Origin of the sequence: Sneathiella sp. (assembly GCF_002694385.1) — a bacterium.
Lineage (GTDB): Bacteria > Pseudomonadota > Alphaproteobacteria > Sneathiellales > Sneathiellaceae > Sneathiella.
This window is the reverse complement of the sequence record NZ_NZMB01000021.1, coordinates 1-57,671: the sequence shown is the minus strand read 5'-3', so window position 1 is coordinate 57,671 and position 57,671 is coordinate 1. Positions and strand designations below refer to the sequence as shown.

The window sequence follows — 57,671 nt, the reverse complement described above, 5'->3', positions numbered from 1 at the left end:
GCATTGCCAAGATCATCGCATTTCTCAAAAGGGGTCTGCCCCTTCAGCGTCGCGGCGAAATGATCCGCCGCCTCGCCAATCAGGAACGCCCTGCGGATACGCCCGAAATGCGGCTGAAGTGTGGTAATTCCGCCTGCTTTTTCACGTCCGCCCGCAATCCAGTAAATATTCTCGAAACTGATGAGGGCCTTTTCCGTCGCTTCCGCATTTGTCGCTTTGGAATCGTTGATAAACAGCAGGTTACGCAGCCGTCCGACTTCCTCCATCCGATGAGCGAGCCCGCCGAAAGATTTCAGCCCGGCGCGAATTTCATCGGGCGTCAGGCCGATACTGCGCACAGCAGCAACGGCAGCCGCCGCATTCTGCCAGTTATGACGGCCGCGCAGGGAACCGATCCCGGAAATATCCATCGTCCAAGATTGATCGTCTACTGATCGGTCCTCAAGGCGGCCGTCAATAACACTTACCCCGCCCTCCACCGGAAAGCGTGTTGAAATTGGGATGATCCTGCCACGACCGTGTATGGCGAGGCTGGTAGCGATATAGTCGCACATCGGATCGTCAATATTGATGATGGCAATCCCGGCCTCATCCTGATTTTGGAAAATGCGTTTTTTGACAGCGGCATAGCCCGTCATGTCCCCATGACGATCCAAATGATCCGGCGTGATGTTAAGCAGTACCGCCACATCGGCGCGCCAGGACGGCGTCAGATCAAGTTGATAGGAGGATAGCTCCAGCACATAGCAGCCTTCTTCCGGCAGGTCGGGCAGATCCATGACAGGTGTCCCGATATTTCCGCCAAGCGCCGTTTCCCGCCCCACCGATTTCAGCAGGTGGTGGACCAGGGCGGACGTGGTCGATTTTCCATTTGTGCCGGTAATGCCAATCAGACGCCCGGCGGTCTTTTCATTTAGGAAAATCTCCACATCGCCAATCACTGCCGCGCCCGCGCGCCGTGCCGCACCAACCACCGGATGCGGCGCTGGATGGGTCAATGGCACCCCGGGGCTGAGGACCAGCGCCTCCACCTTCGGCCACCCCGCATCGGTCAGATCCTGTACTGTCAGCCCTGCCTCTGCCGCCGCCTGACGGCGCGCCTCATTATCATCCCAGACAAAGACATGCGCCGCGCCAAGGTGAAGCTGACGCGCCGTGGCCATACCGCTCTTGCCCAATCCGAAAACGGCGATGTTTTTGTCCTGATATGCGTGGCTCTGCATCATTCCCTCACCTCAGCTTCAAAGATGCGAGCCCGACCAGCGCAAGGATGACCGCAATGATCCAGAAGCGGATTACGATGGTCGGCTCGGCCCAGCCCTTCTGCTCAAAATGGTGATGCAACGGCGCCATGCGGAAAACCCGCCTGCCCGTCAGCTTGAATGAGGCGACCTGAACAATCACCGAAACAGTTTCCAGCACGAACAGCCCGCCAATGATGGCCAGCACAATTTCGTGCCGGGCGACCAGGCTGATGGAACCGAGCGCGCCCCCCATAGCGAGCGAGCCGGTATCGCCCATGAACACCATAGCCGGCGGCGCATTGAACCACAGAAAACCGAGGCTCGCGCCAATGAGGGCGCCGCAGAAAACAGTCAGTTCGCCCGCACCGGGCACATACTGGATTTGCAGATAATTGGAAAAAACCGCGTTACCCACCAGATAGGCAATCAGCGCAAAAGCCGCGCCCGCGATCATCACCGGCATGATGGCCAAGCCATCCAGCCCGTCTGTCAGATTGACCGCATTGCCTGCGCCGACCGTGACCAGCATGGCGAAGGGAATATAGAACCAGCCAAGGTCAATCAGAACATTTTTCAGGAAAGGAATGGTCAGCATCCCGGAGATATCCGCGGCGGAGCTGACCATGATCACATAGCCGGCCGTCCCGGCAATGACAAACTCCAGTAACAGTTTCAACTTACCCGGCACGCCCCGCGTATTGTGGCGGCTGACCTTCAGATAATCGTCAGCAAAGCCGATGGCCCCGAAACCCAGCGTGACCAGCAGAACAACCCACACATAAACATTGGTCAGATCGGCCCAGAGCAGGGTACTGATTCCAAGTGCCAGCAGAATCAGAAATCCGCCCATGGTCGGCGTTCCCTGCTTGGTGATGATATGCGACTGCGGCCCGTCATCGCGGATCGGCTGTCCGCGCCGCTGCTTGCTCTTCAGCCAGCGAATAACCCCCGGGCCGAGAATAAAACTGATCATCAAGGCTGTCATGACCGCACCGCCGGTCCGGAACGTCAGATAGCGGAACAGATTGAAAAGCGTAAAATCATCGGCCAGGGGAAACAGCAGATTGTAAAGCATCAGTGCCCTCCCTGTCCGGCGGCGACATTCGCCGGGGAACAACCCTGCAACAACGCCTCCAGCGGCACACGCATCCGGCTGCCGAACGACCCTTTGACAAGAATGACATCTCCCGGTCCGACGGCTTCCAGCAGCGGATCAATCAGAAGGTCGGAGGAGGCTTCATGATGGGCATGGATATTGTTTGGCATCGACTTTGACAAATGGGCCATGTTGGGGCCGCAGGTAAAAAGGAAATCGACCTCCGCAGCGACCACATCCGCTTTCAGGCCCTGATGGATTTCGGCAGCCCGGGAGCCAAGCTCCAGCATGTCGCCCAGCACGGCGATCCGCCGCCCCCGCCCGTCCGGATAAAGATTTTGCAATACCTTCAGCGAGGCGCGCATCGAAGCCGGGCTCGCATTGTAGCTCTCGTCCACAACCATGTAGCTGCCGCCCGCGCAAGGCACCATATGACGCTCGCCCCGGCCTTTCGGAGACTGCAGATCGGCAAGCGAGGCCACCGCTTTGTCAAGATCGGCGCCAAGCTCACTTGCCGCGCCGAGAACGCCGAGAATATTGCTGATCCAGTGACGCCCCGGCACGCCGAGACGGAAATAAATCTCACGATTGTCAATTTTGACGGCGACCTCACTGTGATCAGGATAGAGGGTGAAGTCCGTCAACAGGATGTTCGCTCCCGGTGCCTCGCCAAACATCAGGACATGTGAAATACCGGCATTGACCGCAATGCTTTTCAGCAGCCCCCCATAGCTGTTGTCACCATTCAGAATGACTGCTCCATTCCGGTTCAGGCCTTCGAATATCTCGGCTTTGGCGCGGGCGATTTCCTCCACATCCTTGAAGAATTCAAGATGCACGGCCTCGATTGTGGTGATCAGCGCCACATGCGGACGCACCATCCGAGACAAGGGGCCCAGTTCTCCCGGATGATTCATTCCGAGTTCAAAAACAGCAAAGCGGCAATCCGCAGGCATACGGGAGAGAGATAACGGCACGCCCCAGTGATTATTGAAGCTGCCGATGCTGGCATGGGTCTTTCCCTGACGTGACAGAATATGCAGCAGCGATTCTTTCGATCCGGTCTTGCCGACGCTGCCAGTCACGGCAACGATCTGCGCCTTGGAACGGGCCCGTGCGGCGCATCCCAGTTCCTCCAGTGCCGTCTGGGTGTCTTCTACCAGAATGACGCAGGCATCAGCAGGCAGATCATCCGGGCGATGATTGAGAATAAGGGCCGATGCCCCGCTTGCAGCGGCAGCGGCCGCGAATGCGTGACCGTCATGCACCGGACCGACAATGGCAATGAAAAGATCGCCCGGCTGCAGGGACCGGCTGTCGATGGAAACACCACTCGCGGTCCAGTCTGCATGATCCGCCCTGCCTGTGATGGCGGCAACAACCTCTTCTCCCGTCCAGAGGGGCGCTTCAACCATTGACGCCCTCCAGTCCCGAGATGATCTTCTCGACCACTTTTCTGTCGTTGAAGGGAATGACCGTCGCGCCGACGACCTGCCCCTCTTCATGGCCCTTGCCGGCGATGACAAGAATATCCTCGCGCCCCAGCGCCCTGATAGCCGTTTCGATCGCCGCCTGGCGGTCGCCGATATTCATTGCCTCCGGACAGGCGACAATAATATCCGCCCGGATTTTGGCCGGATCCTCACTGCGTGGATTGTCATCTGTAACGATGATCCGGTCCGCATAAAGCGCAGCGATACGGCCCATTTCCGCCCGCTTGCCCCGGTCGCGATCACCACCGCAGCCAAACACGACATGAATTTTACCACTGGCATGGCCGCGCACTGCTTCAAGAACTGTTTCCAGCGCATCGGGGGAATGGGCATAATCCACATAGATGAGGGCATCATTGGCCAAATGTGCCACCAGTTCCAGGCGGCCCGGCACATTGGTAATGCGGGACAGCGCATCAACCGCGCGCGCCAAATCCCCGCCCGCGCCAATGACCAGCCCGAGGGCGCAAAGAGCATTCATCGCCTGAAATTCACCGGCAAGCGGCAGCATGATTTCCTGTTTTTCGCCAAATACCTCAACCGTAATGCGCTGCCCGGCGATTTCCGGCAGCAAACTGACAAGTTTCAGTTCACTGCCTTCCCGGCCATAGGAGATGATATTTACCCCCCGGCTTTTTGCCGCCCGCAGAAACGCCGGATAGACGGCTGAATCCGCATTTAGGACTGCCGTACCTGATTTATCCAGCACCCGCGAGACAAGCCCGAGCTTGGCATTCAGATAACTTTCCGAGGAGGCGTGATAATCCAGATGATCCCGCGTCAGATTGGTGAAGGCCGCCGATTTGACATGCGCGCCATCCAACCGGTACTGGTCGAGCCCGTGGCTCGATGCCTCGATCACCGTATGCCGAATGCCGTGCCCGGCGAGATATGTCAGTGTCTTGTGGAGTAGAACCGGGTCCGGCGTTGTGTAACCAAGCGGCAGGGTTTCATCCGGCAGAACGACACCAAGGGTGCCGATGCTTGCCGCTGCATATCCCATTTCTTCCCAGATATTACGCGTAAAATGCGCCACCGAAGTTTTGCCATTCGTCCCGGTCACGGCGGCGATTGTCTCCGGCTGCGCACCGTAAAACCGGGCAGCAAGACGCGCCAGCGTGAGCCGCGGATTGTCATCGCGAAAACAGGGAAGGCTGCAATCTTCGGGTTCGAACGATGTGTCTGTCAGGATCGCAATAGCGCCCCGGCGGGCCGCATCTTCGATATATTCACGGCCGTCCGCCGCCGTCCCGGAAAGGGCGGCAAAAAGAAAACCCGGCTCAACCTGTCGGCTATCCGCCGTCAGACCCTTGACATGCCTGTCATGCACATTGGCGACGTTCCGCCCTTTCATCAATTCAGAAAGACGCAAGGTTCTTCTCCTTCGAATTGATGGGGATGAACAGGGCTTTCTGCAACTCTTCGCTGGCTTCATTTACCGGCGCAACCGACAGGATCGGACCGATACGGGAAATCAGCCGGCTGATGATCGGCGCGGCCGTCCAGCCTGCGCTCCTGAATCCATGGGTCGAGGCATTGCCTTTCGGCTCGTCCAGCATGGCGAAAACCACATAGCGCGGGTCATCCATCGGGAAGGCCCCGACAAAGGAAGCAATCAGCGCGTCGCGCTTGTAACGCCCGTCAACGGCCTTTTCCGCCGTGCCTGTCTTACCGCCCACGACATAACCTTCCGCGGCCGCCCGGCCGCCGGTCCCTTTTTCCACCACAAGGCGCATCAGCCGCCGGATGATATCGGATGTTTTAGGCGAAATCACATCGCGCACAGGCTTTGCAATGCCTTCTTCACGGAGCACTACCGTCGGGTTGATATATTTGCCGCCATTGACCATTGCCGAAATACCCGCACTCAACTGCAGCGGGCTGACCGACAGCCCGTGCCCGAATGAAATTGTCATGGTCTCCAGACTATTCCATCTTGGCGGCAAAATTGGGGCGCCGACCTCAGGAACTTCCAACGACGGCTTGTCCAGCAGGCCCAGCTTTGCAAGAAAGGCTTTCTGGTGTTTTGTCCCGACATCCTCCGCCATTTTCGCCGCGCCGATATTGGAGGAATACATGAAAATTTCCGGCACCGAGAGCCAGCGCTTCTTCGGATGATCGTCCCTGATTCGGAAACCGGCCTTGCGGATTGGCTCCGTCGCATCATAACCATCCGCCAGACCGACGGTTCCCGCATCCAGCGCCATGGCCGTCGTGAATGTCTTGAACGTGGATCCCATCTCGTAAACGCCAAGGGTGATCCGGTTGAACTTGGCGTCACCGGAAAAATCATTGGGGCGATTGGGATCAAAATCCGGCAGTGAGACAAGACCGAGAATTTCGCCCGATTTTACATCCATCACCATGCCCGCGCCGCCAATCGCCCGGAAGACGGACATATGCCGGGTAATTTCATCGCGCAAGGCATGCTGAATGCGCACATCTATGGACAGCATCAATTCTTGCGCGGGGCCGCCTTCTGAGCCAGCAAGCTGACCGTCAAAATATTTCTCCACCCCCGCGATGCCGCGATTATCCACATCGGTAAATCCCAGCACATGGGAGACCAGCGACCCCATGGGATAGAAGCGCTTTTCTTCTGTCCGGAAATGCAACCCCGGAATGCCCAGGGCATTCACACGGTACTGCTGGGTCGGGGTCAGATTCCGCTTCAGCCAGACAAAATTCCGCGCCGACGACAACCGGCTCAGGATTGCCGCCTCACTCATATCATCGAGAACGGTCGCCAGCTTTACCGCCGCCTCCTTCGGATCAATGACATTCTTCGGCTCGGCAAACAGCGATGCGGTCGCGAGGGTGGTCGCGAGAAGCACGCCATTGCGATCCCGGATATCGGCGCGCTTGCCCTCACCGAGCGCAACCGGCGGAGAGACATCGCCGCTCGTGGCAACTGCCTCATCGGCGCCGATCCCGCTAATGGCCAGGCCAACCAGCCGACCGGACAGAATGACAAAACAAAAAGCAAAAACGACGAGCGCAATAACCAGCCGGTTTCGCCCCTGCTCCAACGTTTCCTTGGCGCTGCCTTCAAGGCGCAATGCCATATGACGATCATCAGAATGAGTGTGACTGAGGGGGTTCGTCAGCGTGATGCGGGGGCGAGGTGACTTAGTGAGCCAAGTCAATTCGCTCATTGCACAGCTCCCCCGCGCGTAAAGGTCGCGAGTTGGACAGGTCCGTTCGGCACAGGTCTGGCCGGAACAACGGGCGTATAATTGCGATGCGGATTATATTGCGGCACCGGCACGGAAAATTTTTCCGGATCGACGGCCGGATAGGGTACTTCGGCTACAGAGGCCACCTGATACGGCGCGATCAGCAGAAGCGGTAGATATTTTCCGGCAAGCGCCTGCAGGACATCAGGCCGGTTCTGATAAGTCCACTCCGCCTTCAGGATACGGATGGCCTCCCTATTCTTGACAATATTCTCGTTGAGGGCCGCATATTCGCGTTCCAGTGCCTGCACCTCATAGGAAAGCTGGTACAACCCGTAGGAAACACCCCCAAGCAATACAAGCGACAGCACTGTCAGTTTCAACTTCATGCCGCCTCCGTCCAGGCGGGCGCCTCCGTTCTGATCGCCCCTCTGAGACGGGCAGAGCGGGAGCGGGGATTGACCGCCAATTCATCAGCACGGGCCTTGATAGACCCGCGCTTGATCAATTTGAAAGTGGGAGCTGGCCCCTCGTCCGAGACAGGAACATGACGAGACGGCCTGGCACGCCCTTCAGACCTTGCTGACAGGAAGTTTTTGACGCGTCGGTCTTCAAGACTGTGAAAAGACACAACCGCAAGACGACCGCCGGGAGTAAGCAATCGCTCGGATGCGGCCAGGCCCTGGACCAGCTGCCCTAGTTCATCATTTACTACTATACGCAACGCTTGGAAGGTACGCGTCGCCGGATGTATGCCCTTTCCTGTTGGGCGCACAACCGAAGCCACCACTTCCGCTAACTCAACTGTACTCTTGAAAGGCGCCAACTCGCGCCTCTCGGCTACTGCACGTGCAATCGCACGCGATCTTTGCTCCTCGCCATACACAAAAATAATCCTGGCAAGTTCCGCTTCAGATTCTTCATTGACGATCTCGGCCGCCGTCCGGCCCGTGCCGGACATGCGCATATCAAGAGGCCCTTCCCGCATGAAGGAAAAACCCCGCTCCGCCTCGTCAATCTGCATGGAGGACACCCCGATATCGAGGGCGATTCCATCCACCGCATATATATCCTGTTCGGCCAGCAACGCCTCCATATCGGCGTAGCAGCCTTCAACCATCACCAGGCGCCCGGCAAACTCGCCTGCCATCTTGCGCCCCATATCAATCGCAAAAGGGTCGCGATCAATGCCGTAAACCTGGCAATCCGCCGCCTCCAGTATGGCGCGGGAATACCCGCCGGCGCCAAAGGTGCCATCGACATAAACGCCGCCGTCTTTCGGCGCGAGAATGTCAATCACTTCCCGTAGCAACACAGAAATATGCGGCGGCTTGCGATCAGTCATCGCCACCTCCCGCGCTTGAGGCGCGCTTGTTCGCCGCGCGCGTACGGGCTTCCTTCTTGCGAATTTCGAAGGCCTCGGGCTGCCAGATCTGGAAGCTGTCACCACGCCCGACAAAAGCGCATTGCCCGTCAATCCCGGCATTCTCAAGCATGTCGAGCGGGATCATGATCCGGCCGTCGCCGTCAATGGTGAGCTCGATCGCATCACTCATCAGCGCATCGGCATAGCTTTCCCGGTCTTCGGACAGAGGATCAAACCCGCCGATCTTTTCCAGCAGCCGCTCCATCACATCCATGCCGCAACCGTCAATCGCATCGCCATTGACCGTGGGGAACAGCACGACACTGTCAAAGCCCTTGCCCGCAAGGACCGTGCGGAAGCGGGCCGGAACAGAGACGCGCCCCTTCTTGTCGATCTTGTTGACATATGTGGACAGAAACAGGGCCATAAAGGCGACACCCCCCAAAAAAACTTGCCACTTTTCGCAGAAATTACAGACCGCTGCTTATGAATTTCCGGCGCCCGCCGGGATTTTAAACACTTCTGGCGTAAAATGGATAAATCTGGGATATCATGGGATATTATGGAAGTCAATGGAAAATGCCCTGATTTTCAGGGATTTCCGCGCCTTATTTCGGTCAAAAACAAGTAAAATTTTCGCGGTTATTATGCCGTCAAAAATCATCAATCCATTTGTTGAAAGTAATGCATAATTTCCATTATGTTCTTTTTTTGTTCTTTTTCGCATTTACCAGAACAGTGGAAAAATGATGGCAGCTTTATCTGCGAATGCGCTTCCCGGACAAGCCCCCATGCATTTTTTCAGTCAGGATAAATCGACCGCGAACTGCGAAAAATTCATCGCCAATTCGTGTAAATTAAGGAGAGATTCGCGCTTTCCTGATATAAGGAGCCGCACATCACGGTTATATATATGGGCAATAACCGCACCCAAGAACCTGACCGACCAGTTGGTCAGGAGACAGGCAATCGCGACGGAAAGCGGAGCGGCCGTATCGAAACATTCGAGGGACAATAAAATGGCAGATGGCCTGTAAGCCGGATTCTGTCCCTGAAAACAGGGGATGATCATTCATCTAGGATGCCTGTTACCAGACACCTCAAGCAACCAACCCGGATAGAGGCCCGGAAAACCGGCCCGCGCACAGGTCACCCTTGCGCCGCCCATCCCTATTTGGTTTTGCTCCCGATGGGGTTTACCGTGCCGCCCCTGTTGCCAGCGGCGCGGTGCGCTCTTACCGCACCCTTTCACCCTTACCCGCAAGCGGGCGGTTTGCTTTCTGTGGCACTTTCCCTGGGGTCGCCCCCGCCGGCCATTAACCGGCATCGTATTTCCGTGGAGTCCGGACTTTCCTCCCCTCACCTGAAAGGTAAGCGGCGATCATCCGGCCATCTGCCGGTCTCTAACTAGGGAGATGCGCGCATCAAGTCAAGCGGCGAACTTGCACCAGCACCGCGTGAAGGCGCGCCTGAGTCTCCTTGTCCGCGATACCGTCAACGCGCAGAGGGCGCCAGTGCCTCTGAAAGGCGCGGATGACACACTCAAGCCCGGCGTCATACTCTCCATCCACCGCCACCTCATAGCCGATTTCGGCAAGGGCTTGCCGCAAATCCTTCACGCTTTTCCCCGCCATTCCAGGGCTGACTGTTCGCATATCGCCTTTCGGTGTCTCCTCCGTCTCCGGCCAAAGGCCAACCCCTTGCCCGGCGAGCCATTGCCAGTCGAACAACTCCCCCGGGTCCTCTTTCCGCATTGGTGCCACATCGGAATGGCCCACAACATTGCGGGATGGTATTTGATGCCGCGATACAATATCCGCGGCAAGTGCCGCCACCGAGGCCATCTGCGGCGCGGGAAAGGCACGATAGCCGAATTCATGCCCGGGATTGACAATTTCGATCCCGACGGAACGGGCATTGATATCCTTTGCCCCCCGCCAGAAGGACACCCCCGCGTGCCAGGCGCGCCTCTCCTCCTCCACCAGCTTGAAAATCCGCCCGTCTTCTTCCACCACATAATGGGCGCTGACCTTCGCCTCGGGATCGCAAAGACGCTCGATCGCCCCCCTGCCGCTTTGCATGCCGGTATAATGCAGGACCAGCATATCGACCCGGACGCCGTCCTCGCGGTCATCGGAATTGGGCGATGGCGCCGCAATGATTCTCTCAGGCGTCATGGGCGGCCTTTTTCTCCTGTCGGCGGGCCGACCGAAAGGTGATGATCGATACCCCGGCCATTACCATGAGGCCACCGGAGATCAGTTCCGGCGTCAGAACATCCCCCCAGAATACGACACCGATCAGCACCGCGAGTACCGGCACCAGCAGATAATAGGGCGCCACCGTACTGACCGGATAGCGTTTGATGAGATAGTTGGCGAGCCCATGGCCGACCACAGTCGCGCCGATTGCCGAATAGGCAACGGCGGTCCACTGCTCCCACCCCGCGGTTCGAACCACCGTCATATGCCCCTCCTCAATCACAAGGGAAAGCAGGAACAATGGCACGACACCGATCGCTGATGTCCAGAAGGTGAGATTGACTGCGCTCACCCCCTGCATGGTGCGGACAATCACCATATTCAGTGCTACAAGGAAAGAGGCGACCAGCACCAGTACGGGTGACAGGAGATTGGCGAAGATCACCGGATCAAATCCGATCACCATCACTCCGGCAAAGGCGAGGAGAATGGCGAAGCTGCGCTGCCAGCCGATACGTTCCTTCAGGAAAAGGACCGCCAGAATGGTTGAAAAGGGAATGAAGGTCTGGTTGATGATCGCAACCGAGGAAATATCCGGCGCAATCGACAGCCCCCAGAACATCAGCCAATAATGCAGCACGCCCATAATGATGCCGACAAGTATAATTTTCCGCCAGTTGCCATGCGGCAGGGAAATGAACGGCAGCAGAACCAGCACGACGATAAAAAACCGGGTTGCCGTAAAAAACAGGGGCGGAAATTCTTCAAGGCCGACCTTGGCGGCGAGAAAATTCGACGACCAGAGAATATTGACCAGCAAGATCAGGGCAAGATCTTTATGTTTCACTTTTTTATCCGATCTATAGGCCGCGCCACTTCGCAACCTGATCATAGGCAGCGTTTATTTTCGCAAGCTTGGCATTGGCGACATCAACAAATTCCTGCGGCAGACCATCGGCAATCACCTTGTCGGGGTGATTTTCCCGGATCAGTCGTCGATAGGCCTTTTTAAGGTCCATATCCGAAACATCAGGCGCCACGCCAAGAATCTGATAGGGATCCTCCTCCCCATCCTTCGCGTGATAGCTGCGGATACGGGCATAGGCCGCGTCATCAAACCCGAAGATGGCCGCCACATTCCGGAGATAATCATCTTCGGCCGGATGCAGAACCCCGTCCGCCATGGCAATGGTGAAGAGGCCATGCAGCAGATCCTCCATCAACTGCGGCGTATCGCGGAACATCCGCGCGACCTGCGCCGCATATTCCTCATATCCCGCCGTATCCTGCCGCGCCATGTTAAAGACGCGGCCGACATTCTTTTCCTCATTGGGGGGAATGCGGAAGACTTTCTTGAAGGCATTGATTTCTTCCCGCGTAACGACGCCATCAGCCTTGGCCATCTTCGCGCCGAGAGCAATCACCGCAATGGTGAAGGCCACCTGCTTGACCTGATGCGGGCCGATCTGCTCTCCGCCTTCCGCCGTGCTCTCGCGGTATTTGTCCATCGCGTGACCGGCGAGGCCGCCCACCAGAGCCCCCAGCGGGCCACCGATCAGCAGGCCGGCCGCACCACCCAGAATTTTTCCCCAGATTGCCATGATGAATAAACGCTACCTTTTTGTCTTTTGGGTAGCCAGAGTATCAGGAGAAAAAAGAAACCGCCAGCCTTCAGCAAAGGCTATGCACCAAGCGATCAGCAAATATCCTGATCCTCATCGTCGATCAGGATACGGTTCGCCGCACCGTCGAGATCCTCATACTGGCCGCTTTTGAGGCTCCACAGAAAGGCGACAAGGCCGAGTCCCCCGAGAAAGAGAGCAACGGGAATAAGGTAAATCAGCACATTCATGACGCACCGCCCATCTTCCGGGACCGCAGCCGTAGCGAGTTAAGGCACACCGCGAGCGATGATGACGACATGGCCACCGCCGCAATCAGCGGAGTCACAAAGCCAAGCACGGCAAGCGGGATGGCAACCCCGTTGTACAGAAAGGCCAATGCAAAATTTTCAAGGATCAGACGCCGCGAGGCGCGCGCTACAAAAATCGCTTCCCCCACCGCCGAGAGTTGCCGTCCCTGAAAGATGAAATCCGCCGCCGTCTGACTGATATCAGCGGCGGTCGCCGGGGAAAGGGAGACATGGGCAGACGCAAGCGCCGGTGCGTCATTCAGGCCGTCCCCGACCATCAGCACTTTGCGTCCCGCTTTAGCGAGGCTTTCCAGACAGGCGACCTTATCTTCCGGCTTCTGCTGCGCCTGCCAGTTGTCAATGCCAAGTTCTGCGGCCAACTCCGCAACAACCGCCTGCCGATCACCGGAGAGAAGGGCGATCATATATCCGCGCGCCTTTAAATCCCGGATGACATCATACGCATCCGCCCGCAAATGATCGCGGAAGCGAAACTGCACTTCCGTGCCATCCGCGCGCTTCAGCCAGAGCTCCGGCCCTGCCTGCTTGTCGGCTGCCGCATCCTCTGCCACACCACAGAAAGCACGGCTGCCAAGGCGGATTTCATCATTCGCCTGAATAGTTTTAAGGCCTTCACCCGGGCATTCAATGACATCGAGACCCGGGCCCGCCGCCCCCCCGGCCCGCGCAATGGCCCGCGCCAGCGGATGACGGCTGTGCTGACCCAACCGGGCCGCAAGCAGCAGGTCGGCTTCCTCAATCTCATCCCGGTTGACCAGATCAAGACGGCCTTCGGTCAGCGTTCCCGTCTTGTCAAAGACAATTGTATCCACCACGGCAAGACGTTCCAGCCCGTCAGCGGCCTTCACAAGTATCCCTTTCATCAGCAGCCGACCGCTCGCCACCACCTGCACGACCGGCACCGCAAGGCCAAGGGCGCATGGACAGGTAATGATCAGCAGCGCCACCGCCTGCATCAGGGCAATCTGCCAACTCGCCGCATAGATCCACCAGCCGATAAAAGTCAACGCCGCCAGCAGATGCACGACCGGCGCGTAATAGCGCGACAACCGGTCCGCGAGGCGGACATATTTCGCCCGTCCCTGCTCTGCCGCCTCCATCAGCCTGACAATATCGCCGAGCAGCGTGTTGTCACCCGTCTTCGTCGCTTCAATATCAATGGGTGCGCCAAGGTTGAGGGTCCCGGCAAAGACATTCTCACCCGGCTTCACCGCCGTCGGCAGGCTTTCGCCGGTAATCAGACTGACATCCAGTTCGGACCGGCCCAAGGCGACAACGCCATCAACGGGCAACCGGTCGCCTGCCATGATGCGGACACGAGAGCCCGGCGTCACCGCCTCAACGGGCACCGTTGTAAGGCTGCCGTCCGCCCCGACGACGGTGGCGGCAACCGCCTTCAGGAGCAGCAACCGCTCCGCCGCGCTGCGGGCCTTGCTGCGCGCCGCATTATCCAGATACCGGCCGATCAGCAGGAAAAAGAGCAGCGTCACCGAGGCATCAAAATAAACATAGTGGCCACTGCGGATAGTCTCGGCGAGGCTCATGCTAGAGGCCAGAATAACCGCCAGGGAGATCGGCACATCCATATTCGTCCGACCGGCGCGGAGGGCCGCCAGGGCGGATTTGAAGAAAGGCTGCCCCGCATAGGCAACGGCCGGAAGGGCAATCAGCGCCGACACCCAATGCAGGAAATCGCGCGTTGCCGGTCCCATATCATCGGAAAAAAGCCCGGCCCAGACAGAGACGGACAGCAGCATCACATTGGCCGCCGCAAACCCGGCAACGGCCAGCGCCCGCAGCAGTTTGGCATTTTCCTCCGCCGCGGCGGTCCGGATCAAGGCCGAATTATAGGGGGTGAGCGGATAACCAAGCGCGATAACCGGCTTTACCAGTTCCGCCACATCGATGCCATCCGGACGCCAGCGCAGAAACAGGCGGCGTGTGGAGAAGTTGACCCGCGCCTCGATGACGGCCGGGTTTGATTTAAGCGTCTGTTCGATCGTCCGGATACAATCGGCGCAATGCATGTTCTCGACCAAAACATGCAACATGGCATTGCCGTCCTGATCCGCCTCGACAAAGGCGACGGGATCGGCGCTCACGAAATTGCTGTAATCGGCCTCCGGAGAGAGGACATCGCCAAACGCCAATACCCCGGCAGGACAGCAGCTCCCGCCCAGATCATGCGACCGTCCTGTCGTCAGGCTATCCTGTGCCTTGAGGGCTACTTGACCCATATCCTCTTGTCCAGCCGATAAGGTATGTCATATCCCCCGCCATGGGCGAGAATGGAAATATCCCACTGCCCGGGCTCGGAAAAATCGAGATCCGCAACATAAGCGGAACCATCAAAGGTAAATGTAAGTTTCCGGTCCCCCGCGTCAATCACGGGGCGACGAAGGGTCGCATCGACATCCAGACCCGCGAGCGCATCACCCGCTGCATTTTTGATCTCCAGCGTCAACCGGCCTTTCTGTGCCGCCTCGGCATCAAACATCAGTGATGCCTCCCAGCCGCGCGCAAGCTGCTGCGCCTGATGATCTATCTCCTCATTATAGGCAAGGCCGCGCTTGTATGCGTCAGGATCGGTAACNCCNGAAAAACTGCCNAGCGCGAAATANACNAACAGGCCATTAACAATAAACATCAANCCGAAAAANCCGCANAGCATCATCAGCACATGNCGGCCTGTCAGTTGTTTTTCTCCTGTCGCTGTCCTCATTTTTCCGGCCCCTTGAAGCTGCTATCCTGGGTATCCTGTACGCCGCTCTCTNTNTCGGTGACGATCACTTCCATATCGACNGACTTGTCCTGAAGNCTGNCNCTNGCCACTGAGACAAAAAGCTTNTAGCTNGACAGTGAATCAGCCGGNACNGTNACNATNATCGGGTGCTCNACNGTNGCCCCTGATTCAAGCCAGATATTCGGGTTCGTCAACCCCTCCACCGCAATGCTGAACTGCCGGGTCGCATGCACNTTNTTGAGGATCTTCACCGTATAGCCATTACGGATCGATCCGTCCGAGAGAACGACGAACAGCGGATTGCGATCCCGNATGACATTCACATCGACGACCGACCNGNTCAACANCGTAAANAGCATGATNGCNCCGACAAGNGCCAGAATGGCCGTNTAGGCAATGGTCCTTGGCCGAATGAAGCGGATACGCGGCTGGCGGGCCGGATCCGGATCAAACTGCCCGGCATGGGTATCNTAACTGATCAGNCCACGCGGCAGNTCAACCTTGTCCATCACATCGTTGCAGGCATCAATGCAGAGCGCACAGGTAATGCATTCAAGCTGCANNCCGTCCCGGATATCAATACCCATCGGGCAGACGGCNACGCACTGGTTGCAATCAATGCAATGACCGCGGTCATCCCAGGACTGCCCNTTCTTNTGCGGNCCACGGGGCTCTCCCCGTGCNGGNTGATAGGTGACGGTCATGGTGTCTTCATCCACCATCGCCCCCTGAATACGCGGCCAGGGNCACATATAGGTGCANACCTGNTCCCGCATCAGGCCCCCAAAGACATAGGTNGTNGCCGTCAGCACGGCGACGCTGGCATAGGCAATGATNGGCGCGTCCAGCGTTATCAGTTCATTCAGCANGGTGGGNGCATCGGCAAAATAGAACACCCANGCGCCACCGGTCAGCAGNCCNATAATGANCCAGATNGTATGNTTGGTAAGGCGCTTGGCGAATTTCCCGACNGACATNGGNGCCTTGTCAAGACGCAGGCGGGCATTNCGATCCCCTTCCACCGCCCGTTCAACGAATATGAACANNTCCGTCCAGACTGTCTGCGGGCAGGAATATCCNCACCATGCCCGNCCGAACAGNGACGTCACCAGAAACAGGGCGATGGCCGCAAGGATCAACAGGCCNGTGATNTAATAGACTTCCTGCGGCCAGAGCTCGATAAAGAAAAAGTAGAANCGTTCATGCGCNAGATCGACAAGCACAGCCTGATCCGGNCCNCCCGCNCCGCGATCCCAGCGGATCCAGGGCGTGATATANTAGATCGACAGGGTAATCCCCATGATGATCCATTTCAGACGCCGGAAATTNCCGCGCGCCTTTTTCGGCTGGATCTTCTCNCGCCTTGCGAAAAGCGCCCGGTTTTCCTTCTTGTTGACCGGACGGACGTCAATATTTTCAACGGAGCTTTCAGACATGCCCTTTACTCCANAATGCANAGGTTAGCGACTACTCCCCGCCCCCGAGAGAGTGCACATAGAGCGCCATNTGGCGGATGGTNACNTCATCCAGACGGTCAACCCAGGCAGGCATCACATTNNCNCGGCCNCNNGNNACNGTTCTNANNANAATNTCNTTGTCCTTGCCNTANAACCANATNGCATCGGTCAGATCCGGNGCGCCAAACTCCCGGTTACCCTTGGCNTTTTCGCCATGGCAGGATGCGCAATTNTCNGTANAGACCTGCTTCCCCCGCNCAACGGCCGCTGTATCCTTGCGGACTTCGGACAGCGAAAGGACATATTCGGTCACGTCATTNANCTGCTCCTTTTCGAGCANGCCATCCGTCAGGAACGCNGGCATATCNCCGATACGGGCATCNTCATGATCAGACCGGATGCCGAACTGGATNGTCTGATATATATCCTGAACGCTGCCNCCCCAGAGCCAGTCATCATCATTGAGGTTCGGAAAGCCNGGNGCCCCGGCCGCGCCCGAGCCATGACATTGNGAGCAGTTGACCGCAAANGCNGATTTGCCGCCGCGCAGGGCAAACTGATACAGCCCTTCATTNTCCTTNACGTCTTCCAGCGGCGTCGCGAGCAACNGGGTCCGATCNTCGGCCTGNGCGGCNTCCGCCTCGGAAAGCTGCCGCTCNAGNGANCCGCGTGACGAATAACCAAGGAACCCCGCTGTATANTCGCTGACNAGNGGCCAGGCCGGCATCACNATCCANTAGCCGATCGACCAGACAATGGTTCCNTACATCGTCCACAGCCACCAGCGCGGCATNGGGGTATCAAGCTCCTTGATGCCNTCCCATTCATGACCGGTGGTGTCCGTGCCGGAAAATTCGTCTTTTTCAACCTTGTTGGACATCTTTATCTTCCTCAAACGGGATCCGGGCGGCCTTGTCAAACTTGTCCTTGTTCCGTGGCCATAGCGCATAGATCAGCACAATGATGAACAGGACAAAGAGATAAAGCAGGCCATAGCTTTGGGCGAAGGCGGAAACACTCTGAAAATCCATCAGCTTCCCTCCTATCTTTTGTTGGCATCCACATCATAAGATGTGAAATCAACTAAGGTTCCCAGCATTTGCAAATAAGCGATCAGTGCATCAAGTTCCGACACCATGGCCGGATTACCGTCAAAATTACGGACCTGCGCTTTCGGGTAACGTTCCATAAAGGCGTCAATGTCATCCGCATCCGGATTGACCTGCATCTTGAGATCCCGCGCCGCATTCTCGATCATGTCATCGCTGTAGGGAACGCCGACAGCGCGATTGGCTTCCAGGTTTTTCTGAATATCCGGTACCCGTAAGGGGGTGATCGCGAGGAACGGATAGCCGGGCATAACGGATTCCGGCACCACATCCCGCGGATTTTTCATATGCGTGACATGCCATTCGTCAGAATAGCGACCTCCGACGCGGGCAAGATCCGGCCCGGTCCGCTTGGACCCCCACTGGAACGGATGATCATACATGCTTTCCGCCGCCAGCGAGTAATGGCCATACCGTTCGGCCTCGTCCCGCAGGGGACGTACCATCTGGCTGTGACAGTTATAGCAGCCTTCGCGGATGTAAATATCCCGGCCCGCCAGCTCAAGAGGGCTGTAGGGACGCATCCCTTTCACCTTCTCGATCGTGCTTTCCAGATAGAACAGCGGCGCAATCTCGACCAGACCGCCGATGGAGACGACAATCAGCACCAGAACCGTCATCAGGATCGAGTTTTTCTCAATTTTCTTGTGACTAATCATCGGACCTTACCTCGCCCCTGCAAATTCCAAATTCGGAACCAGTGACCCCGCTTCCTTTGCGCGCACATCGCCCCGGGCAGTCCGCCAGAGATTATAGACCATGATCAGGGAGCCGATCAGGAACAGGATCCCGCCGGTTGCCCGGATCACATAGAAGGGATGCATCGCCTCGACCGTTTCACTGAAAGAATATTCGAGGAAGCCAAAGGCATCATAGGCGCGCCACATCAGCCCCTGAAGGATACCGGAAACCCACATCGCGGTGATGTAAAGCAGGATTCCCACGGTCGAAATCCAGAAATGCAGATTAACCAGCGCATCGGAATAGAGCGATTTGCGTTTCCACAGAACCGGCACCAGGAAGTAAAGCGCGCCAAAGCTGATATAGGCCACCCAGCCGAGAGCCCCGGAATGCACATGGCCGATGGTCCAGTCCGTATAATGGCTGAGCGCATTCACGGCCTTGATGGACATCAGCGGCCCTTCGAAAGTGCTCATGCCGTAGAAGGCAACGGAGGTGACAAGGAAACGGACGACCGGATCGGTCCGCAGCTTGTCCCACGCGCCGGAAAGCGTCATCAGGCCGTTGATCATCCCACCCCAAGAGGGCATCCACAACATGATCGAGAAGGTCATGCCGAGGGTCTGCGCCCAGTCTGGCAGCGCCGTATAATGCAGATGATGCGGCCCCGCCCAGATATAGATGAAGATCAGCGACCAGAAATGGATGATCGACAGCCGATAGGAATAGACTGGCCGGTTCACCCGCTTCGGTATGAAATAATACATGATCCCGAGAAAGCCCGCCGTCAGGAAGAAGCCCACGGCATTATGACCATACCACCACTGGGTCAATGCGCTCTGCACCCCGGCGAAGAGCGAATAACTCTTCACTCCTGCAAGGCTGACGGGCAGCGACAGGTTGTTGATGATATGCAGCATGGCAATGGTCACGATGAAGGCCAGATAGAACCAGTTGGCCACATAGATGTGTTTTTCCTGCCGTTTCCAGATTGTGGCAAGAAACACCAGCAGATAGACCACCCAGACAAGGGTCAGCCACAGGTCCGCATACCATTCAGGCTCGGCATATTCCTTGGACTGGGTAACACCCAGCAGATAGCCGGTCGCCGCAATGACGATGAAAAGCTGATAGCCCCAGAAAACAAACCAGGGTGCAATATCGCCAGCAAGACGGGCGCGGCAGGTCCGCTGCACCACATGGAAGGAGGTGGCAATCAAGACGTTGCCCCCAAAGGCAAAGATGACGGCCGAGGTATGCAGCGGCCGGAGTCGCCCGAAATTCGTCCAGGGCAAATCGAAATTCAGAACAGGAAAGGCCAGTTGCAAGGCAATGACAACGCCCACAGCAAAGCCGACAACGCCCCAGAAAGTCGAAACAATCACCCCGGCCTTGACGATTTCCGTATTGTAGTTGACGCCGCCATTGGCGTCCTGAAGCGATGGCGCCTCGGCATTACGGTAATGCCGGGCAATCAACGCAAAGGCACAAAGAATACTGGCGACAGAGAAGATCATCCCGTGCAGCATCATCGCCGGGTCGACAGCCCTTGCTGAGAGAATGACCCCCAGCAAGACACCAACAGCAGTAAAAGCGATCCATAAGAGATTCATACCGGAATTCCGTCCATTGCCTCACATCATGGAGCCTTGATGCGGATTCCGAACGCTTTATCGCGCCTCATCCCTCCATCGCACCCCTCATTTGGCATGACCATACGGCACCGCAGCAATGCGGCATTGATCCAAATCAAGTCAGGGTGAAATCAGCCAATGGCAGGGAGGTATGTGTAAATTTGTCGCAGATTGAAACAGTGTTAGACAGCCTTGGAATGCTGCGCCGTTCCGCCCGCAAGATAACTGTCAAAAACTGCACAGATTGTGCGAACAAGCAGACGTCCCTCGGGCAGGACCTTTAATCTGTTGCCATCAAAATGAAGCAGTCCCTCTTCCGTAAAAGGGGCAAGCGCCGCAATTTCCGGTGCGAAATAGTCAATTGCTCGTTCGAATGATCGCGCTATCGCCTGAAGATCCACTTCAAAATCACACATCAGCCGTTCGATAACCTGCGCCCGCAGACGATCATCTTCCGTCATGGCAATCCCCCGCGCGATGGGCAAACGGCCAGCCAGAACCAATTCTGCATAGGAACGCACGGAGACGGCATTCTGTATATAACCTTGCGGCAGGCGTCCAATGGCCGAAGCGCCAATGCCGATCAGGGCGGCGGCATCATCAACCGTATACCCTTGAAAATTCCGTTTGAGCCGCCCCGCATCCAGCGCAACGACCATCGCGTCATCATCGCGGGCAAAATGATCCAGGCCAATCTGTCGATATCCGAGGTCAAGAAGCCTTTCGGTGGCCTGCTGCGCCTGGCGGTAGCGGGCGTCACTATCGGGCAGTTCCTCCTCCCGGATCATCTTCATATGGCTTTTCATCCAGGGGACATGGGCATAGCCGAACAGCGCCATCCTGTCCGGCCCAAGCGAATGCGCAAGGTCAATGGTGTGCAGGATATCCCGCTCTGTCTGCCGCGGCAGGCCGTACATCAGATCGAAGTTTATTTTGTCAATTCCCGCAGCGCGCAGATCATCCGTGACCTGCTTCGTCAGTTCAAAAGACTGAAGGCGGTTGATCGCCTGCTGCACATCGGGGCTGAAGTCCTGTACACCGAGACTGGCGCGATTGATCCCGGCGACGGCAAGAGCCACGATCTTTTCTGCATCTATGCTACGCGGGTCAATCTCGACCGCCAGTTCCGCCGTCTCAGTGATATCGAAGCGTAGGCGCAGGTCATTCATAATTACGGAAAAATCTTCTGCCGACAGCATGGTCGGCGTGCCACCGCCCCAGTGAATGTGGGAAATACTGAACCGGCCCGGCAACAAATCGGCCAACAGGGCAATCTCAGCGCGAAGAGCCGCCGCATAACGGGCAACCGGATCATGACGGGCAACCACTTTTGTATGGCAGCCGCAGTACCAGCACATCTCCTGACAGAAAGGCACATGTAGATAGAGGGAGAGGGGCCGTGAAGGATCAAGCTCCTGTATCCATTTCCCATAAAGATCGGCTGTTACCGCAGGTGTGAAATGCGGCGCCGTCGGATAGCTGGTATAACGCGGAACGGACTGCTCCCTCCGCGCTGCCATGACAGATGTCATTGCTCGCCTTCCGCCAGCGACTCCAACTCCTGTCTGTTTATAATCAGGATTGAATGGGTCGTCGGCACAGCGATAACTTCAAGATTCTTGAGTTTGGTGATCGTTCTGCTGACCGTTTCAATCGTCAGCCCCAGATAATCAGCGATATCGCTGCGCCCCATGGGAAGAATAATCTCTATTGCCTTTTCATTCCCAACGGCCGATCGGTCCACGCGATCGAGCAGGAAGCTTGCAATCTTTTCAACCGGTGTTTTCCGGCCGAGCAAAACTGCATGCTGACGAAGCGCGCTCAACTCTTTGCGGATCATCTCCATCAAGGCATCGCGCATGACCGGATTGCCGTCGATATGCTGGTTGAGAACCTTGATCGGTATCTGACAGACGAAAGTATCGCAGACCGCTTCGGCATCGGATTGATAATGCCCGTTCTGGTTTTCACCAATAATCTCGCCTGCCGATTTGAAGGCGGTCACCTGACGGCGCCCGTCATCCAACAGGTTGGCAAGACGGATTTCCCCGGTCACGATCGTAAAAATATACTTCGCTTCCTCAAATTCGCGATAGACGGACTGCCCGGCCTTGACCCGCCTGATCCTTACATTCCGGCCAAATTCACCAATTTCCTCTTCGGCGAGGCCGGCGCAGATTGCCTGTTTGTGAACACTACAGGAGGAACAGGGAATCTCCACAGAATTCCGTTTCTCAAACGCAGAATCAGACGCAGACCGTTCATAGCAGACAGCCCGGGGCTGGGACTCAGCCGAAGGCGTCATTTGCGCGCTTACAGTTTCCAGCATGTCGCATTCCTCCTACAGTCAATTCAATCATTGTGCGATCATAAATCCTGCTTTCAACACATCATTTAGACATTTCCTGTCTTCTTCCATGCGGTGAGATGACGCAGGCAGAAAAATTTACACAACAAAATCGTAAATAACTCCTCCCATGCAGTGATTTTTGGCTGTTATATTGACTTTTTATCCAAAGAAATCCCCGACAGCGGCATTTTGCCACAGCCGGGGAATATTGTCGATTTCGCTTTATTAATTTTTTTATCGGGCCACGGATTGCCATTTACAGGCGTAGCAGATCCGTCGCCACGTCAAGCGGAACAGGGGCATCACTGAGCAGGTAATTACCCGCCTCAATTTCAAAGCTGCCATCGCTGTTGGTCAGCGGATCGACGGCCCGCAGCCGGGTATCGACAACAAGCCGGGAGAGCAGCATCCGGCGCGCATCCCCGCCCGCCCTGCCGAGCGTTGCGCCTTCGGTCGCCAGCAATGTCGCGCTGGTGGCGTGATATAGGGCATTGGATGCCTGCCGCGCCTTGATCTCATTGCCGGTTGCGGCAATCTCATCGGCAAATTTCACCGCCCGGTCGATCAGCCCCGAAAGCTCGCCCGCATACTGGCCGGGAACGCCGTCCGTTGAAGCAAGCCGACCCTTCAGATCCTCGGCCAGCGCTTCATGGGCCCCGGCCTTGGCAATGGCGCGGGTGGTCACATCCAGCGCGTTGATATTAGAGGTTCCTTCCCACAACAGACCCGTGTGGGCATCCCGGACAAGACGGGAGTTGACCCAGTCCTCGATAAATCCGTTGCCTCCGCGGACTTCAAGAGCACCGGTCGCCACCGTGATATTGTCACGACAGGCGCGGAATTTCAGCAGGGCTGTCAGAATACGGTTCTGCAGTTTCGCCTCTTCATCTCCCTGCTCCGCGCGGTGCAGCGTGTTGGAAACATGCATGACCATGGACAGAACCTGTTCCGTCGGCACCATGATCTTCAGAAGCTGCCGCCGCAGCAACGGCTTGTTGATGATCATTTCCCCGAACACATCACGGGTTCTGGCCGCCATCATGGCTTCATTCAGGCAGCGTCGCATCATACCTGCGGCCCGGACGCCATGGGAGAGGCGGGACATATTCACCTGATCAAGCATCTGGCGCAGGCCAGGGTTCGGCTTCGCCCCGACATCGCCGAAGGCATAGGCAAGGGCGCCATTAAAGATAATCTCTCCGGACGCCATGGATTTCGTGCCCATCTTGTCCTTCAGCCGGACGATCCGATAGTCATTGCGATCCCCGTTATCAAGGAAGCGGGGAACGGCAAATATGGCAAGACCGGAATTTCCTTTCGGCGCCCCTTCCGGGCGGGCCAGCACAAGGCAGACTTCCGCATCGGCACTGGAGCAGAACCATTTGTCGCCATACAGCCGCCATTCACCATTTTCCTGGCGCGCTGTCACCGCAAGATTGGCAACTTCCGAGCCGCCGATCTTTTCCGTCATGAACTGCGCCCCGCGATAGAGTTCGTCCATATCCTGGCTGCGCATCCGGGGCAGGAATTTTTCCTTCGCCTCTTCCGGCCCGTAACGTTCCAGCAGCATGGACGACGTATCGGTCAGGGAAATCGGGCACATCAGGCCAAATTCCGACTGGGTGAACAGATACTGGAAGACATATTTCGCCATCGGCGGCACTTTTGTCGGCCAGCCATGCACCCCGGCCCGCCGCGACATGCAATGAATGCCGAAATCGCCATAGCCGATCTTTTCCATTTCCCGGAAGGCCGGATGATATTCGATCCAGTCGCGATTGCGCCCGCGCGCATCACGCGGATGCAGAACGGGAAGATGCCGGTCGCAAATACGCGACAGCTCATCAAGCCGGTTACCTGCCACCTCCCCCAGTTCCCGATAGACCGGCGTCATATGCGCGCGGAGATCATCGGGAAGGTATATCGTCAGTAGATCCTGAAGACTGCTGTCGATATCGAAGAAATTGAGGCCATGACAATCACTGGCGACCCAGTCCTCCAGTTCCCTCTCTTCGCGCGGTTTAATTTTCACTTCCATATTCATAATCGCTCTCTCCCGCAAGTTTGCTTGCGTTGCAAAAATGGACGGTAACTAACAGTATTTTCTATAGCGTCAGGATACGCCGCGCCTCATCGAGGCTGACCGGCTCCGCCGCCAGCAAGGCACTGGTCGCCGCATCATCAAACGCCGCCTCTTCTATTGCCATAGGATTGCCCGAACCCAGCTTGTGATCAATCACCATGCGCGACAACAGAAGACGACGTGCATCGCCCCCTTCCCGGCCGAGCATCGTGCCCTCATTGGCCATCAGGGTTGCCGTTGTGACATGATACAGCGCTGTAGACGCCTTGCGGGCATGGGTTTCAAGGCCCCGTTTCGCCACTTCATCGGCAAACCGCACGGCCTGATCCACCAGCCCCTTGAGCTGACCCGCGAACTGTCCCGGCAGTGTATCGTTTGTGGCAATGATATCATTGAGATCCTCACCAAGAGCTTCATGCGCACCGCTCCGTCCGATGGCCCGCGTGGTGACATCCAGCGCATTGATATTGGACGTCCCTTCCCACAATACGCCAAGATGGGCATCGCGGACGAGACGGGCGTTGACCCAGTCCTCGATATAACCATTACCGCCGCGCATCTCCATCGCGCCGGTTGCCACCCGGATATTGTCCCGCGCCGTGCGGTATTTGAGAAGCGGCGTCAGGATGCGCAGACGCTTGGCTGCGGCTTCATCTCCGGCTTCCCCCATTTCAAGGCTGTTCGCCACATACATGAACATGGACAGCGCCTGTTCCGTCGGGACCATCAGCTTCATCAACTGACGGCGCAGCAGGGGTTTATCGATCAGCGTCCCACCGAATGCCCTGCGGTAATTTGCAATAACCAGTGATTCATTGAGGCAGCGGCGCATCATTGCCGCCGCCCGCACGCCATGCGACAACCGGGAAAAATTAACCTGGTCCATCATCATTTTAAGACCGTTATTGGCCTGTGGGCCGACCTTGCCAAGGGGATAGGCCGTCGCGCCATCAAAAATAATCTCCCCCGACGCCATCGAGCGCGTGCCGAGCTTGTCTTTGAGCCGCACGATCCGATAGGGATTGCGGCTGCCATCCTTGCGGTGCCGGGGCAGCGCAAACAGGCCAAGGCCCGCATTCCCCGCTGGCGCGCCTTCCGGACGGGCAAGCAGCAGCGCCACATCGCCATCCGCGCAGGAGCAGAACCACTTCTCCCCATACAGCTTCCACTCCCCGTCTTCATGGCGGGCTTCAAGCGCAATATTAGAAACATCGGAGCCGCCTGTCTTCTCCGTCATGAACTGGGCGCCTTTCAGGATCGTTCCCATATCCTGACTGTACATACGCTCCAGCAGCAGTTCTTTCGTTTCCTCGTCCGCATAACGCTCGATCAGCATGGCTGAGGTATCAGTCACGGAAATCGGGCAAAGCTGGCCGAATTCGGACTGACCGAAGAGATACTGGAAGACATATTTGCCAATCGGCGGAACAATACCCGGCCAATCGAGAATACCCTCACGATGTGACATGCAATGAAGGCCGAATTCACCAAACCCCACCTCTTCCATGCGACGGTAGGACGGATGAAATTCGATCCAGTCCTCATTCCGCCCGCGGCCATCACGCGCATGCAGTACGGGTTCGTGACGATCGGCCTCCCGCGACCAGTCGTCCAGCGCATTGCCCGCAATCTCACCAAGACGGCTGTAATGCGGCGTCATATGGTTGCGCAGCGCCTCGGGCATGTAGACCCGAAGCAGGCTTTTCAGGCTGTCATCAATCTCGAAGAAATTAAGGCCATGACAATCCGGCGCCACATAGTCAGACAGCTCTTTCGCGTCAACTTCCTGCTTTTGATAAAGATAACCCATTTCATCCCCGTTCGTTTGTACCGGCCTCAACGCCGCTTGTTTGTTAAGGGTATACTGCGCCGTTTTGCAGGGATGGACAACCGATTATTCAGCATAGTATAATTGAGAAAAACTCAATCAATATGTGGAATGGAATGCTTAATCTTCCCTCATCTTATGGGCTCAGGGCATTTGAAGCCGCCTGCCGATATTTGAGCTTCAATCAAGCAGCCGAAGAACTTGGCGTAACCCCGGGCGCCGTCAGCAGGCAAATTCAGGCGCTGGAACAATATCTTGGCAAAACCCTGTTTCATCGCCACCACAAGCGGATCGAACTGACGGCTGTCGGCCGCCAGTATCTTGCCGAGATTACCCTGCCGCTTGAGAAAATCGCAGCCGCTTCGGCCCGATTGCGAAGCGAGACACGTCGCAACGCGGTTTCAATTTGTGCCTACCCCACCTTTGCGCTGCGTTGGCTCATCCCACGCTGGGCCAATCTCTATGAACGCCATCCGGATATTGATGTCCAACTGATCACCTCCCTTAACCCGGCGGATTTTGAAAGGGATGATTTCGACCTTTCCATCCAGGTGCTGCCGGAAGGGGTCAACCTGACTGGGATGCGGGTCGACAAGTTACTCGATATCGTCACCTATCCGGTTTGCAGTCCCGATATGGCGAGAAAATTCACCCGGCCGGAAGACTTGCGCCAGGCCGTACTGCTGCATGAAAGCCCGCGCCCCACCGATTGGCCCCGCTGGCTCAAGGAAGCGGGAATTACCGATATAGACACGAACAAAGGCCTGCATTTTGAAAGCGCCAACATGGCCCTGCATGCGGCGGAAAACGGCCTGGGCGTGACCATCGGCATTGAAGCGCTGGTGCGGGATTCCATCGCCAGCGGGCGCCTTGTGAAACTCTTCGATGTCGTGCGGCACTCCAGCCAACCGTTCCAGCTTGTCTCCTCCGCCCGCAAGTCATCGCGACCAAAACTCACCGCCGTGCGCGAATGGATGCTTGAGGCCGCCGGACAACCCGTATAAAATCTGCGACGAAACAAGGAATTAACCCGCTCAGCATCCGTTTGAGCGGGGATCAGGAGAAGTGGCGGCCATGACCTGCTTGCAAACCGACGGCATTTTTATCGGCAAGACCGATGATGGAACGGGGGAAAATGAGTATCTGCCGCTTAAATGGGGGAACCGTCACGGGTTGATCGCCGGTGCGACCGGTACTGGCAAGACGGTGACGCTTCAGGTGCTGGCGGAAGGCTTTTCGGCCGCAGGCGTACCCGTTTTTCTTGCCGATATCAAGGGGGACCTTTCCGGTATCTGCCGACCGTCGGCAATGGAAGATTTCCTTGCCAAGCGAGCGACCAAGATCGGGTTTGCCGATGAATATGCGGCGACCTCCTTCCCGACCGTTTTCTGGGACATGTTCGGCGAGCAGGGCCATCCCGTCCGCACGACAATTTCCGAAATAGGTCCCCTGCTGCTCTCGCGTATGCTGGAGCTCAACGATACGCAGGAAGGCGTCATGAACATCGTCTTCCGCGTCGCCGACGATCAGGGCCTGCTGCTGCTCGATCTCAAGGATCTGCGTGCACTTCTCGGGGTTGTCAATGAACAGCGCGCCGAGATTTCCGTAACTTATGGCAATGTCTCCCCGCAATCCATCGGCGCCATACAGCGCGCGCTGCTGAGACTTGAAGATCAGGGCGCCGACAAATTCTTTGGCGAACCCGCGCTGGACCTCAACGATTTCATGCGTACCGACCGCGAAGGGCGCGGTATGATCAATATTCTTGCAGCCGACCGGCTGATGAACTCCCCCCGCCTTTACGGCACCTTCCTTCTCTGGATGCTGTCGGAACTGTTTGAGGAATTGCCGGAAGCGGGCGATGCCGACCGGCCGAAGCTTGTCTTTTTCTTTGATGAGGCGCATCTGCTGTTCGATGATGCGCCAAAGGCCCTGCTTGATAAGGTCGAACAGGTGGTACGGCTGATCCGCTCCAAGGGCGTTGGCATCTTCTTTGTTACCCAAAGTCCCGATGACATCCCGGATTCGGTTCTCGGCCAGCTTGGCAACCGGGTGCAGCACGCGCTGCGCGCCTTCACGCCCAAGCAGCAAAAGGCGATCCGCCTTGCCTCCCAGACCTATCGTCCGAACCCCGCTTTCGAGGTAGAAGATGTCATCACCGCGCTTGGCGTGGGCGAGGCTCTGGTCTCAACGCTGGAAAACAAGGGCGAGCCATCCATCGTACAGCGGACACTGATCCGTCCGCCATCATCAAAACTCGGCCCGGTCAGCGACACCATTCGCAGCGCTGTGCTTAAAGAAAGTCGTCTCGGCAATAAATATGACGAAACGATTGATAATGAATCAGCCTATGAAATCCTGCAGACGCGGGCCGAAAAAGCCGCAAAAGCAGCCGCCGAGTCAGAAGCCGCTGCCGAGGCGGAAAAACCCAAGCCCGCCGCGCGGAGTTCAAACCGCCAGAGCGTCGGCGAAGCCGCCATGAAATCCATCGCCAGGGCCGTCAGCTCCTCTCTCGGTCGAAGCATTGCAAATGCGCTGGTGCGTGGTATCCTTGGCGCGCTGAAACGAAAATGAGCCTCAACTATAAAGGACGGCGCGCACCAAACGCCGACAAGGAATGAAAGCCATCATCATCCCCGTTACCCCCTTCGCCCAGAATTGCAGTCTGATTTGGTGTGAAGAAACCATGAAAGGCGCCGTGACCGATCCGGGGGGCGACCTCGACCGCGTGCTGGAAGCCGCGGAGCAACAGGGCGTGACGATCGAAAAAATCCTGGTCACGCATGGACATCTTGATCATGCCGGCGGAACGGAAGAATTACGGCGCAGGCTGAATGTGCCCGTTGAAGGCCCGCATAAAGATGACCAGTTCCTGATCGACCAGTTGCCGACGCAATGTGCGAAGTATGGCTTCCCCCCCTCCTATGTCTTCACGCCCGACCGCTGGCTCGACGATGGCGATAAGGTGACCGTGGGGAATGAGGAATTTTCCGTCGTCCATTGCCCGGGGCATACGCCGGGACATGTGGTCTTCGTCAACGAGAAGGCCCGCATCGCCATTGTCGGCGATGTGCTGTTCCGCGGGTCCATCGGGCGCAGTGATTTCCCGCGCGGTAATTATGACGATCTGATCGATTCCATCCGCAACAAGCTTTGGCCACTGGGAGATGACATCACGTTCATTCCCGGACATGGCGACACCTCGACCTTCGGGTGGGAGCGGAAAACCAACGCCTTCGTTGCCGATCTGATTTTCGGCTGAAGCTTCTGCATATATCGCCGACTTCCACCTCTGGATACAGCGGCAAGGCTATGACACGATCCGTGATGCATCACCCTGCCCCATACATTTTCCGAATAGTCGGCAGCATAAAGTCAATTTTACCTATGGATTATTATCCGTTATTCAGAAACCATCGCGACGAGAAATTGCTGGAGCAAGATCGACGCAAACTGGGAGGAACATCATGAAAAAGTTTTTCGGCCTATCCCTGATGGCCGCTTTCGCCATTGGCGGAGCAATTGCGGCACAGGCGGCGGAAGTCACCCTGACCGTGCATCATTTCCTGAGTCCGAAAGCCCCCGCACAAACGAAAATGCTGGAGCCCTGGGCCCAACGTGTATCGGAGGCCTCAAACGGGCGGATCGAAGTCAAAATCTTTCCATCAATGTCGCTTGGCGGCAAGCCGCCGGAACTCTATCAGCAGGTCCGGGACGGCGTGGTCGATATCGTCTGGACGCTGCCCGGGTATACGCCAGGCGTTTTCCCACGCACCGAGGTTTTCGAACTGCCGACAGTGCATAAGGGTGATGCCCGCGCCACCAATGCCGCCATTCAGGAAATTTTCCCGATGATCGCCGAGGATTTCAAGGATGTGAAGCCGCTGCTGGTGCATGTCCATGCGGGCAATGCCCTGCATACGACATCAAAGAAGGTGACGTCCCTCGCCGATGTCAAAGGCATGAAAATCCGCACCCCGTCGCGCACCGGCGGCTGGATCCTTGAAGAATGGAGCGCCGATCCGGTCGGCATGCCGCTTCCCGATCTGCCGCAGTCGCTGTCCAAAGGGGTTGTCGAAGGCGCCCTTGTGCCCTTTGAAATCTTCCCGCCCATGAAACTCGCCGAGCTGACGAAATACTCCCTTGTGGGTGGCAATAATGAACGTTTCGGCACTTCCACCTTCCTGTTCGCCATGAACAAGGACCGTTACAACAAGCTGCCGGATGATTTGAAAAAAGTCATTGATGACAGTATTGGTGCCGCCTTCTCGGAAGAGATGGGCGTGGCCTGGAACGATGTGGAAAAACCCGGTGAAGGCATGCAGGAAAAATCCGGCGGTGAGATTATCGAGCTGGACGCCGACGCCAAAGCCGCCTTTGACACCGCGGGGGAAAAGGTCGTCGCCAAATGGATAGAGGAGGCGAATTCCCGCGGGATTGACGGCAAAAAGCTGGTTGAGGAGGCCCGCAAGGCAGTGGCTCATCACAGCAACTGACGCAAAGCGCCAACCGATGAGAGGGTGATGAATGTCGACGACTCTGGACCGGATCGTTTCCGGCTGGGCCCTGCTGGCCGGCATTCTCACACTCCTTGTCGTTCTGGTGACGACGCTCAATGTCACCGCCTTCGGACTGGACAGGATCGCGCGTCTGTTTGACGCAAATGTCAGCGGCCTTTCCGGCTATGAGGACTTTGTCCGCCTCGCGCTCAGCGCCATCGCGCTGATGTTTTTCCCTTACTGTCAGCGCCGGAAAGGCCATGTGGCGGTTGATCTGTTCGCCGACCGATTTCCGAGCGGCCTGCAACGGCTGCTGGAGAAACTCATCCTGCTGCTGACAATTGCAACGGCGCTGTTCCTTGCCTACTGGATGACGCTCGGCATGGTCTCCTCCTATCAAGATTTTGCGCTCTCACCCATCCTTGGCTGGCATAACTGGCCCTTTTATCTTCCCGGCATCCTCTCGCTGATCCTTTGGGCTCTGGTAGTGGCCGTGCAGCTTGGCAAAGGGGAATAGACGTGGGCGGCGAAGCAATCGGGCTGCTCGGTCTGCTGGCGCTGTTTTTGCTGCTCGCCCTTCGCTTTCCGGTCGGCCTTGCCATGCTGCTCGTGGGGATCGGCGGCAATTATGCCTTAAGCCTTGCCCTCCCCTATCTGCGGTTCGAACCCTATCTTCACCAGTTCAAAAGCCTGCTGTGGAATTCGGTCGCCAATTATGACCTGTCTGTCGTCCCGCTGTTCATCCTGATGGGATATCTCGCGGCCAATGCCAATCTCAGCCGCGACCTATTTNAGGGCGTCAATGCCTTCTCGGGCAGATTCAGGGGTGGCGTCGCCATGTCGGCCATCGGCGCCTGCGCNGGCTTCGGNGCCGTCTGCGGCTCGTCACTCGCCACCGCNTCNACCATGGGNAAGGTNGCCCTGCCCGAATTGCGCCGCCTGCANTATGANCCNGGNTTNGCNACNGGCGTTCTGGCNGCNGGCGGCACNCTCGGCATCCTGATCCCGCCNTCTGTCGCNCTGGTNATCTATGCGATTATTGTCGAAGCCTCGATCCTTGAAATGTTTCAGGCNGCNATCCTNCCNGGNNTGATTGCTGTCCTGTTCTTCATCCTGACAATTTTCATTCTGGTCCGGATCAGGCCATCGCTGGCNCCGCAGGCCATGCCCATGAATAANGAGGAGCGGCGACATGCCATCCGCCGCCTTGTCCCCGTCGTGGTAATATTCGGGGCNATCATTCTCGGTCTCGGCTTCGGCCTGTTCACCCCGACCCCGGCGGCNGCCATCGGGGTTTTCCTGATCCTTGCCTATGGCCTGTACCTCCGCCGTNATGGNGAAGGNCTGACCCTTGCCAGCATCCGNGANTCCCTGCTGTCAACGGCAGTCACCAGNGGCATGATCTATTTTATCCTGTTCGGCGCGGAAGTNNTGAAAGGCTTNTTNACNCGCGCAGGGTTGCCGGAGGCATTGGCAGGCTGGGCATCNGCCAGCGCCCTTGATCCGGTCATGATCGTGCTGGTGATNCTGGTAGCGCTTATCNTTCTCGGCTGCTTTATGGATTCCCTGTCCATGATTCTGGTGGTCGTCCCGTTTCTNTGGCCGGTNCTGGTGGAAATCAATGGCGGCGATTATGCAACGGCCGNCAGCGCCGCCTTCGGCATGGGAACCGACGANCTCAANATCTGGTTCGGNATACTGGCCCTGGTTGTCATAGAACTCGGNCTCATCACGCCGCCGGTNGGGCTTAANGTGTTCATCATCAANGCCCTCGCNGAGGATGTCAGAATGACGGAAACCTTCAAGGGCGTTATGCCTTTTTTNGGTGTCGAGCTNATNCGCATCGGGCTGATCCTGTTCATTCCCGGNATCGCCCTTCTGCTNCCGCGCCTGCTTGCCGGNTAGGCCGCNGCCAGAGGGCGTATCCAGCTTCTGACCGGCTCGTCCCGCCCCCGGATGGATTGNAGGCCATTTTCAATATANCCCAGATCTGCCGCGATTTTCTCCCCACCTGCCGCCGCNACAANCTGGCTGCTGATNACNGTNTCCGCNTGCAGCTCGCGCGTNAGCGTCTCCAACCGANTGGCGACATTNACCACATCGCCCAGCACCGCATATTCAAGCCGCCGCTCCGANCCGATATTACCGAGAACAACCNTCCCGTANTGAATNCCNATTGACAGGCGGATCGGCGTCTTTCCCTCTTCCTTTCGGGCGGCATTCCAGTCCNCCACACGNCGTTGCATCGCGCGNGCGCTTTTCAGGGCATTCAGCGCATCCTCCGGCGTNGTCTCGGGNGTNCCNAATGTCGCCATCAGCCCATCNCCCAGAAATTTATCCAACGTGCCGTTATATTCAAACACGCAGCTTTCCATCCGCGCATGGAATTCCCGCAGCACGCGGACCGTTTCTTCCGGGNTTGTNGNCTCGGCCANTTTGGTGAAACCGACAATATCCGCNAACAGGACGGCGACCGGTTGCTCCCGCACCGNACTAAATGGATTNTCGAGCCCGGCAAGTCCATCCACAATATTCGGCGGAAAATGCCGTGAAAGATTGGCGCGTTCGCGCGCNGCNTCCGCCTGACGCACCAGCANCCGATTGGATCGCCANCCGCCAACNGCCAATATNCCGGCAACCAGNACAAAAATAATCAGCTCCTGTATACGGGCTTCATANACNACCTTCCCNGGATCNANCAGATGCAGCACGTCNGGATAAGGTGCAAGCAGAGTCCGAAGCTGCTCCGTGATCTCGGCGAGCTGGTTNGGNTGATAGAANGCCCAGATGCTGGCNCCCGTCCACANNAGNACCGTGAAAAACGTCACAGGCANCAATGTCCGCCAGGAATAGGCCAGCGTNGCCGCCGCCANCANNATAAAGAANTAGGGGAACCCGCCATATTTNAACTGCATGNTTGCCGACCANGCACGATCATCNAACGGATTGGGCACCACCAGGACAANGGTCATCAAGGCAAGATCAAGAAANAGNAGAAAGAGCTCGACCCGGGACCGTTCAACCCGGCCAAANTTTACCTGCGCCCAACCGATCAGGAGAAAGCCGAGAATGCAAGCTTCATAGTAAAGGACGGACCACCTTGGATTGACATAAACGAGAAANCCCGCAATCACGAGCANNGAAAGGGTCCNNGCCTGTACCGCCAGCATCAGCCCTTCGCGNTTGTTCCGCTCCAGNGCTTCATAAAGAAANCGGTTANTCGCGATTTCGGTCAGTTCTTCNGATCGNCGCCGCCAGCGCCATCTCCCCCGCNCCGTTGNCTTGGCCATGNCCNTTCACCTCTCAACACAGCAGCGCCAGCCCACTGTCNTCTTCGNTTTCNGNCNCNGGCAANCCAGNGCAANCNTCCGGAAGNTTTCCATGATAGCCGCCATCGCGAGGAAAGAAAATATTTCCTATTGCGGGNCATGTGATTAGCGGGCATTCCGACTTACAAGTTTGGTCANGCCGTCTGAGTAACGATCCAGATGGATTTCCATGGCGCCGAACTGAGTTTCAAGCTGNAGGCGAACCGGTACTATGCGGCCATCTCCGGANGGATCNCCNGCCCAGACAATCACNTCCTGCTTTTGCTCCTGATCGTAATTCCGGTTTACGGGAAAGCCGCCCTTGCGCNNNAATTCAATNCGGCATCCAATNGCGGTTCCGGAAAAGACAGAATANGCCGANGGCCTGAATGCGCGCGGNGGCACATCAGAGAGAANGGCNTCATAGCGACGATGTCCGTCAAAAACCGGCAGGNTGATNTTGCAGNCCTCTCCCCGTTCCAGNCGCTCCGACACTGTCANAATGGCGGTCATGGGATCAATGCTNTTGGTCAGGCTGGATGGATCNACGGGGGTGTATTTATCCATGTCGTCCGATCGCCCCCCGACCTTCTCCACANGCACGGAACCGTCCGGCGTGTAATCCATCGTCACGATCCGCTCGTTATTGTTCCATTTGCTTTTGTGTTGATGCTGGCGGGGCAAAAACTTGTCAAGATCAACCAGGCCCTTCGTTTCGCCGCGGGCAATCCAGTTAATCAACAGATTGAAAGCCTGATTTGTGCTGGCCGTGCTGAGGATGGTGTAATTGTGGTCGGTCTGGCTGACATCGACATCGATACTCCCCAGAAACAGCCCACCAAGATAGACGGAATAATGCAATCTTGTGTCCTGTTCCGAGGCGCGCGCGGATCCGGCCAAGAGGTATGCACCCAAAGTCATCCCGAGAAACAGGATGCATGAGGTTTTGGTCCAGATATCTTTATTTATAAACATACGCCTCCCATCCCTCTCCGCCTTTATGGAAATGGGGATACAGCGCTATGTAATCAAGCTTTTTGGCTTTTCAAAGGCATGTGAAACCACGGATCAACCGGCGAAGTATATCCAGAGCAATAGCAATCCCAGCGCCAGACGGTAGTAGACGAATGGCATAAAGCCCACTTTCTCGATCCAGCGCATGAGCAGACTGATGGAAAGAAAGGCGACGACACAGGAGATAACTGCCGCGATCAGGGCATCCATGCCGACATTCACATCGCCAACCTTGATCATATGATAGATGGCGAGAGTGCCTGCCCCGAGGATGGTCGGGATAGAGAGAAGCATCGAGAAATGCGCGCCATCGCTGCGGCTTAATCCCCGCATACGCGCCGCTGTCATCGTAATGCCGGAACGACTTGTACCCGGCAAGAGCGACAGCACCTGAAACAGCCCGATCACAATCGAATCGACCCATGTAATGCCGCGCAGATTTTTGCTGACCGGAAAATACCTGTCCGCATATCCCAGGAGAATGCCGAACAGGATCGTCGTTGCCGCCACCAGCAGAACAGACCGCAGCTCGTCCTGGAGAAAATAATACATCAGCCCGCCGACGATAACGACGGGGATAGTGGCAGTGATAATATGCCAGCCAAGACGACGCTCTTCCGCCGCCCCTTCCGACATCGGCATCAAGAATGCGCGGATGAGCTTTATGACATCCTGACGAAAATAGGTAATCACCGCAACAAGAGTGCCCACATGTACAGCAATATCAATGCTTTGCCCCTGATCTTCCCATCCGGCGAGAACGGGCAGGATCAGGAGATGACCACTTGAGGAAATTGGCAGAAACTCCGTGAAGCCCTGAACGGCCGCCAACACTAGAATATGAAAAAAGGGCATACTAACCTTTCAGGGCATCAACATAGGGGAACAGGCGCGGTTATTACAGGAGTTCCGGTTAAAATTTCGCATCCGCAGCATCGGTCACAAAAATAAATGGTGGCGGACACTATAACCTCCTATTGTTAAAAAAAAAGTTACAAATATTGGAGGACCAATGCCCCATAACGTTGATCTTTTCTGGTCATTCAGAAGCCCCTATTCCTATCTTGCTATTCCTCGTATCAAAGAAATTGTGAATGAATATGACGTTACCGTGAATGTACGGCCGGTCTATCCGATTGCGGTGCGCACCCCGAAATTTTTCAAGGACGTGAACCCGCTCTGGATTGACTATCTGATGACCGATATCCAGCGCGTTGGCGATATGAACGGTATCCCCATTTCCTGGCCTCGCCCCGATCCGGTAAAGATGAACCGGCAAACGAAAGAAATCCCGCTGGAGCAGCCCTATATCCATCGCCTGACCCATCTTGGCGTCGCAGCGGCGGAGACCGGCGACGGCCTCGCCTTCATCGACAAGATTTCAGAACTGATATGGAATGGCAAGACGCGAGGCTGGCACGAAGGTGACCATCTTGCCAGTGCCGCGGCCGCAGCAGGCTTTGATCTTGCCACCCTCGACAGCATGATTGCCGATGATTTCGACGGTTACGCCGCCAAGGTCGGAACCAATCAGGCGGCGCTGGAAGCCGCAGGGCACTGGGGTGTACCAACGCTTGCCTACAACAATGAAGCCTTTTTCGGCCAGGATCGGGTCGATGTCTGTCTGTGGCGAATGCAGCAGGATGGCCTCAGCCGCCGCAGGTAAAAGGGCATAATCCACCTCTATTGAATTGTGACTGCCTGCTTGGATGCCTTCTGGTGCAAGTAGGTGATTTGCGTTGATGAGCGATCCGGATTTGCCATGGGCGCCATGGCGACATTCAGGACGATAACGAGTCCCAGTAAGGCGCAGACGACGACAACGCCGATTTGCTGGCGATGTGATTTTAATGCACGGCGGAGATTTGTTACTCGGCCGCTTCTTGCCGGGGAATTGCGCATGCTGTTTTATCCCTCTCCATGACTTTCCTCATTGTCTAAGATGGAGGAGAAAAATGGCCGCGCAAGCGCAGAAAAGCGGCTATTTCTTGTTCTTTTTTCGGACAGCTAGCGCGTCAAGCTGTAGGACAGGATCTTATAGGCGAGTTTCGCCGCCAGAAAATTGGGCGCATGCAGCCCCTCAATCGGGGCCAGTTCGTTGATATCCGCGCCGACTATCCGCCCGGCTTTGGACACGGCCTTGATAATCCGGATGGCATCATTCCAGAAAACACCGCCCGGCTCCGGCGTTCCCGTCGCGGGCATGAGAGAGCCGTCAAATCCGTCCAGATCGAAGGTCAGATATACGGGCCGTCCTTTGAAAGGGGCGACAATTTCCTCAATTTTCCAGTCATCCCGATCCTTGCCCCAGTAGATGGAGATGCGGTGCCGGTTGGCATCCAGAAAAGGAATTTCCTCCGCCGAGATATTGCGGATACCGATGGACACAATGGGCACCGTCGGATGATCCAGCACCCGGCGGATGGCCGCAGCGTGGGAATAATGCTCCCCGTCATAGCCATCACGCAGATCGGCATGGGCATCGAAATGCAGAATGATCAGATCATCGTATTTTTCAAGGAACGGGCGAATGGCCCCCGGCGTGATGGAATGTTCCCCACCGAAGACAATGGGAAATTTATCGTCCTTCAGGACAGCCCCGGTAAGCGCCGCGAGATCATCAATCGCCGCCTTGATGTCCGTTCCGTCAACGGGTTTTTCCCGCATGGTGACAACACCATAATCCCGGAACGGTTCACACCACAGGTCTTCATCGAACAGCTCGACCTGATGGCTCGCCTCGATCATGGCGGCAGGGCCGAGGGCCGTGCCACCGCCATAGCTGACCGAGCCTTCCAGGCCGTAAGGAATCACAACCGCCCGGGCGGAGGCGTAATCAAACGCCTCTTCCGCGGGCAGCCCGAGAAACCCCTCTTCCGAGGGGACAATCTCAAAGGGTACAGTCATGACAGTACTTTCGTTATCGCTTATTTGAAAAGCTGCGCGAAACGGCGTTTCTTGCGCTTTTTCCAGCCTTCCCGATGGAAAGCATCGGACGCCAGCAGCGGAATGACGGAAGACGCCTCAGCGAATACCATCTGCTCAAGGCTGGTGCTAACCTTGCCCCAGCTCGCAGCCTCTTTCAGTGTTGAGGAGGAACAGGCCCCATCCCGCACATCGGCAACGGTAAACTGCACGGCGTATTTATGCATATCCACCTCCTTGCCGAGGATTTCCGCACAGACCACGGTATCCTGGGCAAAATTTTTGGGAACCCCGCCCCCGACCATCAGCAGGCCGGTCGCCCCCGCCTCGATCTTGATCTGGGTCAGTTCGCGGAAATCGGCAACACTGTCGATGCTCAGATACCCGTCCGGGTTTTCCACCTGATGCTTGACCAGGCCGAAGCCTGCCGAACAGTCGGAGAAGGCCGGTACGAAAATCGGCACATCATTGTCGAAGCAGGTCTCGATCAGGGAGTTTCTCTTGACCGCGTTGGTTTTCAGCCAGCGCCCCATCTCCATGATGAACTCACGCGAAGAATAAGGTCGCCGTTCCAGCTGGTCCGCGATAACCTTGATCACCTCATCGCAATGCTGAAGCTCTTCCTCGTCGATATAGGTGTCATAGATACGGTCGATGTAAAGCGACCGCAGGACATTGTCATCAACGCTGCTATCCGCCTGATAATGACGGAAGCCCAGCGCTTCGAAAAAATCCATATCGACGATGGAGGCGCCGGTGGACACAATCGCGTCCACCATGCCGAGCTCCACCATATCGCGATAGACATGCATGCATCCCCCGGCGGATGTGGAACCCGCCAGGGTCAGGATGATGGCGCACTCCTCATCCTCGACGGCCATGTTGAAGATTTCCGTCGCCCGCGCAAGGTCGCGCGAGGTGAAGGACATCTTGCCCATGGCGTCGATGATCGGCCGTGCATCAAAGGTCCTGATATCGATATGTTCGACCGTCTTGGAAAGAAGGGCCGCCTTATCGTTACTCATGCTGCTCTTTGACATTTTTAAACAAACGCTCCTTCAGCTTGGCCGCTTACGCGACCTCGGCGGCCTGCTCGATGGCCACCATGGTTTCAGAATAAAATCCGTTGAACTTGGTCTGCATGGCATAACCATACGCGCCAAGATGACGGAAGATAATCCAGTCGCCTTCACAGACATCATCCGGCAGCGCAAGATGTTCCTTCATCTTGTCCACGCTGTCGCATGTCGGTCCGTAGAGCTGGAACAGCGAGTTTTCCGACGGCACATGAAGACGTCCGGCCCGGTAAAGCTCGACCGGATAACGCCAGCCGAGCTGTCCCAGATCGAACAGCGCACCATAATAGCCATCATTCAGATACAGCGATTGCCCGCGACGCAGTTCAACCCGCACCGCCACGGCCCCGCCCGCCGCCACAAGGGCACGGCCGGGTTCGCAAAACACCTCCAGATCGCCAAAGCCGCAGTCTTGCAGGGCCTTTTCGATGGCATCGAAATACTCCTGCAACGGTGCCGGTTCCATATCCGGATAGGAGACCGGAAAACCACCACCGACATCAATCATGTCGATTTTAACGCCACAACCATCCAGCATATTGGCAATATTATAGAGGGCATTGGTGTAAGCCTCAACCTCCAGGCATTGCGAGCCGACATGGAAGGTGACGCCGATCTTCTCCGCAATCTGCTGCGCATGGGCGAGCAGAAGCGGCGCTTCCATCAGCGTCGCGCCAAATTTACTATCCAGCGGATAGGCCGCCCCCACCTGCGAGACGCTGAGACGCAGCATCAGCTTCAGGTCCTCGGCATGGCCGGTTTCCTGCCTGATCTTGCGAAGCTCGTCCTGGCTGTCAAAAGCGAAATGGCGAACCCCGAGCTCATAGGCCCGCTTAATTGCCTGCCGGCTTTTGACCGGGTGCATGAAATACAGCGTTGCGAGAGGAAAATCCCGACGCAGGGTTTCAATCTCCCGAATGGAGGCCACCTCAAAGTTGCGCACGCCAGCCGCCCACAACAGACGCAGAAGCGCCGGATGCGGGTTGGCTTTCGCCGCATAGAGACATTTACCTGGGAATCCGGTGAGAAACTTGCTGGCCGCTTCCGTTACCGTATCGATATACAGAAAGTGGACAGCATCATTCGACTGCTCGATTTCAAGAGCTGTCGCTTCGTTTTCATAACGCCGCAAACCGGCTAGGGCTTGCTCGCGTTCAGCGACATAGCCCTCATAATCCTGGAGCAGTTGCAATTCTAATGTTCCACCTGTCTAGTTGTTGAAACCAAGTCTTTCCGTTAGCGTCACTAGCAGAAAAGTTTCCTCTACGCAAAAGGAAAGATTACCGCGTCAGATGATGTGTTTATGCCGGGATATCAAGATCTGGAAATGATATTTAACTGCGGGGCTTTACGCAGTTTATCAATGACACGATTCCGGGGCAGAGAGATGGCGACAGTCGTGCCCGGATTTGGCTTATTACTGGCGATTTTCAGCTCTCCGCCGTGCAATTCGATAATGGATTTCGCCAGCGGCAGGCCAAGGCCAGTTCCTTCAATCGACTTTGTCAGAGAGTCACGGGTGCGGCCAAAAGGTCGCATCACATGTTCGATTTCTTCCTTGCTGATACCAAATCCGTCATCTATCACGCGGATCAGGATAAAATTTTCCGAATCTAAGGATAAATCAATATCAATATTTCCCTTCTCCGGCGTATACTTAATAGCGTTATTCACAAGGTTGATCAGCACCTGTTTCAGCTTACGTTCATCGGCCCGCAATCGCACATCCAAACAGCCGGAGAGGGTGATCCCGATGAATTTCTCCTGTGCCTTGGCGGCCAGCATGGTCCGGGTCGATGTCACAATATCAAGAAGGCTGAATTCCGTTTCCTGCAATTCAATCAAACCGGATTCAAGGCGTGAATATTCCAGAATATCATCAATCAGCGACAGCAGATGTCGACCTGACGCCTGAATATTGTCCGCATATTCACGATACCGGTCATTGGCGAGGGGGCCGAAAATCTCCTTTGCCAGAACTTCGGAAAAGCCGATCACCGCATTCAGCGGCGTCCTGAGCTCATGGCTCATATTCGCGAGAAAAAGGGATTTCGAACGCGTGCCTTCTTCCGCCTCCAGCTTGGCCTGCATCAATTCGCGTTCAAACTTATGCTGGGCCGTGATGTCCTGTATCGTACCGCTGGCACCGAGAATCCGCCCCTTCTCATCTATATTCACCCGGCCGATCAGCCGGACGTTCACAACCTTGCCGTCAGCATGAATAATACGGAAATCCGTCTCGAAGGCTTCCCGCCGTTCGCCGGCCAGCATGAAAACGGAGCGTATTCGCTCTCTATCGTTTGGGTGAACCTGGCTGATGTAATTGCCATAGCATGGCTCGACAGAGCCCGGTTCATAGCCAAGAATACGATAAACCTCGTCTGACCATTCATGGGCCCGATCAATTTTATTATGGGTCCAGTTGCCAATATGCGCAATTGTCTGCGCGGCCGCCAACTTCGCCCTTTCTTCCTGCAGTGCTTTCTCCCGACTGCGGATTTCCGTAATGTCTGTCCGGATCGACACGGTTCCGCCGGATTTCGTTTTGGTCTCGGACAGGCGAAATATCCGCCTGTTTGCAAAATTCTGTTCGATCGGCTCACCGGGGCTTTTATGCTCCTGTATACGCTGGCGAACCCATTCCTCTTCACGCCCCTCGGCATCCGGGACCCGGCCCTGTTCAATGGATATCGCGACCAGCTGCTCAAATGTCACGCCCGGCTTCACCTTGTCCGCAATATCACTGAACAAGTCCCGATATGGCTGGTTACAAATGAAAAGCCTGTCATCAGAATCAAAAATCGTCACGGCTTCGGGCATCGACTCGATGGCATCCACCAGAGTACTTTCGGCCGTTTCCGCGCGCATGATGGCCTGTTTGAGCTTTATATTCTGTTGATTCTGCGCCTCCTCCGACTGCACCCGGGCCTCGATCTCGCTATTGAGAAGCTCAATGGCGGGAAGCATGCGCACCATACCGAGCGCGATCAGGATCAATCCCGGGATAAAAACACTGAAACGCCATATTTCGAGCGCGGGTTCATTACTAAAGCCGATATCGAAATACGCTCCATTGCCGACAAAAAGTACGTTGACCAACCAGGCAAAGGTTGCGATTGCAAGCCCCCAAAGCAAATACCCGCGACCGAGCTTCACATGCGTCAATCTACTGTTCCGCCGCCAGAAAACCACCAGCATCACAGACAGACAGGCCAAAATGGCAATATCGCTCATCATCGCCTGCACCTGCCGATCACAGCACGCATAAGAATTTCATCATAGATTACAATCAATCCTGCATCCCGGTTCAAGCTCGGTTTCGGACCTCCCTAACCTATCGGAAAAGTATTGAACTTCCGTTAATTAGCCGAAGCGAAAGGATAACCGGATGAGTCCTGACCTGTTGCTTGTGTTGATTAAGACCCCTGTCTTTTGTCATCAGGACTTTTGATTTGTACGCGCATCATTTATATGATCAACCCGAACAGTCACCCGCTTATGAGAACAGGAAAGAAACCGGTTTGACATCACGGATTATTATCGTCGGTGCAGGCATTGCCGGCCTGTCCCTTGCCCAGTGGCTGACGCGGTTCGGCATTGAGTTCGAGATCATTGAACAAAGCCCATCGGAACGCCGCAGCCCCCATGGCATTGTCCTGCCCTTTAACGCAGTCAGGGAACTGAAAATGCTTGGCGTGTTCGAACAGCTGCAAGAGGAATATTTCGACTTCTGGAAACTCACATACTGCGGTATTGGCGGCAAGGAAATCAAATCGGCCATATTGACGCAGAGCCCTTTTGAAAATGAACAGTTCATTGCTGTCCGGGAACAGCGGCTCCTCACCGCTCTGCGCACCGGGCTGGAGAAGAAAATCCGCTATAATACCCGTCTAACCGACGTTGATCATGGGGAAGACGGCGTTCGCATCAGTTGCACCAATGAATTGCTGAATGGCCAGTATGACCTGATCGTCGCGGCGGATGGCACCCGCTCGCAGACCCGCCTGAAAAATTTCGAAGGGCAGATAACAGTTCAGGATCATCATATTCCCTGCTGGCGGGTTTTGCTGGAATATCCTGAGCATGGGCTTCAGCCAATGCATATGATCGGTCCCGTCTCACAATTTGTCATCTATCCGGTCAGCAATGACACCCTCTATTGCTACGCTCATGTACATGAGGCGCCGGATGGAGAGCATGTGGCCGATGGCGCCATGTTGGAGGAAAAAGGCCGCCTCAGTCCTGACCCCAAGGAAAACTTGCGGCGTATTTTTGCCCGTTATGGCGGACCTGTGCCGGAAATTCTATCCCGTCTCGGGGATGCCGCAATCATTCCGGACCGGCTACAGTCTGTCACCGAACCTTGCTTTTTTGATCGCCGGATCGCCTTCATCGGAGATGCCGCGCATGGCTGCTCACCCTTGATCCAACAGGGTGCGGCCATGGCTCTTGCCGACAGCCGCTGCCTCGCCGATGCCCTTGCCATGCAGCAGACGGATCAGGCGCTTACCACCTATCGTGAGCGGCGGGAGGCGCAGACCCAGCGTATCGCCCGCGCCTCGGATGCCCCGCTCGACTCTGTCCTCACCGGTCCGGGGGGGATGAAACAACTTTTCTATAGTCTCAAACTGCGCCTCTTTGGGCCGGACAATGTCCGCGCATGGCGGCGCATCGCCACCGAACGCCCCTTCCAATCGGCAAATAAAAGCCCCGGAAGCTGAACCCCCGGGGCCTTTTCTGCATGCCAAAATTATTCAGGCGGCCTTTGCGGCATCGGATACCTTAGTGCCGAGTTTTTTCGCGACCCCTTCCGCATAGGCGGGATCGATCTTGTGAAAATGGCCAAGCTGACGTTGAACAATTTCCTCTGGCACGCCCTGCATCGCCGCCGCGATATTTGCAAAAAGCCGATCCTTCTCTCCGGCATCAAACAGATGGAAGAGCGCCCGCGGCTGCACATAGTCATCATTGCCTGTCCGGTGATTATACCGATCCGCATCACCGGAGATTTTCAGCGGTGGCTCAAGGTAGCTTTCATCCTGCACCGGACCGTTCATGGAATTCGGCTCGTAATAGGCATCCGGATTTCCGGTATCATTGCGGAAGAACCGCATGGCGCCATCCTTGTGATAATGATGCACCGGACATTGTGGCGCATTGATCGGCAGCGCCTCATAATGCGTACCCAGCCGATGACGATGCGCATCAGCATATGAAAAAATACGTGCCTGCAACATTTTATCCGGCGAAACACCTATGCCTGGTACGATATTGGACGGGCTGAAAGCCGCCTGTTCAATCTCCGCAAAATAGTTGTCCGCGTTGCGGTTGAGTTCCATAACCCCGACCTCGATCAGCGGATAGTCGCCATGCGGCCAGACCTTTGTCAGATCAAACGGGTTATAAGGTGTTTTTTCCGCATCGGTTTCTGGCATAACCTGAATATACAGCGTCCATTTCGGGAACTCCCCGCGTTCGATGGTGCCGAACAGCTCCTCCTGATAGCTCTCACGGGTTTCGCCGACGACCTTCGAGGCTTCTTCATTAGTATAATGGCGATGCCCTTGCCGTGTCTTGAAGTGGAATTTGATCCAGAAACGCTCCCCGTCATTATTCCAGAAGCTATAGGTATGCGAGCCATAACCATTCATATACATGGGCGCGACCGGCAATCCGCGATCAGACATCAGGATCGTCACCTGATGCAGGCTCTCCGGTGACAGGGACCAGAAATCCCACATCGCGGTCGGCGATCGCATATTGGTACGCGGGTGTCGTTTCTGGGTATGGATAAAATCAGGGAATTTCAACGGGTCACGCACGAAGAAGACCGGCGTGTTATTCCCAACCATATCCCAGTTGCCTTCTTCAGTATAAAATTTGAGAGCGAAACCGCGCACGTCCCTCTCGGCATCAGCGGCCCCCAATTCACCGGCGACGGTGGAAAAACGGGCAATCATCGGCGTCTGCTTGCCAACCTTGGAGAAAATATTTGCCCGAGTATATTTGGTGATGTCATGGGTTACGGTGAACGTTCCATGGGCGCCCCAGCCTTTCGCATGCACGACCCGTTCCGGGATACGTTCACGGTTCTGATGAGCCAGCTTTTCAAGAAGCTGATAATCCTGCATGAGCAGCGGCCCACGCGGGCCCGCGGACAGCGAATTCTGGTTATCAGAAATCGGCGCACCGGCCGACGTGGTCATGGTTTTTTTCTGCGACATCATCTTCCTCCGTGATTGTATCAATAGCAGCGTATGTATAATAATTAGAATTATTATAATTTTAGTCAAGGGCTATTTACAGACACATGATTCCCTGAGTGAGCCCTTCAGATTTCATGGGAGCCTGTCTTCGAGCTAGCGCAGAGGACGCGCGTTTCAACGCCCATCAGATATGTTTCGCAGCGCCCGTTAGGACTGCTCTGTTCTGGCTGCACTTGCTGATCGATCCTTTGGAAGAAGGGCGCAGCGATAACCGCCGGTGGACCAACAGATCCCACTTTAACTTGCCGCATTGGGAAAAGAGAGCCCCCCATTTCCCGCACATCCGAACTGGCGGAAATGTGAAGTTGCATACGCTTGACCGATGAGCGATTTTCGCAAATGATCTATCTCTCATATTCACCGGCCGGGGTGCTTGCATGCGGTGCAGAATAATATGCCTTTTTCTGATACTCATATCTCCTCCGGCCATTCCAGCGGCGGCACAGGAGAAGATTGAGGTCGGGCTGGAGCTGGTCCTCCTGGCGGATGCAACCGGCTCCATTGATAATGCGGAAATCATGTTTCAGCGGGAAGGTTACGCCAGGGCGATCACCAATACGGATGTGATATCCGCGATCACCTCCTCAATCTATGGCAAAATTGCCGTCACCTATGTGGAATGGGGAGATTCCGCCTCACAGGATGTGGTGGTCGGCTGGCAGGTCATTGACGGGCCGGAAAGCGCCGCGAAATTTGCCCGCGATCTGATGGGTCCGCCCCGCCGGGCGCAGGGCTTCAACGCCATCGGTTCGGCCCTCCTTTTCGCCAAGGATTTAATCGACAAAAATGATATCTGGAGTTTCCGGAGGGTCATCGACATCTCCGCTGACAGTGCCAACAACTGGAGCGGCCCGCCCATTGATGTTGCCCGCCAGCAGGTGATCGACGCAGACATTACCATCAATGGCCTGGCAGTGCTGTGTCGCCACTGCTCCGGCCGGCCCAACAATTATGATCTGGAAAGTGCTTTTCAGGAATTGATTATCGGCGGCAATGGCGCCTTTGTCATTACGGCGGACAGCCCTGACACATTCTCCGAGGCTGTACGCAAAAAGCTGATCATGGAAATTGCCGATTATCCCGGAGCCGTGCGGGTCGACTGATCCGTTGTTCCTCCTCATGCGGCAAGTCCCGCAAAAGCATTGCAATATGGCGCAAATCGGGCGTTTAGCCGTTCACGAGCAATTGACATCATTTTGCATCTGTTTAAGCTATAATTTAAATCAATGGTCCAAATTTGACCCTAATTTGAGAATAACTATATGCGTCGAGGAACTTTCCGCGGGCTTCTGGTGGTATTGGTAATTGCCATTGCCGGTGGCACTTATTACTTTTTCAACCAGAATGGCGGTTTTCTGNCGGANGAGAAGGAAGCCAGNGCTTCCGCNCCNCCGCCGGAACGGACCTATGTGGTGGAAGCCTCCCCCGTTGTTGTCGAGACAATTACCGAAACAATCAGCGCCGTGGGNACANTGCGGGCNAATGANTCGGTTGTGATTGCTCCGGAAATCGCCGGTCGTATTTCCGCNCTCCCCTTTACNGAAGGNGANGNGGTGAAGCGTGGCGACATCATTGCCAAACTTGATGANGACATCCTGCAAGCGGAACTCACCAAAGCCTANTCTGANNTGACGCTTGCGGAATCCAANCGTAACCGCGCCATGACNCTNGCAAAACAAGGAACNGGCACGCAGCGGGCCAAGGATGAAGCCATGGCGGCNTATGATGTGGCGCAGGCGAATGTCGCCCTTGCCAAAAGCCGCCTTTCCAAGGCAACCATCCGTTCCCCGCTAACCGGNAAANTCGGCATTCGNTCCGTCAGTANCGGTCTGTATGTCAGNCCNGGCGACCGCATTGTTGAAGTNGCGGAAGTTGACCCCATCAAAGTTGANTTCNGGGTNCCNGAGCTGGCGCTGCGCAANATNAGCGTCGGACAGTCGATNATNGTGACCGTGGATGCGTTTCCCGGNCGCAGNTTTGAAGGCAAGATTTATGTNATCGACCCGATTGTTGACGCCAATGGCCGGGCCATTCGGCTGCAGGCGCAGATACCCAACAAGGACGGTACGCTGCTGCCCGGNCTTTTCGCNCGNATCCAGATTGTCACCGATCAGCGGGAGAATGCGGTGATCATCCCCGAAGCCTCNGTCTTTGCAAACGGAACGTCCCGCTTCGTCTATCGCCTNGAGGATGGGCGCGCNGTACTGACCGAAGTCAAGCTTGGCCTTCGCCAGCCTGGNCGGGTCGAGATTATTGANGGCCTNAAGCCGNAAGCCATGATCGTAACCGCCGGACATCAGAAAATCAGGGACGGNAACCGCATTTCCNTCCTTAACCGCGAACAGGGAGCCTGACATGGGATTCCTTGAGTTCTTCATCCGCCGTCCGGTCTTTGCNACGGTGATGAGTCTCATTATCATCATGATNGGCATCGTGTCCTATAGCCGTCTGTCGGTNCGCGAATATCCGAATATTGATGAACCCATTGTTTCCGTCCGCACNGANTATCTTGGCGCCAGCGCCGAAATCATNGAAAGCCAGGTAACGCAGGTNCTGGAAGGCTCCATCGCCGGGATCGAGGGNATTGAANTNCTNACCTCCAGCAGNGAAGCNGAANANAGCCGNATTACNGTNCGNTTCCGTCTNGGNACNGANCCNGATGTNGCNGCAAGCGANGTNCGNGACCGCGTCTCNCGCGTCCGCGGGCGATTGCCCACCGAAATCGAAGAGCCGATCATCGCCAAGGTCGAGGCNGACGCGCAGGCCGTTATTTATATTGCCTTTACCAGNGANCGNCACAGCGCCATTGAAATTTCCGACTATGCNGANCGTTACGTNCGCGATCANCTTCAGAATATCCCCGGCGTNGCNGAGGTTCGTATCTTCGGGGAACGACGATACGCCATGCGGATCTGGCTGGACCGCNCCCGGCTCGCCGCTTTCAATCTGACCGTCGCCGATGTGGAGGATGCCCTTCGNCAGCAGAATGTCGAGGTNCCNTCGGGACGGATCGAAAGTTATGACAGGGAATTTACCGTTCTTTCCCGTACNGGNCTTGTNACACCNGAGCANTTCCGGCGGGTCATTCTGAAAGATCTGGAAGGCTATTCCGTTCGCCTCGGCGATGTGGCCAAAGTGGAAATAGGCCCGCAGGATGAAAGNCGCATTACCCGNTTNAANGGAGAAAGCGCCGTTATACTTGGCATTGTCAANCAGGCCACNGCCAANCCGCTGGATGTCTCCAANGCCATGAANGAGGTGCTGCCGCAACTGACNCGCGACCTGCCACCTGGTATGAATGCCCGAATATCCTACGATANATCAATTTTTATCGACCGGTCGATTGATGCTGTTTATATGACCATTGCCGANGCGGTGGCNCTGGTTGTCTTTTTNATCTTCCTATTCTTGAGNACTTTCCGCGCAACCATNATCCCGCTTGTCACNATCCCCGTCTCGCTNATCGGCGGCTTNGCCTTAATGAGCCTGATGGGNTTTTCCATCAACACCCTGACCCTGCTTGCCATGGTGCTGGCGATTGGCCTGGTTGTCGATGANGCCATTGTTGTCCTTGAAAATATCCACCGCCATATTGAAGAGGGCATGAAACCCTTTCATGCCGCCGTGAAAGGCATACGCGAAATTTCNAGCGCCGTNGTCGCCATGACCCTGACGCTTGCCGCCGTTTATGCGCCTGTTGCCTTCGCACCGGGGCGNACCGGCAAGCTGTTTGCGGAATTTGCGCTGACGCTCGCGGGCGCCGTGCTTGTCTCCGGGCTNGTNGCNCTGACACTGAGCCCCATGATGTGTTCCGTCCTGNTGCGNNNTCACGAAAAGCANGGNAAAATCTACAATGCCTTCGAACGGTTNTTCAACTCGATGAACAACGGCTATCGCCGCCTGCTNNTNGCCTCNCTCAANGTCCGCCCNCTGNTCATCCTCATGGTNCTGGCTGTGGCCGGTTCCTGTNATTTCCTCCTCACCAACCTGAAATCGGANCTTGCGCCGATTGAGGATCGGGGCGTGATCTTCACCGCAGGCACCGCCCCNGAAGGNTCAACNATNGATTTCACCGGTCANTATATAGACGATTTTGAAAAGCTGCTCACNTCCATTCCGGAAATCCAACANGCNTTCATNATTGCCGGATCGCGGGATGTCAATGAGCTGATTTCCTTTTCNCAGCTCACGCCGTGGGAAGAACGCAGCCGCACCCAGGATGAAATACTCCGTGAATTGCAGCCGCAACTCTCTAAAATTACNGGGGTTCGCGCCTTTGGCAATAATCCCGGNTCTTTCGGNCAGAGCGCGCGNAGCAAGCCNATCGAATTTGTGATCCAGACCTCCGAAAGCTATCCCCAGCTTGAAGAATATGTGAANCAGATNATGGAANAAGCCGAGAAATATCCCGGCATCATCAATCTTGATAGTGACCTNCGCCTCAANACNCCNCAAATCGAGGTCGAACTTGANCGNGAGCGTGTCGCGGATACNCGAGCCGGNGTCCTGACCGTTGGCAGGACACTCGAAACNCTGCTTGGTGGNCGGCAGGTGACGCGCTTCAACCANAATGGCGANCAATATGAAGTNATTGTCCAGGTNGCNCCGGANGANCGNCGCACCCCCAATGANCTCAANGACATCTATGTCCGGGGNCAGAATGGCGCGATGATCCAGCTTTCCAATCTGGTNAAGGTGNATGAAACTGTCGCCCCGAAGGAACTGAACCGCTTCAACCANTTCCGCGCCGCAACCATCACCGGNAATATTACNCCCGGCTACTCNCTNGGTGAGGCGCTTGATTANATGGAGACAACGGCNCGGGANATNCTCCCCTCCTCCGCCCGCTATGATTTNGCCGGAGAGTCCCGCGAATTCAAGGAAGCAGGCAACAGNTTGNTNTTTGTTTTCCTNCTGGCGCTGGTTTTCATCTTCCTTGTGCTGTCGGCGCAGTTCGAAAGTTTCGCCGACCCNCTGGTCATCATGCTGACAGTGCCNCTCTGTATGGCNGGGGCGTTATTGGCCCTCAACCTCACGGGAGGNACNCTCAATATCTATAGCCAGATCGGCCTTGTNACNCTGATCGGGCTGATCAGCAAACATGGTATTCTTATCGTNGAATTNGCCAACAGCCTTCAGGANGAAGGCCGCAGCCTGAAGGAAGCAATTATTGAAGCNTCCGTTCTGCGGCTCCGCCCCATTCTGATGACGACCAGCGCNATGGTGGCNGGCGCCATCCCNCTTGCCACNGCCGTTGGNGCCGGNGCCCAGAGCCGNCAGGAAATNGGCCTTGTGATCGTCGGCGGCATGACCTTCGGAACNCTNCTGACGCTGTTTGTCGTTCCGACCGCCTATACCTTCCTNGCGCGCGACCGCTCAAAATCACGGGCGNACGACNCTGTNGGCGGATCTGTCCCGGCTCAATCCCCCGCGGAATAACGCCCNNTCATNCGGCNATAATCCTGGGCCTNTCCGCNGGNCTCATNNNNACCNGCATTCCTTATGGGGGANCAAACCCTGTCCTTTAACGGCGAAGGAACNGNAGNTCCGCGNTNTTNTCACACGCTGANTATACGCCGCTTTCTGCTTATGCCGCCAAGGGTGACGATGGCCGCGGCGGCGATCAGGCAGANGATTCCGGCCAAGAAGAAGGCNGGCAGATACGTGTCATATACCGTCCGCGTTGCNCCCGCCCCCCAGGCGGCAAGAGCNGCGCCCAGTTGATGACCGGCGAACACCCAACCAAAGACGATATTTGCCCGCTCTCCGAAATGCTCAGCCGCCAGCTTAACCGTTGGCGGCACGGTCGCCACCCAGTCAAGGCCGTAAAATATTGCGAAGATGGACAGGGCATAAAGACTGAAATCGCTAAAAGGCAGCCAGATCAGGGAAAGACCGCGCAGCCCGTAATACCAGAACAGAAGCCAACGATTGTCGAACCGGTCCGACAGCCAGCCCGAGCCGACGGTCCCTGCGAAATCGAAAAGGCCAATAACAGCCAGCACCCCCGCCGCCGTCACCGCCGCAAGGCCGAAATCACCGCAAAGCGGAATAAAATGGGTCTGTATCAACCCGTTGGTCGACATACCGCAAATGAAAAAGGTACCGAACAGCAGCCAGAACATGCGTGTTCCGGCCGCATCGCGCAGCGTCACAATCGGGGACGCCAGCATCGCAAGCAGGCTCTGCTGCGGTGGGGCGGGAACAACAGCCATCTCGCCATAAGGAGCAAGCCCCAGATCAGACGGCCGATTACGCATCAGCATAAGAGCCGCAATGGCTGCCACAAACAACGCCACAAGGGAGACTGATAAAGCCGCCCGCCAACCCACCGCCTCCGTCAACGCCGCCATTACGGGAAGGAAGACAAGCTGGCCCGTCGCGGTGCTTGCCGTCAGCAGCCCAATGACCAATCCGCGCCGGTTGACAAACCACCGGGTCGCCACGGTCGCCCCCAGAACCATCGCGGTAAGACCGGTCCCGAGCCCGACCACAACGCCCATTAACAGGGTCAACTGCCACAACTCCGTCATCCAGAGCGCGCCGAATATTCCGGCACCGATCAGCGTTTGGGATAAGAGGATAACGGGCCTCAGGCCAAATCTGTTCATGAATGCCGCGGCAAACGGGCCCATCATTCCGAACAGCAGCAGACGAACCGCAAAGGCGGCGGAGATTTCCGCATTGCTCCATCCAAACTCGGATTCCAGCGGACCGATCAGAACGCCCGGTATGCCGACGGCTCCCGCCGTTACCAGCATCGTCAGAAAACTGACGGCAACGACAATCCAGCCATAGTGAATGCCGCGTCTTGTCAGCCGATCGGAAAAGAGCTGTGACAGGGAAAATCCGTTTGCCTGCATGGAGAGAACCATTTCTTGATGAGGAGGTCGTATTTATATTATATACATAATCTAAAATACAGGCGCAATTGCAATTATTACCTGCAGGCGGCCGTCCCGCGGCACAATAAAGCATGGAGAGAGAAATTGAAGATCAGAAGCGGATCAATCTTTCAGCAGTTCATCGGCGGTTGCGGTCAGGATTGTTTCCGCCAATGCCGGATCCTGTGCCACTCGCGATAAAATCAACCCGCCAACCATTGCGGAAAAGGTCGCAATCGCCCTGTTACGCGTTTCTTTATCCGGCTCCGCTGTCATTACCCCCTCGACCAGTTCAAGGTAACGTTCCAACTCATCGGAGAATATTTCTTTCAGAGCCTCATCACCGCTCCGTGAAACTTCTGGCGACAAAGCGGCAAATGCACAGCCTTCCGCAATATTCTCGCAATGCCCGCGTGACAGATAGCTTGCCACCAGAACCGCAAAAGGATCGGACGTTGCCCGCGCCACGCGATTGGTCAACCTCTGCCGTGAGGTTGTTAGCGCCCGCGCCATCGCCTCTCTCACAAGATCGTCGCGCGATCCAAACTTCTTGTAAAAGCCGCCGTGCGTCAGCCCGACCGCCTGCATCAAGTCTGCAACGGCAACACCCCGCACGCCATGTTCACGAAAGGACCGACCTGCCGCTTCAACTACAGCCTGCCGGTTTGCCTCTGACTGGGCTTTAGAGACTTTCAAAATGCACCTCCATAGTATTTTATATTATATTAATAATCATAAAATTGAAATCAAAAAATCCATTCCAATCAACCGAGCAAAGGAACCCCATCCTGAAAAATCAGCATGACAGCGGACGGAATTGCATCGCAAAACGCTCAATAGTCACATTGTCCGCTTCCTTTCGCGACCGATATGGCAAGGATAGGCGTTGACGCCACCGCCCCCCATGGCTAACATTTATGCAATGCCGATCACAGAAGACAGCAACCAAAGGAAGTAATTCAGGAATAGCCGCCGTATGCCGGAGCCGACGTTACAGGAGTTCCGCAGATGGCATTCACGCAAACATACACCTCTGGCAGTATTGGCAGGCCCAACAACCCGCCATTCATAGCCTTCCGGAACGCAGGTTCCCAGATAAGGCCCGTGCCGTCACAATTCAAAAGACCAGAGGTTGGCCACTATCCGTTGCATCACAGTCCGTCGTCTGTCGAAACGGAGGAACAAGCAGAAAGAACTGCCATTTCAGATCGCGAGATAGGATATCTCGCATGGTTTAACCCAGAGTCAGGAACGATCCCATGATGTCTATGCGAATACTAACTGGCGCGATATTTGTCTTTGCGTCCCTCACCGCCTCCGCCAATGCCGAGGTCGTGGTGTCCTCCAAGATCGATACGGAAGGGGGCGTTATTGGCAACATTATACAGCTTGTTCTGAACGCCAATGATATCGAAACCACGGACCGCATACAGCTTGGCGCGACACCGGTCGTACGGCAGGCCATCACGGCTGGCGAAATTGATATCTATCCCGAATACACCGGCAATGGCGCTTTCTTCTTCGACAAGGCGGATGACGCCGGATGGAAGGACGCGGCCAAGGGCTATGAGATGGTGAAAAAACTGGACTATGAGGCCAACAAGATCGTCTGGCTCTCTCCGGCACCGGCCAACAATACCTGGGGCATGGCCATGCGCAAGGATGTTGCCGAACAGAACAAGCTTGTCACCCTGACGGATTTTGGCAGCTATGTCTCCGGGGGCGGTGAGGTCGTGCTGGCAGCCTCGTCAGAGTTCATTAACTCCGCCGGTGCCCTTCCCGCTTTCCAGGAGGCCTACAGCTTTACCTTGTCGCCTGACCAGCTCATCACCCTTTCGGGCGGTGATACGGCGGCCACGATTGCCGCTGCCGCCAACCAGACCAACGGCGCCAACACTGCCATGGTCTATGGCACGGATGGCGGCATTGCGGCTTCCGGCCTGGTTGTCCTGCAAGATGACAAGGGAGTACAGCCGGTTTATCAGCCTGCCCCGATCATTCGCGAAGCCGTGCTGAAAGAATATCCCCAGATCGCGGATCTGCTCGAACCGGTCTTTGCCAAGCTGGACCTTGTTACCCTGCAGGAGTTGAATGGCCGCGTGCAGGTTGGCGGTGAACCGGCCAAAGCCGTGGCGGAGGATTTTCTGAAACAAAGCGGCTTTCTCAAGTAACTAAAACCTCGCGCACTGTCCCGGGGGCGCATTCAAGTGCCCCCGGACACCCCGTTATATGAGGGCGGATGGGCATCAAATTCGACAAGCTCGGCTGCGTGATCTTCGCGATTGCCATCTTCGGCCTTCTGGCAGAACCCTTTGCAACTTTCCGCGCCAATCGCATCGTTCAGGGAGAGGGACGCTTCCTTCTTGAGGCCCTGCCCCCGGCAGAGGGCTATCTTCTCTTCGCTATCATCCTTATCGCTGCGCTGGTGGCACTTTTCAAAACACCGCTGCTACTGCGATCTGCCGCCAGCATCCTGGCGCTTGCTTCACTCGCCTTCCTGATCGGTCAGGCAGGAGATTTTCTGACCCCGGCCGGGAATAGCTATGCCCGCATCTCTCCGGCGGCGGGCTTCTGGCTGCTATTGTTCGCCTTTGCGCTGCTGCTTGCCGATGTTCTCTCTCGTCTCGCGTTATCGCCTTGGGCAAAGGTCCTTACGCTTGGCATTGCCGCCGCGTCTATCGGCACCCTGTTGATGACAGGTAGCTGGGACAGCCTCTCGCTCCTCCGGGAGTATGGTAGCCGGGCGGACAGCTTCTGGACGGAGGGCAGAACTCATATCATCCTTGCCCTCGGCTCTCTTGTCGCGGCGGTCATTGTCGGGGTTCCGCTCGGCATTCTCTGCTACCGTGTCCAGTCAATCCGAAGCTCCGTTCTCAGCGTCCTCAATATCGTCCAGACAATTCCGTCCATTGCCCTTTTCGGCTTGCTTATCGCCCCGCTCGGCTGGATTGCGCTCAACATCCCTGCGGCCCATGCCATCGGCATTCGCGGGATCGGCGCGGCGCCCGCTTTTACCGCGCTCTTTCTCTATTCACTCCTGCCCGTGACGGCGAACACCGTGACCGGGCTTGCCGGTGTGCCGCAGGCAACACGCGACGCCGCCCGGGGCATGGGCATGACAGGCTGGCAACGGCTGCGCGGCATTGAATTTCCGCTGGCCCTCCCAGTTATCCTGACCGGCATCCGCATTGTTCTTGTCCAGAATATCGGCCTTGCCACCATTGCCGCGCTGATTGGCGGGGGCGGCTTCGGCGTCTTCGTTTTTCAGGGCGTCGGGCAAACGGCGATGGATCTTGTCCTTTTAGGCGCGCTTCCGACAGTGGGTCTGGCCTTCGCCGCCGCCGTCATACTGGACGCCCTCATAGAAATGACCCGCATCAGACGCAGCAAGGTAACCGCCCGATGATCGAGATTGAAAACCTCACCAAACGCTATAACGGCAAGGCTGCTGTGGATAATGTCTCCATGACGTTGGAGGCCCATACGGTGACGGCCATTGTCGGCACCTCCGGGTCCGGCAAAACAACCCTGCTGCGCATGATCAACCGCCTGGAAGAACCGAGCGAAGGACGTATCCTGATTGATAGCGTCGACAATCGCACTGTACAGGGGTATGAGCTCCGCCGCCGGATCGGCTATGCCATTCAGGGCTATGGTCTGTTTCCCCATCGCACGGTCGCGCAAAATATAGCCACGGTTCCCGTCCTTCTTGGCTGGGAGGCCGCCCGCATCAAAAGGCGCGTTGAGGAGCTGCTGACGCTTTTCCAGCTCGACCCCTCGCTTTATGGCCCGCGCTATCCGCATGAGCTGTCTGGCGGACAGCAGCAGCGCGTTGGCGTCGCCCGCGGCCTGGCGGCGGAGCCGAATATCCTCCTGATGGATGAGCCCTTCGGCGCGCTCGACGCCATTATCCGCACCAAGGCACGGGAGGATCTGCTGGACATCCAGAAGCAGCTCGGCATCACCATCATCCTTGTCACCCACGACATTGAAGAAGCTATTCAGCTCGGACATATGATTGCCGTGATGGATGCGGGCAAGCTGGTGCAGCATGCCACGCCGGCCGATATTTTGACGAAACCCGCAAATGCCTTTGTCGAAGAGCTTGTCGGATCGGCGGAGCGGCCCTTCCGCCTCCTCTCTCTGGAAAGCGTCCGCGATGCTGTTGAGCCCGGCGATGTCGATGGACCGCCGGTGCCGCTGGATATCAGCAAGCGCGATGCGCTGGGCGAAATGTTATGGTCCGGCCGCACCACACTCCCGGTTCAGAACAAGGATGGAACATCGGCGGGGCATGTTACCCTCGATGCCCTTGCCAGACGGGCCAGCCGTCCGGTATGAGGCATTTCATCCCGACATTGCTCCGGCTTTTGCTGCTGACGCTTTTCCTGACTTTCGTCATTCACCCGGCCTGGTATGAGCCGTTGCTGCGTCCCCTTGCCCCAAGCGGCGCACCGGTTATCTATGACCGGGGCAGCCTTCTGACGTTGACCCTCCTGCATCTGCGCACTGTCGGGATCGCAACTGTCGCTGCGACCATTATCGCTCTCGGCCTTGCCATCCTCGTGACCCGCCCGTTTGGCAGAGAGTTTCTGCCCCTCTCCCGCTCGCTGGTGAATATCGGCCAGACGTTTCCACCTGTTGCCGTGCTCGCGCTCGCGGTTCCTGCGTTCGGATTTGGTGAAAAGCCAACATTGATCGCGCTTTTTTTATATGGGTTACTGCCGATTTTTGAGAATTCGCTGACGGGTTTTCTGACTCTGCCCTCCAATGTGACGGAAGCGGCCCGCGGTGTTGGCATGACGGGCTTTCAGCGGCTGCTGCGGGTTGAGCTGCCGCTTTGCATCCCTGTTATCCTTGGCGGCATCAAGCTCACGGCCGTGATCGGGCTATCGACGGCCACCATAGGTTCCACCGTTGCGGCGCGAACGCTGGGAGAGGTGATTATAGCCGGGCTGACATCGAACAATCTTTCTTTTGTGTTGCAGGGGGGATTGATTGTGTCGGCCCTGGCGGTTTTGATTTATGACGGCCTGAGCTTGCTGGAGCGGGTGTCTGCGCGCCGGATTGACCGGAGTTGAAGCGCGCGCCTATTTGAGTGTGGAGGACAAGGAGCCCTTTTTGCGTGCATCTGCTCTGCTTCCGGAGTTGATTTGTTGGAGAGGTTCGTTAACGCAGAAACGCCGCCAAGTTATTGACCTGGCGGCGTTTAATTTGGTTGCGGGGAGAGGATTTGAACCTCTGACCTTCAGGTTATGAGCCTGACGAGCTACCGGGCTGCTCCACCCCGCGGTAATTCTGTTTT

47 protein-coding genes, 1 tRNA gene, 1 other RNA gene and 1 pseudogene (1 of these 50 running past the window's edge) are annotated in these 57,671 nt (G+C 56.3%); 15 read left to right on the top strand and 35 right to left on the bottom strand.

What is annotated here, in order from left to right; translation table 11 throughout:
* The 24 genes from murD to CMN55_RS14155 form a co-directional block, all read right to left on the bottom strand.
* On the bottom strand, positions 1-1,226 hold the 5' portion of the coding sequence (gene murD, locus CMN55_RS14260; RefSeq protein ID WP_293950484.1) for a UDP-N-acetylmuramoyl-L-alanine--D-glutamate ligase. The gene continues 163 nt to the left of window position 1, outside the view; only the first 1,226 of its 1,389 coding nucleotides appear in the window; its start codon is at positions 1,224-1,226; the stop codon falls past the left edge of the window.
* 4 nt (positions 1,227-1,230) lie between these two features.
* Positions 1,231-2,319, bottom strand: a complete 1,089-nt coding sequence (mraY, locus tag CMN55_RS14255) for a phospho-N-acetylmuramoyl-pentapeptide-transferase (RefSeq protein WP_293950483.1) — start codon at positions 2,317-2,319, stop codon at positions 1,231-1,233.
* Positions 2,319-3,755 carry a UDP-N-acetylmuramoylalanyl-D-glutamyl-2,6-diaminopimelate--D-alanyl-D-alanine ligase gene (locus tag CMN55_RS14250; protein WP_293950482.1) on the bottom strand — a complete coding sequence of 479 codons (1,437 nt, stop codon included), beginning with the start codon at positions 3,753-3,755 and terminating at the stop codon, positions 2,319-2,321. The genes mraY and CMN55_RS14250 overlap by 1 nt, the downstream gene beginning before the upstream one ends.
* Entirely contained in the window at positions 3,748-5,205 is a 1,458-nt protein-coding gene (locus CMN55_RS14245) for a UDP-N-acetylmuramoyl-L-alanyl-D-glutamate--2,6-diaminopimelate ligase (protein WP_293950481.1), read from the bottom strand. Before CMN55_RS14245 ends, CMN55_RS14250 begins: the two co-directional genes overlap by 8 nt.
* Positions 5,192-6,988: a peptidoglycan D,D-transpeptidase FtsI family protein gene (locus tag CMN55_RS14240; RefSeq protein WP_293950480.1), complete on the bottom strand. Its 1,797-nt coding sequence runs from the start codon at positions 6,986-6,988 to the stop codon at positions 5,192-5,194. Before CMN55_RS14240 ends, CMN55_RS14245 begins: the two co-directional genes overlap by 14 nt.
* Complete coding sequence (ftsL, locus tag CMN55_RS14235) at positions 6,985-7,398, bottom strand: cell division protein FtsL (RefSeq protein WP_293950479.1); 414 nt, start codon at positions 7,396-7,398, stop codon at positions 6,985-6,987. The genes CMN55_RS14240 and ftsL overlap by 4 nt, the downstream gene beginning before the upstream one ends.
* The gene (gene rsmH / locus CMN55_RS14230; RefSeq protein ID WP_293950478.1) at positions 7,395-8,354 is read right to left on the bottom strand and encodes a 16S rRNA (cytosine(1402)-N(4))-methyltransferase RsmH; all 960 of its coding nucleotides are present in this window, start codon (positions 8,352-8,354) and stop codon (positions 7,395-7,397) included. The genes ftsL and rsmH overlap by 4 nt, the downstream gene beginning before the upstream one ends.
* Positions 8,347-8,802, bottom strand: coding sequence for a division/cell wall cluster transcriptional repressor MraZ (locus tag CMN55_RS14225; RefSeq protein ID WP_293950477.1), 456 nt, complete (start codon positions 8,800-8,802; stop codon positions 8,347-8,349). Before CMN55_RS14225 ends, rsmH begins: the two co-directional genes overlap by 8 nt.
* A gap of 591 nt (positions 8,803-9,393) precedes the next feature.
* Positions 9,394-9,772, bottom strand: an RNA gene (gene rnpB / locus CMN55_RS14220) — RNase P RNA component class A.
* Positions 9,773-9,799: 27 nt separating this feature from the next.
* The gene (locus CMN55_RS14215) at positions 9,800-10,552 is read right to left on the bottom strand and encodes a peptidoglycan recognition protein family protein (RefSeq protein WP_293950476.1); all 753 of its coding nucleotides are present in this window, start codon (positions 10,550-10,552) and stop codon (positions 9,800-9,802) included.
* On the bottom strand, positions 10,542-11,423 hold the full coding sequence (locus CMN55_RS14210) for a DMT family transporter (protein ID WP_293950475.1): 882 nt from the start codon (positions 11,421-11,423) through the stop codon (positions 10,542-10,544). Before CMN55_RS14210 ends, CMN55_RS14215 begins: the two co-directional genes overlap by 11 nt.
* A gap of 13 nt (positions 11,424-11,436) precedes the next feature.
* Positions 11,437-12,177, bottom strand: coding sequence for a TerB family tellurite resistance protein (locus tag CMN55_RS14205; RefSeq protein WP_293950474.1), 741 nt, complete (start codon positions 12,175-12,177; stop codon positions 11,437-11,439).
* 95 nt (positions 12,178-12,272) lie between these two features.
* Positions 12,273-12,428, bottom strand: a complete 156-nt coding sequence (ccoS, locus tag CMN55_RS14200; RefSeq protein ID WP_293950473.1) for a cbb3-type cytochrome oxidase assembly protein CcoS — start codon at positions 12,426-12,428, stop codon at positions 12,273-12,275.
* On the bottom strand, positions 12,425-14,746 hold the full coding sequence (locus CMN55_RS14195; RefSeq protein WP_293950472.1) for a heavy metal translocating P-type ATPase: 2,322 nt from the start codon (positions 14,744-14,746) through the stop codon (positions 12,425-12,427). The genes ccoS and CMN55_RS14195 overlap by 4 nt, the downstream gene beginning before the upstream one ends.
* Entirely contained in the window at positions 14,734-15,231 is a 498-nt protein-coding gene (locus tag CMN55_RS14190) for a FixH family protein (RefSeq protein ID WP_293950471.1), read from the bottom strand. The genes CMN55_RS14195 and CMN55_RS14190 overlap by 13 nt, the downstream gene beginning before the upstream one ends.
* Positions 15,228-16,688 (bottom strand): cytochrome c oxidase accessory protein CcoG, encoded by a 1,461-nt coding sequence (gene ccoG, locus CMN55_RS17325; protein ID WP_366932079.1) that lies wholly within the window; start codon positions 16,686-16,688, stop codon positions 15,228-15,230. Before ccoG ends, CMN55_RS14190 begins: the two co-directional genes overlap by 4 nt.
* 31 nt (positions 16,689-16,719) lie before the next feature.
* Entirely contained in the window at positions 16,720-17,589 is an 870-nt protein-coding gene (ccoP, locus tag CMN55_RS17320; RefSeq protein ID WP_366932078.1) for a cytochrome-c oxidase, cbb3-type subunit III, read from the bottom strand.
* On the bottom strand, positions 17,573-17,740 hold the full coding sequence (locus CMN55_RS14185) for a cbb3-type cytochrome oxidase subunit 3 (RefSeq protein ID WP_293950470.1): 168 nt from the start codon (positions 17,738-17,740) through the stop codon (positions 17,573-17,575). Before CMN55_RS14185 ends, ccoP begins: the two co-directional genes overlap by 17 nt.
* Before the next feature lie 11 nt (positions 17,741-17,751).
* Positions 17,752-18,477: a cytochrome-c oxidase, cbb3-type subunit II gene (gene ccoO / locus CMN55_RS14180; RefSeq protein WP_293950469.1), complete on the bottom strand. Its 726-nt coding sequence runs from the start codon at positions 18,475-18,477 to the stop codon at positions 17,752-17,754.
* A 6-nt stretch (positions 18,478-18,483) separates the two neighbouring features.
* Entirely contained in the window at positions 18,484-20,112 is a 1,629-nt protein-coding gene (ccoN, locus tag CMN55_RS14175) for a cytochrome-c oxidase, cbb3-type subunit I (protein ID WP_293950468.1), read from the bottom strand.
* Positions 20,113-20,315: 203 nt separating this feature from the next.
* The gene (hemN, locus tag CMN55_RS14170) at positions 20,316-21,665 is read right to left on the bottom strand and encodes an oxygen-independent coproporphyrinogen III oxidase (RefSeq protein WP_293950467.1); all 1,350 of its coding nucleotides are present in this window, start codon (positions 21,663-21,665) and stop codon (positions 20,316-20,318) included.
* Positions 21,662-22,354: a helix-turn-helix domain-containing protein gene (locus CMN55_RS14165; protein WP_293950466.1), complete on the bottom strand. Its 693-nt coding sequence runs from the start codon at positions 22,352-22,354 to the stop codon at positions 21,662-21,664. Before CMN55_RS14165 ends, hemN begins: the two co-directional genes overlap by 4 nt.
* A gap of 385 nt (positions 22,355-22,739) precedes the next feature.
* Positions 22,740-24,527 carry an acyl-CoA dehydrogenase family protein gene (locus CMN55_RS14160; RefSeq protein WP_293950465.1) on the bottom strand — a complete coding sequence of 596 codons (1,788 nt, stop codon included), beginning with the start codon at positions 24,525-24,527 and terminating at the stop codon, positions 22,740-22,742.
* A 61-nt stretch (positions 24,528-24,588) separates the two neighbouring features.
* Positions 24,589-26,376 carry an acyl-CoA dehydrogenase family protein gene (locus CMN55_RS14155; RefSeq protein ID WP_293950464.1) on the bottom strand — a complete coding sequence of 596 codons (1,788 nt, stop codon included), beginning with the start codon at positions 26,374-26,376 and terminating at the stop codon, positions 24,589-24,591.
* Positions 26,377-26,498: 122 nt separating this feature from the next.
* Here CMN55_RS14155 and CMN55_RS14150 point away from each other — a divergent pair, with 122 nt between their 5' ends.
* From CMN55_RS14150 to CMN55_RS14125, 6 genes are all read left to right on the top strand, one after another.
* Positions 26,499-27,398 (top strand): LysR substrate-binding domain-containing protein, encoded by a 900-nt coding sequence (locus tag CMN55_RS14150; RefSeq protein ID WP_366932077.1) that lies wholly within the window; start codon positions 26,499-26,501, stop codon positions 27,396-27,398.
* Positions 27,399-27,468: 70 nt separating this feature from the next.
* Complete coding sequence (locus tag CMN55_RS14145) at positions 27,469-28,968, top strand: helicase HerA-like domain-containing protein (RefSeq protein WP_293950462.1); 1,500 nt, start codon at positions 27,469-27,471, stop codon at positions 28,966-28,968.
* 43 nt (positions 28,969-29,011) lie between these two features.
* Positions 29,012-29,656, top strand: a complete 645-nt coding sequence (locus tag CMN55_RS14140) for an MBL fold metallo-hydrolase (protein WP_293950461.1) — start codon at positions 29,012-29,014, stop codon at positions 29,654-29,656.
* Between the two features lie 205 nt (positions 29,657-29,861).
* Positions 29,862-30,890, top strand: a complete 1,029-nt coding sequence (locus CMN55_RS14135; protein ID WP_293950460.1) for a TRAP transporter substrate-binding protein — start codon at positions 29,862-29,864, stop codon at positions 30,888-30,890.
* A gap of 31 nt (positions 30,891-30,921) precedes the next feature.
* A complete protein-coding gene (locus CMN55_RS14130) occupies positions 30,922-31,410 on the top strand; it encodes a TRAP transporter small permease (protein WP_293950459.1) in 489 nt (162 codons plus the stop codon).
* A 2-nt stretch (positions 31,411-31,412) separates the two neighbouring features.
* Positions 31,413-32,798 carry a TRAP transporter large permease gene (locus CMN55_RS14125; protein WP_293950458.1) on the top strand — a complete coding sequence of 462 codons (1,386 nt, stop codon included), beginning with the start codon at positions 31,413-31,415 and terminating at the stop codon, positions 32,796-32,798.
* A gap of 167 nt (positions 32,799-32,965) precedes the next feature.
* On the opposite strand, the pseudogene CMN55_RS17315 reads toward CMN55_RS14125, so the two are convergent.
* The 3 genes and pseudogenes from CMN55_RS17315 to CMN55_RS14120 all read right to left on the bottom strand — a co-directional run.
* Positions 32,966-33,808: pseudogene (locus CMN55_RS17315) on the bottom strand (adenylate/guanylate cyclase domain-containing protein); the annotation flags it as partial.
* 519 nt (positions 33,809-34,327) lie between these two features.
* Positions 34,328-35,122 carry a DUF3108 domain-containing protein gene (locus tag CMN55_RS17310; protein ID WP_366932083.1) on the bottom strand — a complete coding sequence of 265 codons (795 nt, stop codon included), beginning with the start codon at positions 35,120-35,122 and terminating at the stop codon, positions 34,328-34,330.
* A gap of 147 nt (positions 35,123-35,269) precedes the next feature.
* Positions 35,270-36,070: an undecaprenyl-diphosphate phosphatase gene (locus CMN55_RS14120; protein ID WP_293950457.1), complete on the bottom strand. Its 801-nt coding sequence runs from the start codon at positions 36,068-36,070 to the stop codon at positions 35,270-35,272.
* A 157-nt stretch (positions 36,071-36,227) separates the two neighbouring features.
* Here CMN55_RS14120 and CMN55_RS14115 point away from each other — a divergent pair, with 157 nt between their 5' ends.
* Entirely contained in the window at positions 36,228-36,881 is a 654-nt protein-coding gene (locus CMN55_RS14115) for a 2-hydroxychromene-2-carboxylate isomerase (protein ID WP_293950456.1), read from the top strand.
* Between the two features lie 341 nt (positions 36,882-37,222).
* On the opposite strand, the gene speB is transcribed toward CMN55_RS14115, so the two are convergent.
* From speB to CMN55_RS14095, 4 genes are all read right to left on the bottom strand, one after another.
* Entirely contained in the window at positions 37,223-38,122 is a 900-nt protein-coding gene (gene speB, locus CMN55_RS14110) for an agmatinase (protein WP_293950455.1), read from the bottom strand.
* Positions 38,123-38,142: 20 nt separating this feature from the next.
* A complete protein-coding gene (locus CMN55_RS14105) occupies positions 38,143-39,180 on the bottom strand; it encodes a 1,9-bis(guanidino)-5-aza-nonane synthase (RefSeq protein WP_366932076.1) in 1,038 nt (345 codons plus the stop codon).
* 31 nt (positions 39,181-39,211) lie between these two features.
* Complete coding sequence (locus CMN55_RS14100; protein ID WP_293950453.1) at positions 39,212-40,408, bottom strand: type III PLP-dependent enzyme; 1,197 nt, start codon at positions 40,406-40,408, stop codon at positions 39,212-39,214.
* Between the two features lie 122 nt (positions 40,409-40,530).
* Positions 40,531-42,453 carry a sensor histidine kinase gene (locus tag CMN55_RS14095; RefSeq protein WP_293950452.1) on the bottom strand — a complete coding sequence of 641 codons (1,923 nt, stop codon included), beginning with the start codon at positions 42,451-42,453 and terminating at the stop codon, positions 40,531-40,533.
* Between the two features lie 284 nt (positions 42,454-42,737).
* Between CMN55_RS14095 and CMN55_RS14090 the strand changes: the two genes are divergently transcribed.
* Entirely contained in the window at positions 42,738-43,937 is a 1,200-nt protein-coding gene (locus CMN55_RS14090; RefSeq protein ID WP_293950451.1) for an FAD-dependent oxidoreductase, read from the top strand.
* Between the two features lie 33 nt (positions 43,938-43,970).
* Here the strand turns inward: CMN55_RS14090 and CMN55_RS14085 are convergent, their stop codons facing one another.
* On the bottom strand, positions 43,971-45,440 hold the full coding sequence (locus tag CMN55_RS14085) for a catalase (protein ID WP_293950696.1): 1,470 nt from the start codon (positions 45,438-45,440) through the stop codon (positions 43,971-43,973).
* 419 nt (positions 45,441-45,859) lie between these two features.
* Between CMN55_RS14085 and CMN55_RS14080 the strand changes: the two genes are divergently transcribed.
* The 3 genes from CMN55_RS14080 to CMN55_RS17300 all read left to right on the top strand — a co-directional run bounded on the left by CMN55_RS14080 (position 45,860) and on the right by CMN55_RS17300 (position 50,921).
* Positions 45,860-46,585, top strand: coding sequence for a DUF1194 domain-containing protein (locus tag CMN55_RS14080; protein WP_293950450.1), 726 nt, complete (start codon positions 45,860-45,862; stop codon positions 46,583-46,585).
* Between the two features lie 159 nt (positions 46,586-46,744).
* Positions 46,745-47,836 (top strand): efflux RND transporter periplasmic adaptor subunit, encoded by a 1,092-nt coding sequence (locus CMN55_RS17305; RefSeq protein ID WP_366932075.1) that lies wholly within the window; start codon positions 46,745-46,747, stop codon positions 47,834-47,836.
* A gap of 1 nt (position 47,837) precedes the next feature.
* On the top strand, positions 47,838-50,921 hold the full coding sequence (locus tag CMN55_RS17300; protein ID WP_366932074.1) for an efflux RND transporter permease subunit: 3,084 nt from the start codon (positions 47,838-47,840) through the stop codon (positions 50,919-50,921).
* Positions 50,922-51,040: 119 nt separating this feature from the next.
* On the opposite strand, the gene CMN55_RS14075 is transcribed toward CMN55_RS17300, so the two are convergent.
* The gene (locus tag CMN55_RS14075; protein ID WP_293950449.1) at positions 51,041-52,345 is read right to left on the bottom strand and encodes an MFS transporter; all 1,305 of its coding nucleotides are present in this window, start codon (positions 52,343-52,345) and stop codon (positions 51,041-51,043) included.
* Positions 52,346-52,489: 144 nt separating this feature from the next.
* A complete protein-coding gene (locus CMN55_RS14070) occupies positions 52,490-53,062 on the bottom strand; it encodes a TetR/AcrR family transcriptional regulator (RefSeq protein WP_293950448.1) in 573 nt (190 codons plus the stop codon).
* Between the two features lie 563 nt (positions 53,063-53,625).
* Between CMN55_RS14070 and osmF the strand changes: the two genes are divergently transcribed.
* The 4 genes from osmF to CMN55_RS14050 all read left to right on the top strand — a co-directional run bounded on the left by osmF (position 53,626) and on the right by CMN55_RS14050 (position 57,447).
* Positions 53,626-54,537, top strand: a complete 912-nt coding sequence (gene osmF / locus CMN55_RS14065) for a glycine betaine ABC transporter substrate-binding protein OsmF (protein WP_293950447.1) — start codon at positions 53,626-53,628, stop codon at positions 54,535-54,537.
* A gap of 68 nt (positions 54,538-54,605) precedes the next feature.
* On the top strand, positions 54,606-55,772 hold the full coding sequence (locus CMN55_RS14060; RefSeq protein WP_293950446.1) for an ABC transporter permease: 1,167 nt from the start codon (positions 54,606-54,608) through the stop codon (positions 55,770-55,772).
* Positions 55,769-56,707, top strand: a complete 939-nt coding sequence (locus CMN55_RS14055; protein ID WP_293950445.1) for an ABC transporter ATP-binding protein — start codon at positions 55,769-55,771, stop codon at positions 56,705-56,707. Before CMN55_RS14060 ends, CMN55_RS14055 begins: the two co-directional genes overlap by 4 nt.
* Positions 56,704-57,447, top strand: coding sequence for an ABC transporter permease (locus CMN55_RS14050; protein ID WP_293950444.1), 744 nt, complete (start codon positions 56,704-56,706; stop codon positions 57,445-57,447). The genes CMN55_RS14055 and CMN55_RS14050 overlap by 4 nt, the downstream gene beginning before the upstream one ends.
* A gap of 134 nt (positions 57,448-57,581) precedes the next feature.
* Here CMN55_RS14050 and CMN55_RS14045 read toward each other — a convergent pair.
* A tRNA-Met gene (locus tag CMN55_RS14045) sits at positions 57,582-57,658 on the bottom strand.
* Between the last annotated feature and the right edge of the window lie 13 nt (positions 57,659-57,671).

Excerpts from the sequence above, each read along its gene's own strand:
- mraY (WP_293950483.1), bottom strand. The coding sequence starts at position 2,319 with ATGCTTTACAATCTGCTGTTTCCCCTGGCCGATGATTTTACGCTTTTC.
- CMN55_RS14250 (WP_293950482.1), bottom strand. The coding sequence starts at position 3,755 with ATGGTTGAAGCGCCCCTCTGGACGGGAGAAGAGGTTGTTGCCGCCATC.
- CMN55_RS14240 (WP_293950480.1), bottom strand. The coding sequence starts at position 6,988 with ATGAGCGAATTGACTTGGCTCACTAAGTCACCTCGCCCCCGCATCACG.
- ftsL (WP_293950479.1), bottom strand. The coding sequence starts at position 7,398 with ATGAAGTTGAAACTGACAGTGCTGTCGCTTGTATTGCTTGGGGGTGTT.
- rsmH (WP_293950478.1), bottom strand. The coding sequence starts at position 8,354 with ATGACTGATCGCAAGCCGCCGCATATTTCTGTGTTGCTACGGGAAGTG.
- CMN55_RS14225 (WP_293950477.1), bottom strand. The coding sequence starts at position 8,802 with ATGGCCCTGTTTCTGTCCACATATGTCAACAAGATCGACAAGAAGGGG.
- CMN55_RS14215 (WP_293950476.1), bottom strand. The coding sequence starts at position 10,552 with ATGACGCCTGAGAGAATCATTGCGGCGCCATCGCCCAATTCCGATGAC.
- CMN55_RS14205 (WP_293950474.1), bottom strand. The coding sequence starts at position 12,177 with ATGGCAATCTGGGGAAAAATTCTGGGTGGTGCGGCCGGCCTGCTGATC.
- ccoS (WP_293950473.1), bottom strand. The coding sequence starts at position 12,428 with ATGAATGTGCTGATTTACCTTATTCCCGTTGCTCTCTTTCTCGGGGGA.
- CMN55_RS14195 (WP_293950472.1), bottom strand. The coding sequence starts at position 14,746 with ATGGGTCAAGTAGCCCTCAAGGCACAGGATAGCCTGACGACAGGACGG.
- CMN55_RS14185 (WP_293950470.1), bottom strand. The coding sequence starts at position 17,740 with ATGGATTTTCAGAGTGTTTCCGCCTTCGCCCAAAGCTATGGCCTGCTT.
- ccoO (WP_293950469.1), bottom strand. The coding sequence starts at position 18,477 with ATGATTAGTCACAAGAAAATTGAGAAAAACTCGATCCTGATGACGGTT.
- ccoN (WP_293950468.1), bottom strand. The coding sequence starts at position 20,112 with ATGAATCTCTTATGGATCGCTTTTACTGCTGTTGGTGTCTTGCTGGGG.
- hemN (WP_293950467.1), bottom strand. The coding sequence starts at position 21,665 with ATGACATCTGTCATGGCAGCGCGGAGGGAGCAGTCCGTTCCGCGTTAT.
- CMN55_RS14160 (WP_293950465.1), bottom strand. The coding sequence starts at position 24,527 with ATGAATATGGAAGTGAAAATTAAACCGCGCGAAGAGAGGGAACTGGAG.
- CMN55_RS14155 (WP_293950464.1), bottom strand. The coding sequence starts at position 26,376 with ATGGGTTATCTTTATCAAAAGCAGGAAGTTGACGCGAAAGAGCTGTCT.
- CMN55_RS14150 (WP_366932077.1), top strand. The coding sequence starts at position 26,499 with ATGTGGAATGGAATGCTTAATCTTCCCTCATCTTATGGGCTCAGGGCA.
- CMN55_RS14145 (WP_293950462.1), top strand. The coding sequence starts at position 27,469 with ATGACCTGCTTGCAAACCGACGGCATTTTTATCGGCAAGACCGATGAT.
- CMN55_RS14140 (WP_293950461.1), top strand. The coding sequence starts at position 29,012 with ATGAAAGCCATCATCATCCCCGTTACCCCCTTCGCCCAGAATTGCAGT.
- CMN55_RS14135 (WP_293950460.1), top strand. The coding sequence starts at position 29,862 with ATGAAAAAGTTTTTCGGCCTATCCCTGATGGCCGCTTTCGCCATTGGC.
- CMN55_RS14130 (WP_293950459.1), top strand. The coding sequence starts at position 30,922 with ATGTCGACGACTCTGGACCGGATCGTTTCCGGCTGGGCCCTGCTGGCC.
- CMN55_RS14120 (WP_293950457.1), bottom strand. The coding sequence starts at position 36,070 with ATGCCCTTTTTTCATATTCTAGTGTTGGCGGCCGTTCAGGGCTTCACG.
- CMN55_RS14115 (WP_293950456.1), top strand. The coding sequence starts at position 36,228 with ATGCCCCATAACGTTGATCTTTTCTGGTCATTCAGAAGCCCCTATTCC.
- speB (WP_293950455.1), bottom strand. The coding sequence starts at position 38,122 with ATGACTGTACCCTTTGAGATTGTCCCCTCGGAAGAGGGGTTTCTCGGG.
- CMN55_RS14105 (WP_366932076.1), bottom strand. The coding sequence starts at position 39,180 with ATGTCAAAGAGCAGCATGAGTAACGATAAGGCGGCCCTTCTTTCCAAG.
- CMN55_RS14095 (WP_293950452.1), bottom strand. The coding sequence starts at position 42,453 with ATGATGAGCGATATTGCCATTTTGGCCTGTCTGTCTGTGATGCTGGTG.
- CMN55_RS14085 (WP_293950696.1), bottom strand. The coding sequence starts at position 45,440 with ATGTCGCAGAAAAAAACCATGACCACGTCGGCCGGTGCGCCGATTTCT.
- CMN55_RS14080 (WP_293950450.1), top strand. The coding sequence starts at position 45,860 with ATGCGGTGCAGAATAATATGCCTTTTTCTGATACTCATATCTCCTCCG.
- osmF (WP_293950447.1), top strand. The coding sequence starts at position 53,626 with ATGATGTCTATGCGAATACTAACTGGCGCGATATTTGTCTTTGCGTCC.
- CMN55_RS14060 (WP_293950446.1), top strand. The coding sequence starts at position 54,606 with ATGGGCATCAAATTCGACAAGCTCGGCTGCGTGATCTTCGCGATTGCC.
- CMN55_RS14055 (WP_293950445.1), top strand. The coding sequence starts at position 55,769 with ATGATCGAGATTGAAAACCTCACCAAACGCTATAACGGCAAGGCTGCT.
- CMN55_RS14050 (WP_293950444.1), top strand. The coding sequence starts at position 56,704 with ATGAGGCATTTCATCCCGACATTGCTCCGGCTTTTGCTGCTGACGCTT.